The organism is Rhodococcus sp. PvR044 (genome assembly GCF_040548995.1).
Classification (GTDB): Bacteria; Actinomycetota; Actinomycetes; order Mycobacteriales; family Mycobacteriaceae; genus Rhodococcus_G; species Rhodococcus_G oryzae.
In genome coordinates this window covers 1-57,671 of sequence record NZ_JBEPSX010000018.1, presented here as the reverse complement: position 1 = coordinate 57,671, position 57,671 = coordinate 1, and the positions used below count along the sequence as shown (strand labels likewise).

The 57,671-nt window shown below is 70.1% G+C and carries 53 protein-coding genes (1 of these 53 running past the window's edge); 12 read left to right on the top strand and 41 right to left on the bottom strand.

The features are described 5' to 3' along the window. Nucleotides 1–639, top strand: partial view of a sensor domain-containing protein gene (locus tag ABIC28_RS26355; protein WP_354581680.1) — the 3' portion only. The gene continues 102 nt to the left of window position 1, outside the view; 639 of the gene's 741 nt are visible here — the last part of the coding sequence; the start codon falls outside the window, past its left edge; it ends in the stop codon at nt 637–639. A gap of 58 nt (nt 640–697) precedes the next feature. Here the strand turns inward: ABIC28_RS26355 and ABIC28_RS26350 are convergent, their stop codons facing one another. The 25 genes from ABIC28_RS26350 to ABIC28_RS26230 form a co-directional block, all read right to left on the bottom strand. Further along, nucleotides 698–1,192 (bottom strand): WKL family lipoprotein, encoded by a 495-nt coding sequence (locus ABIC28_RS26350; RefSeq protein WP_502945070.1) that lies wholly within the window; start codon nt 1,190–1,192, stop codon nt 698–700. A 137-nt stretch (nt 1,193–1,329) separates the two neighbouring features. Further along, nucleotides 1,330–2,676 carry a DNA polymerase IV gene (locus tag ABIC28_RS26345; RefSeq protein WP_354581676.1) on the bottom strand — a complete coding sequence of 449 codons (1,347 nt, stop codon included), beginning with the start codon at nt 2,674–2,676 and terminating at the stop codon, nt 1,330–1,332. A gap of 13 nt (nt 2,677–2,689) precedes the next feature. Beyond that, entirely contained in the window at nt 2,690–3,019 is a 330-nt protein-coding gene (locus ABIC28_RS26340; RefSeq protein WP_097212188.1) for a TfoX/Sxy family protein, read from the bottom strand. Nucleotides 3,020–3,066: 47 nt separating this feature from the next. Further along, nucleotides 3,067–6,279: an isoleucine--tRNA ligase gene (ileS, locus tag ABIC28_RS26335; RefSeq protein ID WP_354581673.1), complete on the bottom strand. Its 3,213-nt coding sequence runs from the start codon at nt 6,277–6,279 to the stop codon at nt 3,067–3,069. 238 nt (nt 6,280–6,517) lie between these two features. Next, nucleotides 6,518–6,766, bottom strand: coding sequence for a hypothetical protein (locus tag ABIC28_RS26330; RefSeq protein ID WP_354581671.1), 249 nt, complete (start codon nt 6,764–6,766; stop codon nt 6,518–6,520). 16 nt (nt 6,767–6,782) lie between these two features. After that, nucleotides 6,783–7,613, bottom strand: coding sequence for a DivIVA-like cell division protein Wag31 (gene wag31, locus ABIC28_RS26325; RefSeq protein ID WP_097212185.1), 831 nt, complete (start codon nt 7,611–7,613; stop codon nt 6,783–6,785). Nucleotides 7,614–7,758: 145 nt separating this feature from the next. After that, nucleotides 7,759–8,046: a YggT family protein gene (locus ABIC28_RS26320; protein ID WP_097212184.1), complete on the bottom strand. Its 288-nt coding sequence runs from the start codon at nt 8,044–8,046 to the stop codon at nt 7,759–7,761. 105 nt (nt 8,047–8,151) lie between these two features. Continuing rightward, nucleotides 8,152–8,769: a cell division protein SepF gene (locus ABIC28_RS26315; RefSeq protein WP_097212183.1), complete on the bottom strand. Its 618-nt coding sequence runs from the start codon at nt 8,767–8,769 to the stop codon at nt 8,152–8,154. Nucleotides 8,770–8,813: 44 nt separating this feature from the next. Beyond that, a complete protein-coding gene (locus ABIC28_RS26310) occupies nt 8,814–9,560 on the bottom strand; it encodes a YggS family pyridoxal phosphate-dependent enzyme (RefSeq protein WP_354581668.1) in 747 nt (248 codons plus the stop codon). Beyond that, nucleotides 9,553–10,281 (bottom strand): peptidoglycan editing factor PgeF, encoded by a 729-nt coding sequence (gene pgeF, locus ABIC28_RS26305; RefSeq protein ID WP_097212181.1) that lies wholly within the window; start codon nt 10,279–10,281, stop codon nt 9,553–9,555. Before pgeF ends, ABIC28_RS26310 begins: the two co-directional genes overlap by 8 nt. After that, the gene (gene ftsZ, locus ABIC28_RS26300) at nt 10,278–11,510 is read right to left on the bottom strand and encodes a cell division protein FtsZ (RefSeq protein ID WP_354581665.1); all 1,233 of its coding nucleotides are present in this window, start codon (nt 11,508–11,510) and stop codon (nt 10,278–10,280) included. The genes pgeF and ftsZ overlap by 4 nt, the downstream gene beginning before the upstream one ends. A 233-nt stretch (nt 11,511–11,743) precedes the next feature. Continuing rightward, nucleotides 11,744–12,385 (bottom strand): cell division protein FtsQ/DivIB, encoded by a 642-nt coding sequence (locus tag ABIC28_RS26295; RefSeq protein WP_245220960.1) that lies wholly within the window; start codon nt 12,383–12,385, stop codon nt 11,744–11,746. A 209-nt stretch (nt 12,386–12,594) separates the two neighbouring features. Then, nucleotides 12,595–14,076, bottom strand: a complete 1,482-nt coding sequence (gene murC / locus ABIC28_RS26290; protein WP_097212180.1) for a UDP-N-acetylmuramate--L-alanine ligase — start codon at nt 14,074–14,076, stop codon at nt 12,595–12,597. Then, nucleotides 14,073–15,278, bottom strand: coding sequence for an undecaprenyldiphospho-muramoylpentapeptide beta-N-acetylglucosaminyltransferase (gene murG, locus ABIC28_RS26285; RefSeq protein ID WP_354581662.1), 1,206 nt, complete (start codon nt 15,276–15,278; stop codon nt 14,073–14,075). The genes murC and murG overlap by 4 nt, the downstream gene beginning before the upstream one ends. Next, nucleotides 15,275–16,729: a putative lipid II flippase FtsW gene (ftsW, locus tag ABIC28_RS26280; RefSeq protein WP_354581660.1), complete on the bottom strand. Its 1,455-nt coding sequence runs from the start codon at nt 16,727–16,729 to the stop codon at nt 15,275–15,277. The genes murG and ftsW overlap by 4 nt, the downstream gene beginning before the upstream one ends. After that, entirely contained in the window at nt 16,726–18,165 is a 1,440-nt protein-coding gene (murD, locus tag ABIC28_RS26275) for a UDP-N-acetylmuramoyl-L-alanine--D-glutamate ligase (RefSeq protein ID WP_374102916.1), read from the bottom strand. Before murD ends, ftsW begins: the two co-directional genes overlap by 4 nt. 47 nt (nt 18,166–18,212) lie before the next feature. Continuing rightward, a complete protein-coding gene (mraY, locus tag ABIC28_RS26270; protein ID WP_097212177.1) occupies nt 18,213–19,292 on the bottom strand; it encodes a phospho-N-acetylmuramoyl-pentapeptide-transferase in 1,080 nt (359 codons plus the stop codon). Continuing rightward, complete coding sequence (locus ABIC28_RS26265) at nt 19,289–20,836, bottom strand: UDP-N-acetylmuramoyl-tripeptide--D-alanyl-D-alanine ligase (protein ID WP_097212176.1); 1,548 nt, start codon at nt 20,834–20,836, stop codon at nt 19,289–19,291. The genes mraY and ABIC28_RS26265 overlap by 4 nt, the downstream gene beginning before the upstream one ends. Next, nucleotides 20,833–22,536: a UDP-N-acetylmuramoyl-L-alanyl-D-glutamate--2,6-diaminopimelate ligase gene (locus ABIC28_RS26260; RefSeq protein WP_354581690.1), complete on the bottom strand. Its 1,704-nt coding sequence runs from the start codon at nt 22,534–22,536 to the stop codon at nt 20,833–20,835. The genes ABIC28_RS26265 and ABIC28_RS26260 overlap by 4 nt, the downstream gene beginning before the upstream one ends. Before the next feature lie 179 nt (nt 22,537–22,715). Next, nucleotides 22,716–24,587 (bottom strand): peptidoglycan D,D-transpeptidase FtsI family protein, encoded by a 1,872-nt coding sequence (locus ABIC28_RS26255; protein ID WP_257017496.1) that lies wholly within the window; start codon nt 24,585–24,587, stop codon nt 22,716–22,718. Next, nucleotides 24,584–25,324, bottom strand: coding sequence for a cell division protein FtsL (gene ftsL, locus ABIC28_RS26250; RefSeq protein WP_257017495.1), 741 nt, complete (start codon nt 25,322–25,324; stop codon nt 24,584–24,586). The genes ABIC28_RS26255 and ftsL overlap by 4 nt, the downstream gene beginning before the upstream one ends. Then, entirely contained in the window at nt 25,321–26,337 is a 1,017-nt protein-coding gene (gene rsmH / locus ABIC28_RS26245; protein WP_097212172.1) for a 16S rRNA (cytosine(1402)-N(4))-methyltransferase RsmH, read from the bottom strand. The genes ftsL and rsmH overlap by 4 nt, the downstream gene beginning before the upstream one ends. A gap of 169 nt (nt 26,338–26,506) precedes the next feature. Beyond that, complete coding sequence (gene mraZ, locus ABIC28_RS26240) at nt 26,507–26,938, bottom strand: division/cell wall cluster transcriptional repressor MraZ (protein ID WP_027502251.1); 432 nt, start codon at nt 26,936–26,938, stop codon at nt 26,507–26,509. 453 nt (nt 26,939–27,391) lie between these two features. Then, nucleotides 27,392–27,820, bottom strand: a complete 429-nt coding sequence (locus tag ABIC28_RS26235; RefSeq protein WP_097212171.1) for an SCO2097 family morphological protein — start codon at nt 27,818–27,820, stop codon at nt 27,392–27,394. 166 nt (nt 27,821–27,986) lie between these two features. Continuing rightward, nucleotides 27,987–28,484 (bottom strand): SAV_6107 family HEPN domain-containing protein, encoded by a 498-nt coding sequence (locus ABIC28_RS26230; protein ID WP_354581655.1) that lies wholly within the window; start codon nt 28,482–28,484, stop codon nt 27,987–27,989. 172 nt (nt 28,485–28,656) lie between these two features. Here ABIC28_RS26230 and ABIC28_RS26225 point away from each other — a divergent pair, with 172 nt between their 5' ends. The 3 genes from ABIC28_RS26225 to ABIC28_RS26215 are packed head-to-tail and all read left to right on the top strand — an operon-like array spanning nt 28,657 to nt 31,644. Next, entirely contained in the window at nt 28,657–29,301 is a 645-nt protein-coding gene (locus tag ABIC28_RS26225; RefSeq protein WP_097212170.1) for a GNAT family N-acetyltransferase, read from the top strand. Nucleotides 29,302–29,310: 9 nt separating this feature from the next. After that, a complete protein-coding gene (locus ABIC28_RS26220; RefSeq protein ID WP_269590207.1) occupies nt 29,311–30,888 on the top strand; it encodes a phytoene desaturase family protein in 1,578 nt (525 codons plus the stop codon). 57 nt (nt 30,889–30,945) lie between these two features. Further along, on the top strand, nt 30,946–31,644 hold the full coding sequence (locus ABIC28_RS26215) for an LppM family (lipo)protein (protein WP_420030274.1): 699 nt from the start codon (nt 30,946–30,948) through the stop codon (nt 31,642–31,644). A gap of 58 nt (nt 31,645–31,702) precedes the next feature. Here the strand turns inward: ABIC28_RS26215 and metF are convergent, their stop codons facing one another. Next, nucleotides 31,703–32,626, bottom strand: a complete 924-nt coding sequence (gene metF / locus ABIC28_RS26210; RefSeq protein ID WP_269590223.1) for a methylenetetrahydrofolate reductase [NAD(P)H] — start codon at nt 32,624–32,626, stop codon at nt 31,703–31,705. Between the two features lie 133 nt (nt 32,627–32,759). Between metF and ABIC28_RS26205 the strand changes: the two genes are divergently transcribed. The 4 genes from ABIC28_RS26205 to ABIC28_RS26190 all read left to right on the top strand — a co-directional run bounded on the left by ABIC28_RS26205 (nt 32,760) and on the right by ABIC28_RS26190 (nt 38,131). Continuing rightward, entirely contained in the window at nt 32,760–33,875 is a 1,116-nt protein-coding gene (locus ABIC28_RS26205) for a polyprenyl synthetase family protein (protein WP_373560259.1), read from the top strand. Continuing rightward, on the top strand, nt 33,875–35,452 hold the full coding sequence (gene crtI / locus ABIC28_RS26200) for a phytoene desaturase family protein (protein ID WP_097212165.1): 1,578 nt from the start codon (nt 33,875–33,877) through the stop codon (nt 35,450–35,452). Before ABIC28_RS26205 ends, crtI begins: the two co-directional genes overlap by 1 nt. 119 nt (nt 35,453–35,571) lie before the next feature. Beyond that, nucleotides 35,572–37,182, top strand: coding sequence for an alpha-(1->6)-mannopyranosyltransferase A (locus tag ABIC28_RS26195; protein WP_209926641.1), 1,611 nt, complete (start codon nt 35,572–35,574; stop codon nt 37,180–37,182). 1 nt (nt 37,183) lies between these two features. Beyond that, a complete protein-coding gene (locus ABIC28_RS26190) occupies nt 37,184–38,131 on the top strand; it encodes a phytoene/squalene synthase family protein (RefSeq protein WP_097212163.1) in 948 nt (315 codons plus the stop codon). 4 nt (nt 38,132–38,135) lie between these two features. On the opposite strand, the gene ABIC28_RS26185 is transcribed toward ABIC28_RS26190, so the two are convergent. Beyond that, nucleotides 38,136–39,017: an SDR family oxidoreductase gene (locus ABIC28_RS26185; RefSeq protein ID WP_269590209.1), complete on the bottom strand. Its 882-nt coding sequence runs from the start codon at nt 39,015–39,017 to the stop codon at nt 38,136–38,138. Nucleotides 39,018–39,071: 54 nt separating this feature from the next. Next, the gene (locus ABIC28_RS26180) at nt 39,072–39,440 is read right to left on the bottom strand and encodes an Rv2175c family DNA-binding protein (protein ID WP_077041941.1); all 369 of its coding nucleotides are present in this window, start codon (nt 39,438–39,440) and stop codon (nt 39,072–39,074) included. Between the two features lie 168 nt (nt 39,441–39,608). Between ABIC28_RS26180 and pknB the strand changes: the two genes are divergently transcribed. After that, on the top strand, nt 39,609–41,648 hold the full coding sequence (pknB, locus tag ABIC28_RS26175) for a Stk1 family PASTA domain-containing Ser/Thr kinase (protein ID WP_354581650.1): 2,040 nt from the start codon (nt 39,609–39,611) through the stop codon (nt 41,646–41,648). A gap of 9 nt (nt 41,649–41,657) precedes the next feature. Here pknB and ABIC28_RS26170 read toward each other — a convergent pair whose 3' ends face one another. From ABIC28_RS26170 to ABIC28_RS26155, 4 genes are all read right to left on the bottom strand, one after another. Continuing rightward, on the bottom strand, nt 41,658–42,482 hold the full coding sequence (locus tag ABIC28_RS26170) for an HAD family hydrolase (RefSeq protein ID WP_269589298.1): 825 nt from the start codon (nt 42,480–42,482) through the stop codon (nt 41,658–41,660). 66 nt (nt 42,483–42,548) lie between these two features. Further along, nucleotides 42,549–43,307, bottom strand: coding sequence for a VOC family protein (locus tag ABIC28_RS26165; RefSeq protein WP_097212159.1), 759 nt, complete (start codon nt 43,305–43,307; stop codon nt 42,549–42,551). A gap of 135 nt (nt 43,308–43,442) precedes the next feature. Further along, entirely contained in the window at nt 43,443–44,828 is a 1,386-nt protein-coding gene (locus ABIC28_RS26160) for a class II 3-deoxy-7-phosphoheptulonate synthase (protein WP_077041945.1), read from the bottom strand. A gap of 51 nt (nt 44,829–44,879) precedes the next feature. After that, nucleotides 44,880–45,371 carry a polyadenylate-specific 3'-exoribonuclease AS gene (locus ABIC28_RS26155; RefSeq protein WP_269589297.1) on the bottom strand — a complete coding sequence of 164 codons (492 nt, stop codon included), beginning with the start codon at nt 45,369–45,371 and terminating at the stop codon, nt 44,880–44,882. 63 nt (nt 45,372–45,434) lie between these two features. Here ABIC28_RS26155 and ABIC28_RS26150 point away from each other — a divergent pair, with 63 nt between their 5' ends. After that, the gene (locus ABIC28_RS26150; RefSeq protein WP_420030234.1) at nt 45,435–46,799 is read left to right on the top strand and encodes a glycosyltransferase 87 family protein; all 1,365 of its coding nucleotides are present in this window, start codon (nt 45,435–45,437) and stop codon (nt 46,797–46,799) included. Between the two features lie 30 nt (nt 46,800–46,829). After that, nucleotides 46,830–47,222 carry a DUF4240 domain-containing protein gene (locus ABIC28_RS26145; RefSeq protein ID WP_269589296.1) on the top strand — a complete coding sequence of 131 codons (393 nt, stop codon included), beginning with the start codon at nt 46,830–46,832 and terminating at the stop codon, nt 47,220–47,222. On the opposite strand, the gene ABIC28_RS26140 is transcribed toward ABIC28_RS26145, so the two are convergent. The 6 genes from ABIC28_RS26140 to ABIC28_RS26115 form a co-directional block, all read right to left on the bottom strand. Then, on the bottom strand, nt 47,219–47,956 hold the full coding sequence (locus ABIC28_RS26140; protein ID WP_097212156.1) for a lysophospholipid acyltransferase family protein: 738 nt from the start codon (nt 47,954–47,956) through the stop codon (nt 47,219–47,221). The two genes, ABIC28_RS26145 and ABIC28_RS26140, sit on opposite strands and share 4 nt — an antisense overlap. 120 nt (nt 47,957–48,076) lie before the next feature. Further along, nucleotides 48,077–49,051, bottom strand: a complete 975-nt coding sequence (locus tag ABIC28_RS26135; RefSeq protein WP_097212155.1) for an ROK family protein — start codon at nt 49,049–49,051, stop codon at nt 48,077–48,079. A gap of 2 nt (nt 49,052–49,053) precedes the next feature. Beyond that, complete coding sequence (locus tag ABIC28_RS26130) at nt 49,054–49,446, bottom strand: hypothetical protein (RefSeq protein ID WP_097212154.1); 393 nt, start codon at nt 49,444–49,446, stop codon at nt 49,054–49,056. Beyond that, on the bottom strand, nt 49,443–50,660 hold the full coding sequence (locus ABIC28_RS26125; RefSeq protein ID WP_354581687.1) for an ArsA family ATPase: 1,218 nt from the start codon (nt 50,658–50,660) through the stop codon (nt 49,443–49,445). Before ABIC28_RS26125 ends, ABIC28_RS26130 begins: the two co-directional genes overlap by 4 nt. 41 nt (nt 50,661–50,701) lie before the next feature. Continuing rightward, complete coding sequence (locus ABIC28_RS26120) at nt 50,702–51,139, bottom strand: SRPBCC family protein (RefSeq protein ID WP_097212153.1); 438 nt, start codon at nt 51,137–51,139, stop codon at nt 50,702–50,704. A 117-nt stretch (nt 51,140–51,256) separates the two neighbouring features. Then, nucleotides 51,257–51,649, bottom strand: coding sequence for a polyketide cyclase / dehydrase and lipid transport (locus tag ABIC28_RS26115; protein WP_097212152.1), 393 nt, complete (start codon nt 51,647–51,649; stop codon nt 51,257–51,259). Nucleotides 51,650–51,764: 115 nt separating this feature from the next. Here ABIC28_RS26115 and ABIC28_RS26110 point away from each other — a divergent pair, with 115 nt between their 5' ends. Beyond that, nucleotides 51,765–53,564, top strand: a complete 1,800-nt coding sequence (locus ABIC28_RS26110) for an AMP-dependent synthetase/ligase (protein ID WP_354581645.1) — start codon at nt 51,765–51,767, stop codon at nt 53,562–53,564. A gap of 68 nt (nt 53,565–53,632) precedes the next feature. On the opposite strand, the gene ABIC28_RS26105 is transcribed toward ABIC28_RS26110, so the two are convergent. The 3 genes from ABIC28_RS26105 to ABIC28_RS26095 form a co-directional block, all read right to left on the bottom strand. Continuing rightward, entirely contained in the window at nt 53,633–54,760 is a 1,128-nt protein-coding gene (locus tag ABIC28_RS26105; protein WP_354581643.1) for a glycosyltransferase family 4 protein, read from the bottom strand. A gap of 59 nt (nt 54,761–54,819) precedes the next feature. Then, a complete protein-coding gene (locus ABIC28_RS26100) occupies nt 54,820–56,106 on the bottom strand; it encodes a hypothetical protein (RefSeq protein WP_502945071.1) in 1,287 nt (428 codons plus the stop codon). A 77-nt stretch (nt 56,107–56,183) separates the two neighbouring features. Continuing rightward, nucleotides 56,184–57,236 (bottom strand): C40 family peptidase, encoded by a 1,053-nt coding sequence (locus ABIC28_RS26095; RefSeq protein WP_354581639.1) that lies wholly within the window; start codon nt 57,234–57,236, stop codon nt 56,184–56,186. Between the last annotated feature and the right edge of the window lie 435 nt (nt 57,237–57,671).

Sequence of the window (57,671 nt, the reverse complement as noted above, 5' to 3'; positions counted from 1 at the left end):
CTGCCCGCCCAGGTGACCGCCTCGGCGACGGCAGGCGCAGGCCCGATCACCGACCCGGCCCGGCTGAAGGCCGCCCTGCTCACCACCGCCGACCTACCGACCGGTTTTGCGCCCCTTGCGGATCCGGTGCAGGACCTGGGTCTGCCGCCGGCCCCGGAGTACGACGCCGCCGACCGGTCGAGCACCGATCCGCAGGCGTGCGCGGCCGTGCTGCGCGAGGTGGCGGACCAGGCTCCCGGGTCGACGTCGCGCGCCGTGGCGAGGTTCGGCGGGCCGGACTTCACCAGCGTCGACATCGACGCCGCGAGTTACCCGGACGGTGGCGCCGCCGGCGCGCTGGCCCGCGTCCAGGAGACCCTCTCCGGGTGTACCGAGTACCGGGGCACGGACGCCGACGGTTTCGAGGTGCAGTACCGGCTCGGCGGCCTCGAGCAGCCGGCGGTGGGCGACGCCTCGATCGCGGTGCGGCTGCTGACGTCCAGCGACGGGGTCACGATGACCTCGGACGTGGTCATCGCTCAGGTCGGCTCGACCCTCGTGCAGCTGGTGGCCTCCGGCCAGCAGCCGAGCGGCCAGGACCTGCTCGCGCGGCTGGCCCGCACCGCAGCGGGCCGGGTAGGCGCCGCCGCTCCCGTGTGAAACGCCGAATGCCGGCACCCCTTGCGGGGCACCGGCATTCGGTCGGTTCCAGCTAGCGTCAGACGCAGGCAGGCGAGGTGAGGTTCGCCAGCTTGACGATGTTGCAGGCGTACTCCTTCGACAGCTTCCACTGGCCGTTCTCGACCACGAAGCCGGCGGTGCCGGCGCTGACCTGGCCGCCGATGTCCATGTTGACAGTGGCGGTGAGGGTGCCGTCGCCGTTGTCGAGGATCGGGTCAACGACGGTGACGGTGGCGTTGGACTGCTTGGCGGCCGCGGCCACGGCGTCGAACAGGCCCGGGTCCGACTCGCCGTCCTGGACGAGGGTGACCTTCTCGGCGGCAGGGGTGGCCGGGTCGAGGCCCTTGACCAGCATCGCGTTCAGCTCGACCGCGGAGGGCGCGGGCGGGTAGTCGATGCCATCGTTCGCGGCGGCGGTGGTGGTGGGCTTGGAGCTGGTGGTGGAATCCGCGTTGGAGGTGTCGTCACCACAGGCGGCGAGCGAGAGGGCGGCCGCCACGGCGACACCGGCGATGAGGGTCTTGCGGAGCATCAATGCTTTTCCTTTTCTCGGGTGAACATGTTCTCGGTGCTCGTTGGTGCTCAGAGCGATTCAGGGGTTGCGTCCACTATGGCATCCACCGAAGTCTGTCTGTGACAGTAGTGAACACCATAAAAATAAGGTGATCCTTAATGAAGGCTCGCCTCGGGGTCCGCGCGGCCAAGTCCGCCGTCGTCCTCGGCAAAGGTACGCGCGAGGCCCGGCCCGGTCGAGCGTGTCTCGAATCGGACCGTGACCACGCCATGTCCGCAGCCCTGGACCCATCCGTGACCGAACTCACTATGCGCGACGTCCTGACCGGGGCGCCAACGGGCCGCATCCGCGACCACCGGCGCGGGCGTCGCGTCCGCCTCCGGCCGCTTCTCCTCTGTGACTAGCATCACATCGCCCTGGTCCAGGTCGGGGAACAGCGAGCCCTGCCGAACGGAGGTGAGTCCCCCGAGCGAGACCCCGACCAGTCGCACCGGGCCCAGCTCGAGCGGATCGATCACCTGCCGCTGCGCGGTGGCCACCAGGGTCTGCAGGTCCGCCGTGGCGTAGGGCAGGGTGGCCGAGCGGGTGACGATGCTCATGTCGGACTTCTTCAGCTTCAACACCACGGTCCTGGCCGCCCTGCCGTCGCCGAGCAGCCGGGCGTGCGCGGCGGCGCCGGTGCGTTCCACCGCCACACGCAGCTGGTCAAGGGTCACCAGGTCGGCGGCGAAGGTGGTCTCGGCGCTCACCTGCTTCGCGTCGGCACGCTCGGCCACCGGGCGGTCGTCGATCCCCTGCGCCAGGCGATGCAGGCTCGGCCCCAGCGTGGCGCCGAGCACCGAGACGATCTCGGTCGAGGAGGTCGCGGCCAGCCCGCCGATGGTCTCGATCCCGAGCCTGCGCAGCTTCTCGTCCGCGACCGGGCCGATCCCCCACAGCTTCCGGACGGGCAGCGCCTCGAACAGCCCGCGCTGCTCGGCCGGGGTGACCACCCGGACCCCATCCGGTTTCGCGAGCCCGGAGGCGATCTTCGCGATCTGTTTGCCCGACCCGGCGCCGATCGACGCCACCAGCCCGGTCCGGTCCCGGATCAGGGCGCGCAACTCCTCCGCGAACACCCGGACCGCTACCGCATCCGCCCCGGCCAGCTCCTGCGGCTCCCCGAATGCCTCGTCCATGGAGATCATCTCGAGCACCGGCATCCGGGTGCGCAGGGCGTCGAAGACCGTCTTGCTCAGCATCGAGTAGAGGCCGCCGCGCGGCGGCAGCACCACCGCGCCGGCGCCGACCATGCGCCTGGCCTGGTGCATCGGCATCGCCGACCGTGCCCCATAGGCGCGCGCCTCGTAGCTGGCACCCGCGACAACGCCGCGCCCGCCCAGCCCGCCGACGAGCACCGGCCGCCCACGCAGCGTCGGCCGGGTGAGCTGCTCGACGGAGGCGAAGAACGCGTCCATGTCGAGGTGCAGCACCCAGCGGCGCGAGGTGGTCGGCCCGGTCATCGTGGTGCGAGCGTCATCGCGATCGGGGCTTCTTCTTCCTCGGCTGGGGCAGCGCATCGGCGGTGCGCTGGATGAACTCGTGGAGCCAGTCGGTGTCGGCCAGTCGCTCCGGTGGGATCGCCAGGTAGTCCTTCGCACCCGGATACGGCGCGGCAAGGGTCACCGCGTCGAGGTACTCGTCCGCCGCCTCGCTCGGTTTGACGAAGACGGTGTCGTCACAGATCAGCGCGACGATCTTCTCGTCGCAGTACAACCCGTACTCGCCGAACATCGCGCGGGCGCGCACGTCCAGGGGCTCGAGCTGCCCGAGGACGTGCGCGACCGTCTCCTTGCTGGTGCTCATAGGTGGGAAGCTACGCCGGTACCCCGACAACGGGGCACCGACACTCCTCACGCCTTGGTGATCACGACCCGCGCGCCCTCGCCCAGGTCGACGGCCCCTGGACCGCTGGCCTCGCCGAGCTCGAGGCTGGTCGCGAGGATCTCCCCCGCGATCAGCTCACGGTGCCTGACGGCCCAGTCGAGCCGGTCCTCGGGCACCTGCAACGTGACGACGATCCGGTCCGAGACCTCCAGGCCCGCCGCGCGGCGGGCGTCCTGCAGCTCGCGGATGCGGTCCTTCGCCCAGCCCTCGGCCTCGAGCTCCTCGGTGACCGCCGAATCGAGGACGACCAGGCCCGCGTTCTCCGGCAGGGCCGCGGTGGACTCGGGCTCGGCGGCGACCAGGCGCTGGGTGTACTCGGACGGGAGCAGCGCGATGCCGGCTTCAGGAGCGGAGCCTGCGGAGCGACCCGGCCACACCGTGACGACACCGTCCACCTCGGACCAGTCCCCCGCCTTGACCGCCTTGATGACCGTCTGCACGTCCTTGCCGAGACGCGGGCCCGCGGCCCGTGCGTTGACGACGAGCTCGAACTTGCCGTGAACGTCCACGTCCTCGGTCAGGTCCACCTTCTTGACGTTGACCTCGTCGGCGATGATGCCGAGGAACGGGCGCAACCGCTCCGCGTCCTCGGCCGCGACGGTCACCTCGGGCAGCGGCAACCGCACCCGCAGGTTCTGCGCCTTGCGCAGGCCGAGCACGGTCGAGCAGACCGAGCGGACCTCGTCCATCGCGCTGACCAGCTCCGGATCGGACGGCAGATCGGTGGCCTCCGGCCAATCCGTCAGGTGCACCGAACGCCCGCCGGTGAGGCCGCGCCAGATGACCTCGGTGACCAAAGGCAGCAGCGGCGCCGCGAGCCTCGTCACGACCTCGAGCACGGTGTGCAGGGTGTCGATGGCGTCGCGGTCCTCGTCCCAGAACCGCGTCCGGGACCGGCGCACGTACCAGTTGGTCAGCGCGTCGCAGAAGGTCCGCAGCTCGTCGCAGGCACCGGCGATGTCGTTGACCTCGAGCGCCTCGGTGATCGCGTCACGGGTGCCCGACAACTTCGCCAGGATGTACTTGTCGAGCACATTCGGCGAATCGGTGCGCCACTGTCCCGGCTTGCCCGCGTACAGCTGCAGGAAGCTCCACGCGTTCCACAGCGGCATCAGGGCCTGCCGGGAACCCTCGCGGATGCCCTGCTCGGTGACGACCAGGTTGCCGCCGCGCAGGATCGGCGAGGACATCAGGAACCACCGCATGGCGTCCGAGCCGTCCCGGTCGAACACCTCGTTGACATCGGGGTAGTTGCCCTTGGACTTGCTCATCTTCAGGCCGTCGTCGCCGAGCACGATGCCGTGGGCGGCGACGGTCTTGAACGCCGGGCGGTCGAAGAGCGCGGTCGCCAGCACGTGCAGCGTGTAGAACCAGCCGCGGGTCTGGCCGTTGTACTCGACGATGAAGTCGCCGGGGTTGTGGCCTTCCTGCCCGTTGCCGCCGTCGAACCAGTCCTTGTTCTCGAACGGGTAGTGCACCTGCGCGTACGGCATCGAGCCGGACTCGAACCAGCAGTCCAGCACCTCGGGGACGCGACGCATCATCGACTTGCCGGTCGGGTCGTCCGGGTTCGGGCGGACCAGGTCGTCGATCATCGGCCGGTGCAGGTCGGTCGGCCGCACGCCGAAGTCGGCCTCCAGCTGGTCGAGCGAGCCGTACACGTCCGTCCGCGGGTATGCCGGATCGTCCGAGATCCAGACCGGGATCGGGCTCCCCCAGTACCGGTTGCGGCTGATGTTCCAGTCGCGGGCGCCCTCGAGCCACTTGCCGAACTGCCCGTCGCGGATGTGCTCGGGAACCCAGGTGATCTCCTGGTTCAGCTCGACCATCCGGTCCCGGAACTTGGTCACGGCGACGAACCACGACGGCACCGCCATGTAGATCAGCGGCTGGCCGCTGCGCCAGCTGTGCGGGTACGAGTGCTCGATCGTCTCGTGCCGCAGCAGCTTGCCCGCCGCCTTGAGATCCTTGGCGATGAGCGGGTTGGCATCAAAGACCTGCACACCTTCGTAATCCGGCACCATCGAGGTGAACTTGCCGCCCGCGTCGAGCGGCTGCACGATCTCGATGCCGTTGGCCGTCGCGCAGTCCATGTCCTCCTCACCGAAAGCCGGTGCGAGGTGGACGATTCCGGTGCCGGAGTCCGTGGTGACGTAGTCGGCGGCGAGAGTGCGGTGCGCATTCTCGTGGCCCTTGCCGCGGCCGTGGAAGAAGTCGAACGGCGGCTCGTAGGACAGGCCGACCAGCTCGGCGCCCTTGTGCTCGGAGAGCACGGCGGGCTCCTCGCCGAGTTCGCGGGCGTAGTGGGACACCCGATCCTTGGCGAGCACGTACCGCTTGCCGTCCTTGCCCTCGACCTGGACGTAGTCGATCTCGGGGTGCACGGCGATCGCCAGGTTGGACGGCAGCGTCCACGGCGTGGTGGTCCAGATCAGCGCGTTCGCGCCGTCGAGCGGCGACCCGGGTGCGACGAGCGGCATGTCGACCGTGACCGCCGGGTCCTGACGCATCTTGTACGCGTCGTCGAGCTTGGTCTCCTGGTTCGACAGCGGGGTCTGCTCGTACCAGCTGTACGGCAGCACCCGGAAGCCCTGGTAGATCAGTCCCTTGTCGTGCAGCTCCTTGAACGCCCACATGACCGACTCCATGAAGTCCAGGTCGAGGGTCTTGTAGTCGTTGTCGAAGTCGACCCAGCGCGCCTGGCGGGTGACGTATTCACGCCACTCGTCGGTGTAGCGCAGCACCGAGGACTTGCAGGCGGCGTTGAACTCGGCGAGGCCCATCTGTTCGATCTCGGACTTGTCCTTGATGCCGAGCTGCTTCTCGGCCTCGAGCTCGGCGGGCAGCCCGTGGCAGTCCCAGCCGAACCGGCGCTCGACCTTCTTGCCGCGCATCGTCTGGAAGCGCGGGATGAGGTCCTTGACGTAACCGGTGAGCAGGTGACCGTAGTGCGGCAGGCCGTTGGCGAAGGGCGGGCCGTCGTAGAAGACGAACTCGGGCGCGTCGGCCCGGTTGGCGATGGAGGCGCGGAACGTGTCGTCCGAGGCCCACTCGGCCAGCACCCGCTGCTCGAGTTCGGGGAAACGCACGTTCGTGTTGGCCTTGCCGCCGCCGAGATCAACTCGCGGATAGCCGGCGCCCGTCTGGTCGGATCCGTTGCCGGTCGAGTTGTTCGTCAACTCAGTACTCCCTCGTGCCGTGTCTGGCACGGGGACGACGGCAGCGCCTCTGCGCTGCGACCGCGGTACCACCCCGCTTGCCCGGACACGGCAGCGCCGCCGCCCGGACCTCTCGTGCTGGGCTGTGACGGGCCCACCCGTTCGGTTCTACTGAGCGACCCGTCCATCTCGAACGCGTGCCGTTCTTCCGAAGGCTCCCCGGTGATGGCCGGATCAACGCCACATACTGACTGCGATTCTAGTCGTCGGCGTCAAATCGCCTGTCCGACGACTCCCGGCTCGCGTCGGCCCGCCCGCCCGATGGCGGGGCACCGGGTTCGGCCGCGTCCGGTGCGGTGTTGCCGCGTAGTGAACTCACCAGCAGCAACACCGCACCGATCACGCAGACCACGATGCATCCCCATGCCCAGACGACCGATCCGGTCGTCAGGGCGATCACCAGCAGCGCGAACCCCACCGCCGCCATTACGAGCGTCAGGACCAGCACGACGGGCGTTTCCGTCTTAGTTGTTGCCCTTGGCGAACGTCTGGCTCAGGCCGGGCTTGGAAGCCTCGCCACCGAACGCCTCCTGGCCACCGTCCACGGGGACCGCGGAACCGCGCTGCTCGAGCTCTTCGAGCTGCGACTCCAGGTAGGACTTCAGCCGCACCCGGTACTCGCGCTCGAACGTCTTGAGCTGCTCGATCCGGCCCTCCAGCACGCTGCGCTGCTGGTTGATGGTGGCCATGATCTCGGTGTGCTTGCGCTCGGCGTCGGCCTGGAGCGCATCCGCCTTCTCCTTGGCCTGACGCAGCTGCGTCTCGGAACGCGTCTGGGCGTCGGAGAGCAGTGCCTCGGACTTCTGCCGTGCGTCGGAGATCATCGCCTCGGAGCGGGTCCGCGCGTCGCTGACCAGCTGCTCGGAGTTGGTCCTGGCCGTGGTGACCAGCTGCTCCGACTCCGTCTTCGCATCGCCGGTCAGGCGGTCCGCCATCTCCTGGGCGAGGCCCAGGATCTTCGCGGCCTGCAGGTTCGCCTCTTCGGTGTTGCCAGGGCGAGCGACGGGAGCGGCGGGCGCGGGGGCTGCGACCGGGGCGACCGGCTTGGGCGGCTCTACAACCCGAACGGGCTCCGGCGCGGCACCTGCCGGCCGAGGAGCCTTCTTCGCATCCGCGAGCTCCTGATCGAGCTCACCCACGCGCTGGCGGAGATCCGCGTTCTCCTCGATCAGTCGCGAGAGCTCCTGCTCGACGAGGTCGAGAAACGCATCGACCTCGTCTTCGTTGTAGCCCCGCTTGCCGATAGGCGGCTTGCTGAACGCGACATTGTGCACATCAGCTGGTGTCAGCGGCATGGAAGGATCCCTTCACGCGTCTGTTGGCGGTCGAGCAAGCATTCAGTTATAGCGCATACAGCGGGAAACCAAGCAATCCCACTGTAACTGGCGTCCATTCTGTCACACCAGACCCGTAGGTCGCGCCACGACTCAACCATCGACATCACGCGGCCAGTCCTTGAACGACCGACATCAAGATGAAGACGATGAACAGCAAGACCATGATTGATAGGTCCAACCGAACCCCGCCGAGATTTATCGACGGAATTAGCCGCCGGAGCAGCTTGATCGGTGGATCTGTGACCGTAAATATCGCTTCGAGAATGACAACCACAATGCCGGTGGGTCGCCAATCGCGAGCAAATGTCCGGATGAACTCGACGATGATCCGTCCGATGAGTAACAACCAAAAGACGAAGAGCAGGAAGTAGATCACCGCGAACAAGGTCACTCCATCACTTTGCCTGACTCGGCCGGACCAATCAAAACGAGATCGGTCCGCACCGGCCTCAGGACATCCGGCCGGGCCAGCCTACTTCCAGCCCGTCCAGACCGCCTATTTCTGGTTGTAGAAGCCGGTTTCGGCGATCCGACGCCGCTCCTCGGCGGAGACATCGATATCGGCAGGTGAGAGGAGAAACACTTTTGTGGCCACCTTGTCGAAGGAGCCGCGCAGCGCGAACGCCAGGCCGGCCGCGAAGTCGACGAGGCGCTTGGCGTCGGCGTTGCTCATCTCCACCAGGTCCATGATGACCGGGGTGCCGTCGCGGAAGCGCTCGCCGATGATACGAGCCTCGCCGTAGTCGCGGGGGCGGAGCGTGGTGATCTTGGACAGCGGTCCGCCCTCGTCGAATACGGGCGCGCGTCGGCTCTCGACGCGCGGCTGGGTGTCGACCGCGAGCGCGCCGCGGGTCGCGGGCGTGCGGGCACCGACGGGAGCGCCGGGACGGGTGCTGCGCGCGGGCAGCGGCTCCATCCGACGGGGCGCGGCCGGGCGGTCGAGCTCGTCGAGCTCGTCGCGGGGCACGTAGCCGACATCGTCGTACTCACGGTCCAGCTCACCCTCGTAACGTCCACCGCGGGGTGCGCGGCGCGGCTCCTCGAGGTAATCGTCTTCGTAATCCTCGAGGGGGACCATGCCGAAGTAAGCCTTGAACTTGTGCAGAGTGCTCATCGTCGACCTTCCTTGGCGCGGCGGACAATCGGGCGGTGCGCCGATCAGTTCGAGGCTATCGGCCGGGAACCCAACAGTGCGGTTCCGACACGCACGCAGGTGGAACCGTACCGTACGGCGACCTCCAGATCACCGGTCATCCCCGCCGACAATTCCGTCGCCGCGGGATGACTGCGGAGCAGCTCCGTGTGCGCGGCCTGCAGCGCCGCGAACGCCTGCTCCGGATCGGCCCCCAACGGGGGAACCGCCATCAGCCCCGAAAGCTCAAGCCCGGCCGCCGATTCGGTGCGGTCGGCGAGCTCGGGCAGCTCGTCGAGCGGTACGCCACCACGGAGCGGGTCGCCGTCCAGACTGACCTGGAGCAGCACCCGCAGCGGCCGGTCCCTGCCGCCCTCCCCCAATGCGACGGTCGCGGCCTTCGCGAGGGCATCGACCAGCCTCGGGCTGTCCACGGAGTGAATTGCGTAGGCCCACTGTGCGATAGAGCGGGCCTTGTTCCGTTGCACGCTGCCGATCATGTGCCACCGGACATCGCCGATGCCTGCTGCGTCGAGCTCACCGAGCTCGGCGACCTTGGACGAGGCCTCCTGCTCGCGTGACTCACCGAACTCGCGACAGCCCAGCCCGAACAGGATTGCGACATCGGAGGCCGGGAAGAACTTGGTCACCGGCAGCAACTGGACGTCGTCCGGGTCGCGGCCCGCATCCAGGCAGGCCCGCGTCAGCCGCTCGCCGACACTGGTGAGCGCGGATGCGATCTCGGCTGCCCGCGGCGACGGTGCGTCATTCACCTGGCGTCGACTCCATCCAGATCACACCCGCCAGCCGCCCGGTCGGCGCGCCCCGACGATGACTGAACAGCGCGCGGTCCTCGATCGTGCAGCGCGGGTCCTCCGCCACCCCGGACACGCCGGCCTGCAGCAGCTGGCGGCGCAGGCCCGCCCGCAGGTCGATCCCAGGGGTGCCGTGCACCGTAGTGGTCGCGCTGCCCGGCAGATGCTTCTCGACGTCCGCGCGCATCGCCGCGGGCACCTCGTACTGACGGCCGCTCGCCGCGGGTCCGAGGAAGGCGCCGATCCGTTCGACCGCCGCGCCCTTCGCCACCATCGCGTCCAGCACGCGCGGCACGATCCCGATCCGGGCACCGACCCGGCCTGCGTGCACCGCGGCGATCACCCCGGCCTTGTCGTCGGAGAGCAGCAGCGGCACGCAGTCCGCGGACAGCGTCACCAAAGCCAGATCGGGCACGTCCGTGACCAGCGCGTCGGTCGCCTCGACGACACCCGTGACGGGCCCGTCCACCACGGTGACGTTCCGACTGTGGATCTGCTCCATCCAGACCAACCGCTCGAACGGCAATCCGATGCCGTCCGCGAGCCTGCGACGGTTCGCGGCCACAGCGGCCGGGTCGTCGCCGACGTGGTCGCCGAGATTGAAGGAGTCATACGGGGGCGCCGAGACGCCCCCGGTTCGAGAGGTGACTACCCGACGAACCCGGAAGCCGCCCGTCACCGACGCATGAAGTCGGGCACGTCCACGTCGTCGACGTCGTCATCGGTGACCGGCACGGTTCGACTCGGTGCGCTCACGGGGACCGGCGGCAGACCGGAACCGGTGTTCTCGCGACCGTCGCGACGCTCGCGTCCGTCGCGTCCGTTCGGCGCGGGAGTGGGATCGGGGGCCTGGTGCTGCGGCGGCCGACCGATCTCACCGGCGCGGCCGGCTCCGATCGCACCGTTACCCGCCGCCGACGACGCCGCGGCGGCGGCCGGCTCGACCGGGCGACGCGTCGGCGTGCCGCCGTCGAAGCCCGCCGCGATGACCGTCACCCGGACCTCGTCGCCGAGCGAATCGTCGATGACCGTGCCGAAGATGATGTTCGCATCGATGTGGGCGGCTTCCTGCACCAGCGAGGCCGCCTCGTTGATCTCGAAAAGGCCCAGGTCCGAGCCGCCCGCGATGGACAGCAGCACGCCGCGCGCACCCTCCATCGAGGCCTCGAGGAGCGGCGAATTGATCGCCGACTCGGCAGCCTTGATCGCCCGGCCCTCACCGCGCGAGGATCCGATGCCCATCAGCGCGCTGCCCGCTCCGGACATGACGCCCTTGACGTCCGCGAAGTCCACGTTGATCAGGCCGGGGGTGGTGATCAGGTCGGTGATGCCCTGGACGCCGTTGAGGAGGACCTCGTCGGCGCTGCGGAACGCGTCCATCAGGCTCACGGCGGCGTCGCCGAGCTGGAGCAGCCGGTCGTTGGGGATCACGATCAGCGTGTCGCAGGACTCCCGCAGGGCCTGGATCCCGTTGTCCGCCTGGCCGCCACGCCGCTTGCCCTCGAAGGAGAACGGCCGGGTGACAACGCCGACGGTCAGCGCGCCCAGCTTGCGGGCGATGCTCGCCACGACCGGTGCGCCACCGGTACCGGTGCCACCGCCCTCGCCTGCGGTCACGAAGACCATGTCCGCGCCCTTGAGGACCTCTTCGATCTCGTCCTTGTGATCCTCGGCGGCCTTGCGGCCCACCTCGGGGTCGGCGCCTGCGCCGAGACCGCGGGTGAGTTCTCGGCCGACATCCAACTTGACGTCGGCGTCGCTCATCAGCAGCGCCTGCGCGTCGGTGTTGACGGCGATGAACTCGACTCCCTTGAGTCCCTGCTCGATCATGCGGTTGACCGCATTTACGCCGCCGCCGCCGATGCCGACGACCTTGATAACGGCGAGGTAGTTGTGCGGGGGCGTCATGGGCTCTCGCCTTCCGTGTGTGTGAACGCGCTCGGGGTGATGCTCGTATAACTGAAATTACGTCGTGCTGGTGGGGCGGATGTTGCTGGTGATGCGGCACTTCTCAGATAAACCCTCAACCTCAACCATAGGCTTAGAGTTATGTCAAGTAGCCGACTGAAACGAAACGCTATGCACGACAGGTCCGATCCGCCAGCAGGCGCGCCGACGGGCGACACGATTTGTCGTCGCGCTCATTTGACGGTGACCAGATCGGGACTCGAGATGTCGTACACCTTGCCCGGCTGGCCGAGCAGCGGCAGCGCGATGGCGGACTTGCGTTCGGTGTTCTCGACGCTCCCCCACACCAGCTGCCGCCCGTCGAGCAGGGTGACCCGGATATCGGAGATCGAGCCTGCGGCGACCTCCCCGACCTGGGCCCGCAGCGGCGGCGGCATCGAGGTGAGCACCTTGAGCGCGTCGACCGTCACCGGATCCTCCAGACCGGGCCGCTCGACCTTCAGGCGCGGCACCCCAGGCGGCGGCGGTTCGATCGCGTAGGCGACCGCGCCCGCGTCCATCAGGTGGGTGCCCTCGGGGGTGTCGTAGAAGACGGCGGGCGCCCGCTCGACGACCGTGACCCGCACCGTGGACGGATAACGGCGTTCGACCCGCGCATGATCGACCTTCGGAATCGAGGCCACCCTCCTGGCGGCCGCGTCCACATCGACCTGCAGCAGCGGCTTCCCGGTCGGGATGGCAAGGATCGTCAGCACCTCGTCGCCGGGGACGCCGACGTTGCCGACCACCGAGACCTTGCGCACCGAGAGCACCGGGGTGAACCAGGCCGCCGCGACGAGGCCGACCAGCGCGATCACCGACAGCGCGATGATCAACGGCCGCTTCCGAATACGTGGGCGGCTGCCCCGACGAGGTTTCCCGGCGGCTCGCTTGCTCTCCTTGCGGTCGCGCTTGCCCCCCTTGCGATCTCGCTTGCTCCCCTTACGCTCGGGGCGTGCGGATCGCGCCTCGGGCCCGGCGGGGCCTGCGGCGCGATCCTCGCCCCCGGCAGCGGGGCGCGCGGCGCGACCCTGGCTGTCCGTCGTCACCGCGGTCGGCCCGCGGCGGGTGTGGCCCCGAGGGCGCCGAGGATCTCCTTGCCGAGCATCGTCACGTCGCCCGCACCCATGGTGATCACGATGTCGCCGGACCGCGCGAGCGCGGCGATCTGGCGGGGGGCGAGCGAGAGATCCGGCTGGTAGTGCACCGGCTTGGTGACCGCCTGCGCGACCAGCGCGCCGCTGACCCCGGGCAGGGGCTCCTCCCGCGCGCCGTACACGTCGAGCACCACCACCTCGTCCGCGAGGTCGAGCGCGGCACCGAACTCCTCGGCGAACGCCAGCGTTCGCGAGTACAGGTGCGGCTGGAAGACCACGATCACCCGGCCGTTCGCCGATTCCGTTCCCGGCCGGACCAATTCGCGGGCCGCCCCGAGCACGACGCGGACCTCGGTGGGGTGGTGGGCGTAGTCGTCGAACACCCGCACGCCGTTCTCACGGCCGGTGGACTGGAAACGCCGATGCACGCCGCCGAACCCGGCGATGCCCTCGATGACCTCCTCGACCGTCGCACCCACCTCGCGGGCGGCGAGGATCGCGCCCATCGCGTTGAGCGCCATGTGCCGGCCCGGCACCGCCAATCGCAGTGTGCGCACGCCTTCTTCGCCGGAGAGTTCGAACTCTGCGATGCCCCCGATGTCGCGGGCCTGCCAGCTCACCAGGCGGGCGCCGATCTCGATACCCTCCACCGAGACGTCACCGCTGCCGTAGCCGAGGACCCGGATGCCGGGCAGGTCGCGGGCCACCACCCGCTGGGCCAGTGCCGCCGAGCCCGGGTCGTCGAGACACACCACGAGCAGGCCCCCCGGGGCGATCCGCTCCGCGAAATCGTCGAAGACCTGGACGTAGGCCTCGGTGGTCCCGAAATAATCGAGGTGATCGGCCTCGACATTCGTCACGATGACCACGTCGGGGTCGTACTGCAGCAGCGAGCCGTCGCTCTCGTCGGCCTCCGCCACGAAGACGTCGCCGGTTCCGTGGTGGGCGTTGGTGCCCGCCTCGTTGAGCTCACCGCCGACCGCGAACGACGGGTCGACACCGCAGTGCTGCAGGGCGACCACGAGCATGGAGGTGGTGGAGGTCTTGCCGTGCGTACCCGCGACCAGCAACGTGCGGTTGCCCTGCATCAGCGAGGCGAGCACCGCCGGGCGAAGGATCACCGGGATGCCGCGCTCGCGCGCTGCCACCAGCTCCGGGTTGTCCTTCGGAATGGCCGCGTGCGTGGTCACCACGACCGTCGGGCCGCCGGGCAGCAGGTCGAGCGCGCCCGCGTCGTGCCCGATCCGGACCTGGGCGCCGCGGGCCCGCAGCGCGAGCACCCCGCGGCTCTCCTTGGCATCCGAGCCGGACACCTGACCGCCCCTGGCCAGCAGGATCCGGGCGATGCCGGACATGCCTGCGCCGCCGATGCCGACCATGTGGACTCGCTGCAACTCGGGGGGCAACTGCGCCCCGCGCACCTCGGTCATCGCCCGCCCTCCGACCTCTCCGACTGCTTGGACACCCCGAGTCCCTTCGCCACGTCGAGCACGATCCGGGCCACCGCCTCCGCCGCATCCCGGTGCCCGGCATCGGCGGCGGACCTGCCCATCTCGCTCAGCCGGGCGGCATCGCCCAGCAACGGCACCACCGTATCCGCCACGAACTGCGGCGTGAGGTCGGCGTCGGCGACGATCATGCCACCGCCCGCCCGCACCAGCGGCTTCGCGTTGAGCTCCTGCTCGCCGTTGCCGTGCGGCAGCGGCACGTAGACCGCGGGCATGCCGACCGCGGAGACCTCCGCGACGGTCATGGCCCCGGAGCGGCAGATCGCGGCGTCGGCGGCCGCGTACGCCAGATCCATCCGGGACAGATACGGCACCGCCACATACGGCGCGGCCGGGTTCAGCTGGGCCACCTCGAGCGTGTTCTTCGGGCCGTGCGCGTGCAGCACCGAGATCCCGGCCGCGGCCAGCGCCTCGGCGGCACCGGAGACGGCCTCGTTCAGCGAACGCGCGCCCTGGGACCCACCGAACACCAGCAACACCGGGCCGTCCGCGGGCAGACCGAAATGCGCCCTGGCCTCGGCGCGCAGCCCGGCGCGATCGAGCCCGGTGATCGAGGCGCGGACGGGGATCCCTACGACCTCCGCGTCCGAGGCACCTCGAGCGGCGACTCCCGAACCCGGCACGGCGGCGAGCACGCGGGCCGCGACCCGGGCACCGAGCTTGTTCGCGATGCCTGCGCTGGCGTTTGCCTCGTGCACGACGACCGGGACCCGTCGACGGCGGCGGGTGAGCCCCTTGCCTGCCGCCAGGTACGCGGGCAGGGCGACGTAGCCACCGAACCCGACGATCACGTCGGCGTTCGTCTCCTCGAGCACCTCGCGGGTGCGCCGCACCGAGCGGACGACCCGGCCCGGCAGCCGCAGCAGATCCTTGGACGGCTTGCGCGGCAGCGGCACCGGCGGGATCAGTTCGAGGCGGTAGCCACGCTCGGGAACCAGGGTCGTCTCGAGCCCACGCTCGGTGCCGAGCGCGGTGACCGTGACGGAGGGGTCGAGCCTGCGCAGCGCATCGGCCACCGCCATCGCGGGTTCGATGTGTCCGGCGGTACCCCCGCCCGCGACGACGACGGACGGACCGGTTGAGGCGCGCGACGCGACCGGTGAAGTCTCTGAAGTGCCGCTCACCTACGAAATCCTCGCTCTCCTGTGCGGCCGTTCGACCGTCGTGTCCGCTCGTCTGATGCTAGTGCCCGTCCGCGTCGCGGATCCGCCCGCCGCGGGTCGGGGGCGGGCCTGCCCGCCACCGCCCGCCTGCGCGGCGGCGGGGCGGCGGCCCGCTGCTGCTGGGCGGCCCGCTGCTGGGCCGCGCGCTTCTGTGCCGCCTTCGCCTGTGCCGCCTTGCGTGCGGCCTCCGCCCGTGCGGGCGAGTACTGCTCCGGCATGGGCAGCCGCAGCATCCTGCCGAACCGCCCGACCTGACCGGCGTGCAGGGCGGCGACCGCCTCCGGCTCGTGCCTGGCGGCGTTGGCGATGACGCCGAACATGAACAGGGTGATCGCGATCGAACTGCCACCCGCGGAGACGAGCGGCAACTGCAGTCCGGTGACCGGGAGCAGGCCGATCACGTAGCCGATGTTGATCAGCGCCTGGGCCAGGATCCAGGTGGTCGCGGTCGCGGTGAGCAGGCGCAGGAACGGGTCGATCGAGCGCATCGCGATCCGCAGCCCCGCGTAGACGAACAGCGCGAACAGCCCGATCACCAGCATGCAGCCAAGGAAGCCCAGTTCCTCGCCGATGATCGCGAAGATGAAGTCGTTGTGCGAGTTGGGCAGGTAGCTCCACTTGGCCCGGCTCTGCCCGAGCCCGCGACCGAACAGGCCGCCGTCGGCGAGGGAGAACTTGGCCTGTCTGCCCTGATAGCCGATGCCCTGCGGGTCGGCGCCGGGGTTCAGGTAGGCCTTGACGCGGTCGGACCGGTAGCCGGCGGTCAGCGCCAGCACCAGCGCGGCCGCGGCACCTGCCCCGACGATGCCGAGGAACAGGCGCAGGGGCAGTCCGGCAAACCAGAGCAACGACGCCAGGATGATGCCGAACGCGATGGTGGTCGACAGGTTCGGCTGCAGCACGATGAGCACGCAGACCAGGAGCGCCGCGGGCACCAGCGGCACCACCATCTCCTTGATGGAGGCGTTCTGCCTGCGGGATGCCAGCAGATGCGCGCCCCAGACCACCAGGGTCACCTTCGCCAGCTCGGACGGCTGGAACGACAGCGGGCCAAGGGTGAACCAGCGTCGTGCGCCGCCCGACAGGGTGCCGATGCCGGGGATCAGCACCAGGGCCAACAGCACCACCGACACGGCGAACGCGGGCAATGCCATCGTGCGCATGACCCGGACCGGCAGCAGCAGCGCCACGTAGAACAGCACGGTTCCGAGCGCGACGAAGATCAGCTGCGTGGTGAAGATGCCGTAGGCGGAGCCGCTGTCGGCGTACGCCTCCACGCTCGAGGACGACAGCACCATCACGAGCCCGAGCACGGTGAGCAGGCCGGTGATCGTGACGATCAGGTGGAAGGAGGCCAGCGGGCGCGCCAGCCAGGCGCCGAAGCGGGTGCGGGGTCCCGCGGCCTGCTTCATCGCGACCGACCCGCCACTTCCGCCACGGCCTGTGCGAAGCTCCGGCCGCGGTGCCCGTAGTCGGTGAACATGTCCAGCGACGCCGCCGCGGGCGCCAGCAGAACCGTGTCCCCCGGCCTGGCCATCGACGCGGCGGTGCGGACCGCGCGCGCCATCACGGCATCGGGCGATTCCGGGCTCGGCGCGGGACTCACCCCTGCATCGTCTCCCGCATCCACCCGCACGACCGGCACCTGGGGTGCGTGTCGCGCGAGTGCCTGTGCGATCTGCGTCGCATCGCGGCCGAGCAGGACCGCGCCGACGAGCCGATCGGCCACCTCGGTGACGAGTTCGTCGACGCTCGCGCCCTTGAGCAGACCGCCCGCGACCCACACCACCCGTGGGTGTGCCAGCAGCGACGAGCGTGCGGCGTGCGGGTTCGTCGCCTTCGAGTCGTCGATGTACGTGATGCCGTCCGCCTCGGCGACGAGCGCCGCGCGGTGCGGGCCGACCTGGTAGCTGCGCAGACCCTCCCGAACCGCAGCGGCGCCGACGCCGATCGACCTGGCCAATGCGGCCGCGGCCAACGCGTCCATCTGACCCGCGGGTCCTGGCGGGGTGATCTCGTCGGCCAACGCGAGGGTCTCGTCGTCCGCGAAGGCGCGGTCGACGAGGCGGTCACCGTCCACCCCGAGCTCGCCGGGAGCGGGCAGGCCCAGCCGGAACCCGACGGTCCGCCCTGCGGTGGACACCCGCGACAGTCCGGCCGTGACCGGGTCGTCGAGCCCGAGCACCGCGACGTCCCCGGTCAGCACCTGCGCCTTCGCGTCGATGTAGCCCTTCATGCCGCCGTGCCAGTCCAGGTGGTCCTCGGCGATGTTGAGGATCACCCCGGCCGTCGGGTGCACCGACGGCGCCCAGTGCAGCTGGAACGAGGAGAGCTCGACCGCCAGCACCTCGTTGCGGGGGCGCTCGGCCCGGAGCGCGTCGACGATCGGCAGGCCGATGTTCCCGCAGGCGACCGTCGCGATCCCGGCGGCCCGCAGGATCGACTCCAGCATCGAGGTGGTGGTCGTCTTGCCGTTGGTGCCGGTCACCACCAGCCACTTCCTGGCGGGTCCGTATACCTGCGCGCGGTCGAGCCGCCAGGTGAACTCCACGTCGCCCCAGATCGCGACCCCGGCGCCCGCAGCCGCGGACAGCACGGGCGCGTCGGGGCGCCAGCCGGGGCTCGTGACGACCAGCGCGAACGCGCCGATCTCGGCCGCGGCCCGCTCCGGCGCCGTGACCTCCACCCCGGTCGAAGCGGCCAGGGCGTCGAGCGAGGCCTGGTTGCCGTCGGTGACCGTGACATCGGCGCCCAGCTCGCGGAGCGGTTCGATCAGGGCCCGGCCGGAGATCCCCGATCCCGCGACCAGGACCCGGCTGCCGTGCAGGCGGGCGAACTCGGGCGGCAGAACCGACGGAGGTCCGGAAGGAACTGCGGCGCTGTGGAGTGACAAGCTCAGCCTCCGATGTCGGCGAGGTACTCGCTGTAGAACAGCGCGAGTCCGATGGCCGAGGCGATCGCGGCGAGCAACCAGAATCTGATGATCACCGTGGTTTCCGCCCACCCGGCCAACTCGAAGTGATGATGGAACGGCGCCATCCGGAACACCCGCCGCCTGCTCGATCGGAACACCGCGACCTGCACGACCACCGAGGTCGCCTCGGCGACGAACAGCGCTCCGACGACCACCATCAGCAGCTCGGTGCGGGTGACGATGGACAGCCCGGCGAGCAGGCCACCGAGGGCGAGCGAGCCGGTGTCGCCCATGAAGATCTTCGCGGGCGCCGCGTTCCACCACAGGAAGCCGATGCACGCGCCTGCCGCCGCGGCACAGATCAGCGCCAGGTCCAGCGGGTCGCGGACGTCGTAGCAGCCCGTGACCGGATCGCGCTCGCACGAGTTGCGGTACTGCCAGAAGGTGATGATCGTGTAGGCGCCGAGCACCAGGGTCATCGAGCCTGCCGCGAGACCGTCGAGCCCGTCGGTCAGGTTCACGGCGTTCGACCAGGCGCTGACCAGCAGGTAGCAGAACAGGATGAACACCACCGAGCCCATCGACACCGTGGCGATGTCTCGGACATAGGACAGGTTCGTGCTGCCCGGTGTCAGGCCGGTCGCGCCGGGGAACTGCAGCGCCAGGATTCCGAACAGGACAGCCGCGATCAGCTGACCGACCAGCTTCGCGGTCTTGTTCAGCCCGAGGTTGCGCTGCTTGCGGATCTTGATGAAGTCGTCGAGGAAGCCGACACCGCCGAGCATGGTCGTCAATCCGAGGACCAGGAGCGCGGAGGCGCTCGGGCCGTCCGCGTCGTAGCCGATCCCGATCAGGTGCGAGCCCCAGTAGCCGGCCCACAGGCCGGCGATGATCGCGACGCCGCCCATGGTGGGGGTGCCGCGCTTGGACTGATGGCTGGCCGGACCCTCGACCCGGATCTCCTGACCGAAGCCCTGGCGCGAGAACGCCTTGATCAGGACGGGGGTGAGCAGGATCGCCACGGCGAGCGCGATACCTCCCGCGAAGAGGATCTGTCTCACTGGTCTTCCTCCGTGTTAGTCCGCTGCTCGCCCTGCGGGCCCTCCAGCAGTGTGTCCGCCACCGCCCACAATCCGACCGACTGTGAGGCCTTGACCAAGACGATGTCATCGCCTGCCAGTTCCGCCTCGAGCACGGCGAGCGCGGCCGCCTGGTCGGGGACCACGATCGACTCCTCGCCCCAGGACCCCTCCATGACCGCGCCCTGGTGCATCGCGCGGGACGGCCTGCCGGTGCCGACCACGATCAGCCTGCTGACGTCCAGTCGTACGGCCAGCCGCCCGATGGCGTCGTGCTCGATCACTGATTCTGGTCCGAGTTCGGCCATTTCCCCGAGCACTGCCCAGGTACGGCGCGGCGCGCCCTCACCCGAACGTCCCATCGACACCAGGGCCTTGAGCGCCGCGCGCATCGAATCGGGGTTGGCGTTGTACGAATCGTTGATCACCGTGACGCCGTCGGCTCGGTGCCGCACGTCCATCCGGCGTACCGACGCGGCCGTCGCGGCGCCGAGTGCCGTGGCGATCTGGGCGACGGTGGCTCCGCATTCCAGTGCCACCGCGGCCGCGGCCAGCGCGTTGCCGATCTGGTGCTCACCGTGCACGCCAAGCTGGATCTGTACCGTCGCGACGTCGCCCTCGTGAGCGGAACCCACCGGGTAGCGGCACTCCAATGTGAAGGAGGGGCGGGCCTCCGCATCGAGGTGCACGTCCACGGCCCGCACGTCCGCACGCTCGGACTGACCGACCAGCACCACCCGGGCGCGGGTCCGCTCCGCCATCGCCACGACGAGCGGGTCGTCGGCGTTGAGCACCGCGACCCCGCCGTCCTCCGCCGCGGGCAGCGCCTCGGCGAGCTCGCCCTTGGCCTGCGCGATCGCGTCGCGGGAACCGAACTCACCGAGGTGCGCGGTGCCGACGTTGAGGATGACACCGATCCGCGGCGGGACCGTCTCCGCCAGCGCGGCCACGTGACCGGTGCCCCGCGCGGAGAGCTCGAGGACCAGGAAGTCGGTGTCCGCATCTGCGCGCAGCGCCGTCCAGGGATGCCCGAGCTCGTTGTTGAACGATCCGGGCGGTGCGACCACCGAACCGAGCGGGGTGAGCACCGCCGCCAGCAGATCCTTGGTCGAGGTCTTGCCCGACGACCCGGTGACCCCGACAACCGTCAGGCCTCGCGCCGCCAGGTCATCGGTGCTCGTCCTGGCCAGGGCGGCCAGTGCCTCGAGCACCGCTGCCCCGGAGCCGTCGGTGTCGTGTTCGAGGGCCATCGCGTTGGTCTGCGCGGGCGGCAACGGAGCCACCACGATCGCGGGCACGCCGACCGGGCGGGCGGCGAGCACCGCCACCGCCCCGGAGGCGACGGCCGCGGCCGCATGGTCGTGCCCGTCCACACGGGCGCCGGGCAGCGCGAGGAACAGTCCCCCGGCAGTGACCTTGCGGGAGTCGAACTCCACGGTGCCGGTCACCATGGTGTCGGGATCGGGCACATCGTGCAGCGTGCCGCCGACGATCTCGGCGATCCGGGCCAGGCTCATCGGGATCATCGGACCTGCCCTTCGTCGCTCCGGCCGACCGCGTCTATCGCAGCGGCGAGGACCTCGCGGTCGTCGAATGGGTGCTTCACCCCGTTGATCTCCTGTCCGATCTCGTGTCCCTTGCCCGCGACGAGCACCATGTCCCCCGGCTCGGCCCAGCGGACTGCGTCGGCAATGGCCTCCGCTCGGTCCGCGAACTCGCGGACCTCCGCGCGCGCCGCCTCGGGCACGCCGAGCGCGCCCTCGCGGACCGCCGCGCGGATCGCGGCCGGGTCCTCGCTGCGCGGGTTGTCGTCCGTGATGATCACCAGGTCTGCTCCCCTGGCGCTCACCTCACCCATCATCGGCCTCTTGCCCTGGTCGCGGTCGCCGCCCGCGCCGACCACCACGGCCAGCCGGCCAGCCGACTGTCCGCGCAGTGTCGCGATGACCGCCTCCAGCGCGGCCGGCTTGTGCGCGTAGTCGACGACCGCCAGGAAATCCTGTCCGCGGTCGACCCGTTGCACCCGACCCGGCACGTCAACCGACCCGATGCCCGCGGCGGCCCGCTCCGGGTCGACGCCTGCCGCGGCCAGTGTCGCAAGGGCCAGCAACGCGTTGGCCACGTTGTAGTGGCCGGGCAGGCGCAGCGCGACCGGCAGCGACCCGGTGGGTCCGTGCGCGACGAACCGCTGCGAACCGTCCTCGGCCGCGACGAACTCGGAGGCGGTCCAGTCCGCTCCGTCGGTGGTGATCGAGACAGTCGTCGGGGGCGCCTCGGCTGCGGATTCTGGCGGCACCGCCGCCGCGGATTCTGGCGGCACCGCCGCCGCGGCGATCTCCGCCATCCGGCTGCCCCACTCGTCGTCGACGCACACCACGGCGCGGCGGGCCCGAACGGTGGAGTCCCTGGCGAACAGCCTGGACTTGGCCGCGAAATAGTCGTCGAGTCCGTCGTGGAAGTCCAGGTGATCCTGGGAGAGGTTGGTGAACGCGCCGATCGCGAAGTCGGTTCCGTCCACCCGGCCGAGCGAGAGCGCGTGGCTCGAGACCTCCATCACCACGGTGTCGAGCCCGCGCTCGAGCATCACCGCGAAGAGCGCGTGCAGCTGCGGCGCCTCGGGGGTGGTCAGGGCACTCGGCACGCGGCGCCCCTCGATCCGGGTCTCGATGGTCCCGACCAGCCCGGCCCTGCGACCGGACGCGGTCAGACCGGCCTCGACCAGGTACGCGGTGGTCGTCTTGCCTGAGGTGCCGGTGATCCCGATGACCTGCAACCGATCCGCGGGCCGCCCGTAGACGGTGGCCGAGACCTCACCGAGGACCGACCTCGGATCCGGGTGCACCAGCACCGGCAGCGCGGTCGCCGGGGCGAGCGCCGCCAGCGTGGCCATGCCCGCGGGATCGGTCAGCACGGCGACCGCACCTCGTTCGAGGGCGGACGCGGCGAACTCGGCTCCGTGCGCACGGGCTCCGGGCAGTGCGGCGAACAGGTCACCCGGCTCGATGCTCTGGGCGCGTAGCTCGACCCCCGTCACGGAGACGGGGGCGTCGCCCGCGGACTCAGCGGTCGCAGCGGTCGCAGCGGTCGCAGCGGTCGCAGCGGTTCCTGCGACCCATTGGACCCGCGCGCCGATCAGCTCGGCCAGCGCGGTCACCGGCGTCTGCGGTGGGTGTTCGGGGCGCAGGTCGCCAGGCACGGAGCCTGCGGGGCCTGCCACCTCTCCCATCGAGTGCTGCGGAGTGTTCGTCCCTTGCACGGGCAGGTGGCTCCTCTCGGGTTCGGATCGGTGGCTGGGCTGCTGGCCGACGTGTCAGGTTACCGGCGAACTGTCACAGACTGGACTCGGTCATCGACAACGCCGTCGACAACGCGGTGTGGTCGGCCCCGCGGCCCGCTCGCCGACAGTCAGTCGGCCTGGAGCACCAATTGTCGTCCGGGATCGGCGGACAGCGGCACCCGGTCCCGCTGCAGCATCCAGGAGGCGATGTTGTGGAACAGCGGCGCAGCGGACTGGCCACCCGAACCGTCGGCGCTGCGGACGGGGGCGTCGAGCATGATGCCGACCACAAACCGCGGGTTGTCCGACGGGGCGATCCCCGCGAAGGTGATCCAATAATTCGAGTTCGAGTAGCACTTGCAGGCGGGATCCACCTGCTGCGCGGTGCCGGTCTTGCCGCTGATCTGGTAGCCCTCGACAGCCGCGGGTGCGCCGGTGCCCTGCTGGTATCCCATGGGATCGCGCTGGGTGACCGACCGGAACATGTCCCGCACCGTCGTCGCGGTCTGCGCGCTGACCACCTGGATGCCCTCCGGGCGCTCGGTCTCGGACCGGTTCCCGTCCGCGTCGATCGTCGCGCGGACGACCCGTGGCGGGATCCGGACCCCGTCGTTCGCCATCGCCTGGTACATGCCTGTCATCTGCAGCAGCGTCATCGACAGGCCCTGACCGATGGGCAGGTTGGCGAAGGTGCCGCCCGACCACTGGTCGCGGCTGGGGACGTCGCCCGCGCTCTCGCCCGGCAGACCGACGTCGGTGCGCTGCCCGAGTCCGAAGCGGGTCAGCATGTCCGCGAAGCGGTCCTCCCCCACTCGCTGCGCGAGCATCAGCGTGCCGACGTTGGAGGACTTCCCGAAGACTCCGGTCGAGGTGTACGGCGCGACGCCGTGCGACCAGGCGTCCTTCACCGACACGCCGGACATCTGGATCGAGCCCGGAACCTGGAGCACCTCATCGGGTTTGGTGAGCCCGTACTCGATCGCCGCGGCCGCGGTGACGATCTTGTTCACCGAACCGGGTTCGAACGGCGTGCTCACCGGCAGGTTGCCCAGCTCGGCCTTGCCGCTGTTGCCGAGCCCAAGCGACGGGTTGAAGGTGTTGTCATTCGACATCGCGAGCACCTCGCCGGTGTGCGCGTCGAGGACCACCGCGGAGGCGTTCTTCGCGCCGGAGAGGTTCTTGGCCTGCTGCACCTGCTGCTGCACGTAATACTGGAGATCCGAGTCGATGGTGAGCTCCACGGTCGAGCCGTCGACCGCCGGCTGCTTGTCGCGCCAGCTGCCGGGGATGACGGCGCCGTCCGAGCCCTGGTCGTAGGTCTGGGAGCCGTCGGTGCCCGCGAGGGTGGAGTCGAGCGAATCCTCCAGCCCGAGCAGACCGTGACCGTCCCAACCGGTCGCCCCCACCAGGTTCGCGGCGAGCGAGCCACCGGGGTACTCACGGATGTCCTGGCGCTCGAGGCCGATCTCCGGGAAGTCCTCGCTGAGCTTCGCGGCCACGGCCGGGTCGACACTGCGGGCCAGGTAGACGAAGGTCTCGTTGCTCTTGAGCTGGGCGAGCACGTCCTTCTTCGGCGCCGAGTCACCGAGCTTGGCGTTGACGCCCTTGGCGATGGCCTCGAGCCGCTCGTCGACCGTCGGCGCCTTCTCACTCTTCGCGCGCGCGGCCTCGAGCTCCTTGCGCACCTTGGTCGGCTGGAAGGTCAGCGCCTTCGCCTCCATCGTGAAGGAGATGGGGTTGCCACGGCGATCAGTGATCGAGCCCCTGGTCGCAGGGTCGATCACGGTGACCGACCGCTGATTCGCGGCCTCGGCCGAGAGCTTGGGCGCCTCGATGCCCTGGATCCAGAGCAGCTGCACCGAGGCGACCCCGAGCGCGATGAACATGGTGACGCGGCCCGTCCTGTACCGGAACCGGAACGAGGAGGTGTCGTCCTGGCGGGCACCGCGTCGAACCGGCGCACGACGCGGTGCGGGTGCGGGCGCGGTACCTCGGGTCACCCGCGACCGCCCGCGTTACCTGCCTGTCCGGTGTCCGGGGTGGGCCTGCTCATGGGTACCAATTGTTCACCCTGTGCCTGCAGCTGCGGCTGATTGGCCGCCAACGGCGCGCCGGGACGGGGCGCGGTCGTTGTCGGGGCTGCCGGCCGGGTGGTCGGCACCGGGGCCGCGGTGTTGCCGGTCCGCGGCGCCGCGCTCGACTGAGCGGGCGGCTGGGGGTTCAGCGGCGCCGCAGGCGCACCCTGCGCCGGGGTCGGCTTGCCGACGATGTCCACCGTGCCGTCCGGGTTCACGACGAGCCGGGCGACGTCCTTCGCGGGGATCATGCCGAGCTCGGTCGCCTTGCGGGCCAGCTCCGGAGCGGAGTTGCCCTCCCGGACGTCGCGCTCGAGCGCGGAGCGCTGCTCCATCAGGTCCTGGTTGTGTGCCTTGGCCGCACTGAGCTCATAGGAGTCCTCCGCGGCCCGGGTGGTCAGCACCAGGGTCAGCGCCAGCCCCACGGACAACATGCCGATGATGGTGGCGACGAACGGGATTCGCGCCGTGAAGTGGCCGCGGCGACGGTCCGCCGCCTCTCCGACGGGCTGGATCGCGGCACGCTGCTGCCGACGCTCGTATGCGCGCTGCGCGGCGGTGGAACGCTTGCCCGCGGCCACCGCGGCGCGACCGCGCCCCCTTGGCCTGACGACACCGGCATCAGTGGATCGAGAACCGCCCGGCCTCACGGGAACTGTCATGCCGTCACCCTCCTGGAAATCCGTTCGGCACTACGCAATCGGACCGGGGCCGACCGCGGGTTTTCCTCTATCTCCTGCTCGCTCGCCCGTTCCGCCCCACGGGTGAGCAATGCGAACTCCGCACCCATGCCCGGCAGCTCCATCGGGAGCCCCTCCGGACTGCGGGACTTGGTGCGGGGTGTCAGTTCCTGCTTGACGATTCGGTCCTCCAGCGACTGGTAGGACATGAAGACCACGCGCCCGCCGATCGCCAGTGCATCGAGCGCAGCCGGGATCGCCGCGCGTAGCGAATCGAGCTCTCCGTTGACCTCCACCCGAAGAGCCTGGAAGGTCCGCTTCGCGGGGTGGCCACCGGTGCGCCGCGTGGCCGCGGGAATCGAGGCGTACAGCACCTCGACCAACTGCGCACTGGTGGTAAACGGCTCGATCTGCCTGCGGCGCAATATCTCTGATGCGATCCGGCCGGCGAAGCGCTCCTCGCCGTATGTACTGAGCACCCTGGCGAGATCGCCATGGCTGTAGGTGTTGAGCACGTCGGCCGCGGTCAATCCCTTGGTGGGGTCCATCCGCATGTCGAGCGGCGCGTCCACCGAGTAGGCGAAGCCTCGCTCGGCCTCGTCCAGCTGCATCGACGAGACACCGAGGTCGAAGAGGATTGCGTGCACCGACTCCACCGGCGGCAGTCCCGCCTGCTCGAGCGCTGGGACGATTCCGTCATACCTGGTGTGCACCAACGTGACTCGGTCACCGAACGGCGCCAGCCGCTTGCCGGCGATCTCGAGAGCGTTGGGATCGCGATCGAGTCCGATCAGGTGCAGACCCGGGTAGGTCCGCAGGAAGTGTTCGGAGTGGCCGCCGAGGCCGAGTGTCGCGTCGATCATCACCGCGCCCGCGGCGTCCGGCGAAACCGCCGTCAGCGCCGGGCCGAGCAGTTCGTCCGCGCGACCGAGCAGTACCGGGACGTGCCCGAACTCGCCGGTGGAGGCGGGGCCGTTTGCCTCATCGTCCACCATTGCTGCCTCCGGGTCTTGAGTGCTTCGGGAATTTCCGATCGCGAAGGGGGAAGAGTGGCGAATGCCTCGAGGTCCCTGTCCGATTGACCGAACCTGGCGCTGGGGAAGTGCGTCAGGGTCGGCGTTCGGGCAGAGGCCTCGCGGCACTCGCCGTACGGCTCTGGCTGGGCTAGAAGATCTCGCCCAGTGACTCGGCTCTGGCTTGTGAGTAGCTCTCTTCGTGCTCCTCGAGGTAGCTCTGCCACGCCTGCGCGTCCCAGATCTCGAGGAAATCGACCGATCCGATCACCACACACTCCTTCGACAACCCCGCGTAACGGCGGTGGTCGGCAGAGAGGGTGATCCGTCCCTGGGCGTCGGGATGCTGCTCGTCGGTGCCTGCCGCCAGGCCGCGCACAAAGGCGCGGGCCTCGGGATTGCTGCGTGATGCTGCGGCGGCTCGGCGTGCGAGAGCGGCAAACTCTTCTCGGGGATACACCGCGAGGCTGTGGTCCTGCCCTTTCGTGACCATCAACCCTCCCGCCAGTGCATCTCGAAACTTCGCGGGCAACGTCAGCCGCCCCTTGTCGTCGAGCTTCGGCGTGTAGGTACCGAGAAACATCTCGACACCTCCACCCTGCGTCCGATTCGAACGTCCTAGGCCCTTGCGGTCCGTCTGCACGTTCCGCTGCGCACCACGTTACCCCACTTTCCTCCACTTTCAATGCCAATTTAGGGTTCCACGCCCGCAATCTGCATCAAAAGACCAGTTCACAGCGGTGGTGCGATGTGGGGAAAAACTGTGCGATCTTCCCCACTGCCGGGGCGTCACAGCGAGGTACGCCACCACCTCATACTGAAATCCCAGGTCAGACGGATGCGGCGAGACATCCACACCGAGCTCGACCGGCCCGGGGAGGAATGTGGGGGAAGAGTGGGGGAAATGTGGGGGGGGAAGGTGGGGATCCGTGGCGACACCATCGACAGCCAACGCAAAAGCGGCGTGACACCTGGGTGTCACGCCGCTCCGCTGTTGCCTGCCGCCTGGACTCTTGCCTCCGCGACGGCGTTTCGGCTACTCCTGTTCGAATCTCCGCTTGAACCGGTCTTCCATACGCGAGGAGAATCCCCCACTGCTGCCGCCCTTGCGGCCGTCAGCGCGCTTGCCTGCGACCGACCCCTTCGTGGGCCTGCCGGGCTCGTCAGGCACTGCCGAGAGGCCCTTCTTCGATCCCCGCATGAGGAACAGAACCCCGGCTCCAAACATCACTACGAAACCGAGCAGGCTGATGATCGGGAAACCGCCCGGCTTGAACGGGAGCGCGACGCCCGCGACCAAGAGGACGAGTCCGAGAAAGAAGAGAGCTCCAGCCTGAAGTCGACGCTTGCTCGAAGCCGCACGCATACGGCCTCCCCTCACGGAGGAAGCAAATTTCGGATCTTCGGCGTAAAGCGCGCTCTCGATCTGATCGAGCATCCGCTGCTCGTGCTCGGAGAGTGGCACGGTACCTCCCCCGGCACTAAAGGTGGCGACCGATCCGTTGGTACGAAGCGGCGGGTTTCCGACGTTGGCGGCTACCTGTCGTCAATGATACGAGTACACGTGGCGACGTACCACCTAGTCCATCGACGAGATGCCAACTTATTTCGCTGGCACCGCAGATCCCCTGCTAGGCAGACCTCCCCACGAAGGTGTGCGGCGCGCCATCGAGGTGTTTGTCGCCACCGAGATGATCCTCGACCGCGGTGAGGAATCGAGAGACCTCACGGTGGAAATCATCGGCCTCGCCGAGCGTGATCGTGCGCGAGATGCCGGCCTCGATGGCCGCGCGGGTGGCCGAGTACCCGGCGAAGAACTCCGACCACCCCGCGAGTGACGGTTCCGCGCGCGCGAGCAGCACCCAGGCGCTACGCGATCCGGTGCGTGGCCGTTGCTCACCCCCGAGCGCGGCCCCGGCACCGCGGAGCGCGGCGAGGTACGCGGAGCGGAACCGTTCGGACGCGTCCCGCGCACCCGCCGCCTCGGCCAGCAGCGAGTCCGCGCGATCGAGCAGCGCCCGCGCGCGGCGCGACACCGGGGCCTCCACCCGCGACACCGTGTGTCGTGCCGATGACGCCGGAGCCCCCACCCGGAGGGCCGCCGCTGCCTGAACTGCCTGACTTGCCATCTTCCGAACACCTCCTGCGCAAACACGCCACCCGCCGGTACGACCGGTCAGGCCTTAGGGTCGGAATCCGGCGAAGCCCGCTTCCCTCGCGCTTCGCCGGATTGCCGACATCGAACATTCGTTCGACATATTCAATATAGCTGCCCCCACCGACACGTCGTCAAGAGAGAGGGTGAGTCCGGTCGGTATCAACACGACACCGCTGCTGGTCGAGCTGTCCGCGCAGGAACTACGGCGCCGGATGGCCGAGGCGCTTGCCATCTACGTCGAGGCCATGGACTACCCGAAGGGGACCGAGTTCCACCGGGCCCCGATGTGGACCGAACACACCCATCGACCCGGCTGGCACGCGGTCGCCGCGGTCCTCCCCGACGACGCCGACGATCCCGGCTCGGGCGAGGGCACCATGGTCGGCATCGCCTACGGCTACCGGGGCGCCCCGCACCAGTGGTGGCACCAGCAGGTGCGCGAGGGGATGCACCGTTCCGGCGCCGACGAACGGCGGATCCATGAGGTCCTCGGCGACTACTTCGAGCTGACCGAACTCCATGTGGCACGTGCCGCACAGGGACACCGCACCGGCGAGGCGTTGCTCCGCAGGCTCCTCGAAGACCGGCAGGAGAGTCACGTACTGCTGTCCACCCCCGAAGTCGACGACGAGGACAACCGCGCCTGGCGTCTCTATCGCAGGCTCGGATTCACCGATGTGGTGCGGCATTTCACCTTCACAGGGGACAACAGGCCGTTCGCGGTGTTGGGGCGCCTGCTGCCGCTCGCCGCCGAAGGGACCGAGAACGCGCACTCCCCCAGCCGATAGCCTGGACAGATGATCGACGCGGTGGTGGTGGGATCCGGACACAATGCGCTGGTGTCGGCGTGCTACCTCGCCCGGTCCGGCTGGTCGGTCGAGGTGCTCGAGCGCGACACCGTGGTGGGCGGCGCGGTGTCCACCGTCGAACGGTTCCCCGGCCATCAGGTGGACCGCGGTTCGTCCGCGCACATCATGATCCGGCACACCGGCATCATCGAGGACCTCGACCTCGCCTCGCACGGACTGCGTTATCTCGACTGCGACCCTTGGGCATTCGCGCCCGCGCCGCCCGAGTCCGGCAGGCCGGGCATCGTCTTCCACCGCAGCCTCGAACGGACCTGCGCCTCCATCGCCGAGTCCTGCGGGGCCGCCGACGCGAGGGCATACCGAGAGTTCGTCGACACCTGGGGTCCGCGCACCGCGGGCGTGATGCGGGCGTTCGCCGGGCCGCCGACCGGTGGGAGGCTGGCCCGCTCGTTCGGCACCCTGGATCGGGGCGCTGGCGCCGCGGCGTTCTCACGGGAGTTCCTCGCCTCCGGGGACAGCTTGCTGGACAACTACTTCGACAGCGAGCGCCTCAAGGCGGCTCTTGCCTGGTTCGGCGCGCAGTCGGGTCCACCGATGTCCGAGCCAGGCACCGCCCCGATGGTCGGGTTCGCGGCACTGATGCACACCCTGCCGCCGGGCCGGGCGGTCGGCGGCAGCGGCGCCCTCACCCGGGCCCTGGCGTCGCGACTGGCCGCGGACGGTGGATCGGTGCGACTCGGCGACGCGGTGACCGAGCTGCGCCGCACGCCGAAGGGCTGGACGGTACGCACCGCCCATGGCCACGAGGTCCAGGCCAGGACGGTGGTGGCCGGCTGCCACATCCTGACCACCCTCGACCTGCTCGAGCGCGGCGGCCACGACCGGACGCAACTGGACGGGTGGCGCCGCCGGATCCGGGTCGGGCCGGGGATCGGCATGGTGGTCCGCCTCGGAACCGATTCGCTCCCCTGCTATCCCAGCGCCCCGGCGGGCGAGACCGTCACCTCCGGGCTTCAGCTACTGGTCTCCGATCGCGCGCAGCTGAGGCTCGCGCACGGCGCGGCGCTGGCGGGCGAGCTGCCGCCCGTCCCCGCGGTCCTCGCGATGAGTTTCAGCGGGATCGACCCGAGCCTGACCCCCGCGGGCGAGCATCAGGCGACGCTGTGGTCGCAGTGGCATCCCTACTCACTCACCGGCGGACGCGACTGGGCGGACCTCGCCGAATCCGAGGGTGACCGGATCGTCGCCGAGATCGAGCGGCTGGCACCGGGATTCACGGACTCGGTGCGCCACCGGCTGGTGCAGACCCCCGCGGACCTCGAGTCCGAGATGGGGTTGATCGGCGGCAACGTGATGCACGTCGAGATGTCGCTGGACCAGATGTTCATGTGGCGGCCCCTGCCGGAACTGTCGGGACACCGGGTGCCCGGCGCGAAGGGGCTGTACCTGACCGGCGCGTCCACCCACCCGGGCGGCGGAGTGTCCGGGTCGAGTGGGCGCAGCGCCGCGCGGATCGCGTTGTCCGACGCCCGGTTCGGAGGCTTGCGCCGGGCGCTGCGCCGATGAGCGGGCCGGGAGCCACCGGATCCGCCACGCCGCGTACCCCTACCGCCTGACACCTGCATGGCTGCCTGGCACGATAACGCTGTGCAGCAGCCCCACTCCGATGTCCGAAGTCGATCCCGCGTCCGACTGTTCGCCCTCTCCCTGCTCCTCCTGATCTGCATCCCGGTGCTCAGCGGGTGCCTTCGGGTCCAGGCGTCACTCGGCGTCTCACCCGACGACCGGGTGTCGGGACAGATCGTCGCCGCGACGGTTCCCACGGACGACAACGACAAGGGCCCGGAGCTGATCCCGCCGGATTCGTTGATCTCGAAGGTCCGGGTTCAGGCGTACAAGCAGGACGGATACGTCGGTAGTCAGGCCTTCTTCAGTGACCTGACCTTCGGCGAGGTGCAGCAGCTCGGGGCGATGTCCAGTCAGACCGGCAGCTCCATCCAGCTGGACTTCCGGCGCAACGGCGACGTCGTGGTCCTGGAGGGCAAGGCGGACCTCAAATCGGTGCCCGACGGCAGCGACGTCCAGTTCAGCGTCGCCTTCCCCGCGCGGGTGAACACCACCAACGGAACCCGCGACGCCGACTCCATCGTGACCTGGAAGCTGCCGCCCGGCGAGGTGAGCACGCTCCGCGCCGAGACCCGATACGCCGACCCGAGCACCCGCGGCTTCGCCGGCTGGGCGGGCATCGTCGCGGGCGTCACGCTTGGCGTCGCGCTCGTGGTCGGCGCGATGGCGTACTTCAGCAGGCACCCGAGGCGCTGACGCACGGTGCGCGTGTTGCACCCCGGGTGGGGCGCGACACGCGCACGGGTGCGAAGCGCTACCTGACCGAGGTAGCCAGTCCGAGGCGGGCCAGCACCTCGCGGGTCGCGCGGGCGAAGTTCAGCGTGATGAAGTGCAGGCAGGGTGCACCCTCGGCGATCAACCGCTCGCTCATCTCGGTGGCGAGCTCGATGCCGATCTCACGGACCGCGGCGCGGTTCTCCTCGGGTCCGTGGCCTGCCGCGCGATCCAGCCGCTCCGCGAGCTCGCGCGGCAGCTGCGATCCGGACAGCTCCACCATCCGCTTCACCGAGCGCAGCGACGTGATCGGCATGATCTCCGGAATGATCGGCTTGGCACCCTGCTCGGCGTCGTACCGGGACACCCGGTCGCGCAGCCGCAGATAGTCCTCGACGTCGAAGAACATCTGGGTGATCGAGTACTCCGCCCCGGCACGCAGCTTCGAGACCAGGTACCTGGTGTCGTGGTCGAGGTCCGGCGCCCGGAAGTGCCCCTCGGGGAAGGACGCGACACCGACATGGAAGTCGCCGAGGTCGCGGACCAGCCGGACCAGTTCCTCGGCGTACTCGACGCCGTCGGGATGCCGGACCCACTCGCCGAGCGGATCGCCAGGCGGATCGCCGCGCAGCACCAGGATGTTGCTGATGCCGCGGTCCGCGTAGGCGCCGACCATCGCACGCAACTCGTCGACGCTGTGGCCGACGGCGGTCAGATGGGCGACCGGGAGCAGCGTGGTCTCCTCGGCGAGGGCACCGGTGACGCGCACGGTCCGGTCCCTTGTCGATCCGCCGGCCCCATAGGTCATCGAGACGAACGCGGGCTGCATCTGCTCGAACTCGCGGACCGCGCGCCACAGACGTGCCTCCGCATCGGCATCGCGCGGCGGCGAGAACTCCACCGAGAAGGGAATCCGCCCGCCGCTCGAACCGATCCGGTCCACGATCGACGGGGTCTGGGTCACCCAGCCCTCGCTTGACCGTCCCCTGACGGCATCGAATGTCACTCGACAATCATAGTGGCGGGCAGCGAGGGCGACTTCGACGGACCACTAGGGTGAGGGTGTCGATCACCTTCCCAGGGCAATTCCCGGGGCAATCACCGAGGAGGACACCCTGTCCGCCCACGCCGCCTCCCCCGAGGCCACCGAGTCGCTGCCCGCCGCCGTCGAGACGGCACTGCGCGAGTTCTTCGACAGTCGCAGGCCGATCACCGATGCCGTCGGTGGCACGTTCACCGACGCCACGACCGCGCTGGAGGCCTTCGTCCTGCGCGGCGGCAAGCGGGTCCGGCCCGCGTTCGCCTGGACGGGCTGGCTGGGCGCCGGTGGCGACCCGACCGGTCCCGACGCCGCCGCGGTGCTGCGGGCCTGCGCCGCGCTCGAGCTGGTCCAGGCGTGCGCCCTCGTGCACGACGACATCATCGACTCCTCCCGCACCCGCAGGGGCTTTCCCACCCTGCACGTCGAGTTCGCCGACCGGCACCGTTCGGGCGGATGGTCGGGCGAACCGGCGAAGTTCGGTGAATCCGTGGCCATCCTGCTCGGTGATCTCGCGCTGGCCTGGGCGGACGACATGGTCCGCGAGTCCGGGGTCGACGCAGCCGCCCAGGTCCGGCTCGGCCCGGTGTGGTCGGCGATGCGCACCGAGGTCCTCGGGGGCCAGTACCTGGACGTGAGCACCGAGGTGACCGCCGACGAGTCGGTGGCCGCGGCGCTGCGGATCAATCGCTACAAGACGGCGGCATACACGATCGAGCGACCGCTGCACCTGGGCGCCGCCCTCGCCGCGGCCGATCCGGATCTGATCGCCGCCTATCGGGAGTTCGGCACCGACATCGGCATCGCCTTCCAGCTCCGCGACGACCTGCTCGGGGTGTTCGGGGACCCGGCGGTCACCGGGAAGCCCTCCGGCGACGACCTGCGCGAGGGCAAGCGGACCGTGCTGTTCGCCGAGGCCCTGCTGCGGGCCGACGCCAGTGACCGTGGCACCGCGGACGTGCTGCGGCGCAGCATCGGCACCGATCTCACCGAGGAGCAGGTGCAGCGGCTGCGCGCGATCATCACCGATCTCGGTGCGGTGGACGAGGTCGAGCGCCGCATCGACGAGCTCACCGCCAGGGGCCTGCGCGCCCTCGACACGAGCACCGCAACGGAGTCGGCCAAGCAGAACCTGCGCGCGATGGCGCTGGCCGCCACCCGTCGTACGGCCTGATCGGCGTGGGCCTGCGCACGGTCCCGGGTCGCACCGATCACGTGGTGGTCGTCGGGGCAGGGCTGTCCGGACTGTCGGCCGCGCTGCACCTGCTTGGCACCGGCCGCGCGGTCACCCTCCTCGAACGCGATCCGTCGGTCGGTGGCCGGGTCGGCGTGTACGACGGGCCCGGCTACCAGATCGACAGCGGCGCAACCGTTCTCACCATGCCGGAACTGGTCGCCGAGGCGCTGGCCGCGGTCGGGGCCGACTTCGGGTCGGTGTCCCCGCCGCTACGCCTGCACCGGCTGGACCCGGCATATCACGCGCGATTCGCGGACGGCGGGGCGATCGCCGTGCACTCGGACCCCGACGCGATGGCTGCGGAGGTCGCCCGGGCGTGCGGTCCCGACGAGGCGGGCCGCTACCTCCGGCTGCGCTCCTGGCTGGAGCGGATCTTCACGGCCGAGTTCGACCGGTTCATCGACGCGAACTTCGACTCGCCGCTCGACCTGGTCGGCTCGCGCGCTGCCCTCGCGGACCTGTCGACGCTGGTCCGGATCGGCGGCTTCGGCAGGCTCGGGCCACGCGTCGAGAAGTACCTCCGTGACCCGCGGCTGCAGCGCATCTTCACCTTCCAGTCGCTCTACGCGGGATTGAGCCCGGCGCGGGCGCTCGGCATCTACGGCGCGATCGCCCACATGGACACCTCGATGGGCGTGTACTTCCCCGACGGCGGCATGCGGGCGATCGCCGAGGCCATGGCAGGCGCCTTCACCGCCGCGGGCGGCACGCTCGCACTCGGGACCGAGGTGAGCCGGATCGACTACAGGAACGGTCGGGCGACGCGGGTGATCGCTGCCGACGGATCGGCGTTCGAGGTCGACGCCGTGGTCCTGACCGCGGACCTCGGCGGCGGGAGTGCCCTGCTGCAGCGTCGGACGTTGCCGCGGCGGCCGGTCCGGCACTCTCCCTCCGCTGTCGTGGCACACGGCACCATCCCCGCCTCCGTCGCCGCGCGCTGGACCGACTCGGGCCACCACACCATCGACTTCGGGGCGGCCTGGGAGCAGACGTTCGCCGAGATCACCGCGCGCCGCGGTCGCGGCAGGCTGATGAGCGACCCGTCGCTGCTGCTCACCCGCCCCGCGGTCACCGACCCGGGACTGCTGATCGACCGTGACGGTGTGCCGCACGAGCCACTGTCGGTGCTGGCGCCGTGCCCGAACCTGCACAGCGCCCCGCTGGACTGGGCCGCCCTCGGGCGGCCGTACGTCCGCGAGCTGCTCGTCGAGCTCGAGCGGCGCGGCTATACCGGGATCGCCGAGGGGTTCCTTGTTGACCTGATCGACACCCCGCAGACCTGGGCCGACCGCGGAATGTCCGCCGGCACCCCGTTCGCCGCCGCACACACCTTCGCGCAGACCGGACCGTTCCGGCGCGGAAACCTCGACACCGGAGCCGAGAACGTGGTGCTCGCCGGGTCCGGCACCACCCCGGGGGTCGGGGTGCCGACCGTGCTGGTCTCCGGGAAGCTCGCCGCCCAGCGGATCGCGGGCGAACTGCGTGCCAGGTCACAGACGCACCACGCGCGATAGGCGTTTCCCGCTGCGGAACACCGAACCACTAAACTAACCAGCTGTCCACGCATTCCGTCGACGGGTCCTGCCCGGCCGGACCGCAGTCAACGCACAGCCATGGGGGAAGAGCCGCACCGATGACGTCCCCACTTTCCGCTGCTGACAGGCACACCGGCGACAGTAACGGCCAGGCCCCGAGTGCCGGGCGTCTCCGCGCCGTCGCCGGGTTCGCGCGCAGCGAGGCGGGACACGCCGCGATCCTCGGGCTGGTCGGCGCGTCGATGATCACCTTCGGCGGTTTCGGCTCGGGCAGCGTTCGGCGCGAGGATCCGCTCCTCGAGGCGCTGCACCTGTCCTGGCTGCGCTTCGGGCACGGCCTGATCCTGTCGACGATCCTCGTGTGGGTCGGCGTGCTGTTGATGATCGCGGCGTGGGTCCGCCTCGGCCGCTGCACGCTGCGCGGCACGACCACGCTGCACGAGCTGCGCTGGGTGGTCCCGGTGTGGACGGCCCCGCTGCTGCTGGCTGTGCCCATGTTCAGCCGGGATGCGTACTCGTACCTGGCGCAGGGCGCGCTGCTGCGGGACGGCTTCGACCCGTACGCGGTCGGCCCGGTGGCCAATCCCGGCATCCTGCTCGACAACGTGAGCATCGTCTGGACCACCACCACCGCTCCGTACGGACCGATCTTCCTACTGCTCGGCCAGGGCATCACCTCGATCACCGGCGACAACGTGATCGCCGGGACGATGCTGCTGCGGCTGACCATGCTGCCCGGTCTCGCGTTGACCATGTGGGCGGTACCGCACCTGGCCCGCCAGCTCGGCGGCAACCAGGCGACCGCGCTGTGGCTCGCGGTGCTCAACCCGCTGGTCCTGATCCACCTGATCGGCGGCGTGCACAACGAGATGCTGATGGTTGGCCTGATGACGGCCGGCATCGCGCTCGTGCTCGAGCGGCGCCACGTCGCGGGCATCGCGGTGGTCGCGGTCGGTGTCGCCATCAAGGCCACCGCCGGCGTCGCGCTGCCGTTCCTGGTCTGGATCTGGATGATCCACGAACGCGACCGCGCGGTGGCAGAAGGCCGCACCCCGCCGTCGCCGCTGGCCCTGTTCGCCAAGACCGCGGGCGCGGGGCTCGCCGTGTTCGCCGCCGTGTTCGCCGCGGCCTCGGCCATCGCAGGCGTCGGCATCGGGTGGCTCACCGCGCTGTCGGGATCGGCGAAGATCATCAACTGGCTCTCGCTGCCGACGATCATGGCGCACATCGTCACCGTCAGCACCTCCTGGTTCACCGGGCTGCGGTTGGGCCCGGTGCTGGAGGTGACCCGCGCCATCTCCGCGGTCGCGCTGGTGGTGATCCTCGTTGCGGTGTGGTGGCGCTTCCGCCGGACGCCGCGGGAGGCCGTCATGGGCATCCTGATCGCGTTGGTCGCGATCGTGGTGCTCTCCCCCGCCGCGCTGCCCTGGTACTACTCGTGGCCGCTCGCCGTCGCCGCGGGCTTCGCCCTGTCGACCACGACCTTGATGATCCTGGTCGGCCTGTCCACGTGGCTGATGCTGGTCTTCCAGCCGGACGGCAATCCCGGGCTGTACACCCTCGTGCACGTGCTGCTCGCGACCTTTGCGGCGCTCGTCGCGGCCAAGTCGCTGGTGACCGTCGATCCGCTGCGCCTGCGCTCCACGCCCGCCGTCGCCGACGCCGCGGACACCCGTTCCGGCGCCGGGGCGGCCCCCGGCCGGGACTGAGATGACGACGCTGGACGATCGTGCGGCGGCGAGCGATCTCGGAGCCGCCTACCGGTATTGCGAGCGGCTGGCGGCCGAGCACGGCCGCAGCTATGCACTCGCCACCCGGCTGCTACCCGAACACCGCAGGCCGGCCGTGTACGCGCTGTACGGATTCGCCCGCACCGTGGACGACCTCGTCGACATCGACGCCCCTGCCGGCCGTCCCGCCTCCGATTGCCTGGCCGAACTCGACAGGATCGAATCCGAGCTGACGGCCGCCGTCGCGGGCAGCCCCACCGACGACGTCCGACCGGTCGTGCTGGCGGTAGCCGACACCATCGGCCGGTACGCCATCCCGCTCGATCACTTCACCGCGTTCCTCGGGTCCATGCGTATGGACCTGCCCGGTGCGCCCGGATTTCGTGCCGTCTACGCCTCGATGGACGAGCTCCGCGGCTACATGCACGGCTCGGCCGCGGCGATCGGGAAGCAGATGCTGCCGATCCTGGGCACGGTGACGCCGCTCGCCCAGGCCGAGCCCGCGGCCGCCGCGCTCGGCGAGGCCTTCCAGCTCACCAACTTCATCCGCGACGTGGGCGAAGACCTGCGGCGCGGACGCATCTACCTGCCGACGGAGGAGCTGTCCGCATTCGGCGTGGACGGCGACCTGCTGCGCCACTGCCAGTCCACCGGGGCCACGGACCCCCGTGTCGGGCGGGCCCTCGCCCATGTCGTCGCACTGAACCGGTCCGGCTACCGCGATGCCCGGCCGGGACTGGCGATGCTCGAGCCGAGGGCGCGGCCCGCGATCACCGCAGCGTTCGACCTGTACTCCGCGATCCTCGACGAGATCGAGGCGAGCGGTTACCGGGTGCTCGACCGGCGGGCGGTGGTGCCGAGGCGGCGGCGGCTGACGCTGGTCGCGCCGCGACTGCTGGAGTCCGCGGTCGCGGCGGCCCGTAGCTGAGCGGCTACTCCTGCTCGAGCGCCTGCGTGCGGGCACTCAGCGACCGCCCAAGGCCGGCGACCTCGGCGTCCATCTGGGGCACCAGCACCGGCGCGAGTCTGCGGATGTCGCGTTCGGCGATCGGGGTCTGCACCAGCGGGCGCAGCCAGCGCAACGCGCCGACCCAGCCAGGCACGTTGATCCGGCTCGATCGCTTCTCGATCCCCGCCACGAAGCGGCTGCCACACGCCTGCACCGACGTCGTCTTCCCGAGCGGGCCGGGCAGCGCGGCGAGCATCTTGGTGAACGCGGGCAGGTCGGCCTTGGCGTCCTGGACCAGCGGGGTGTCGATCCAGGCCATGTGGGCGGAGCCGACGTCGACCCCCAGGTGGGCGACCTCGAGCCGCAGGGTGTTGGCGAAGTACTCGGCCCCCGCCTTGGACGCGTGATACGCAGCCAGCCCGGGTGAGGCGGTGTACGCCGCGAGCGACGAGACGACCAGGACGTATCCCCTGCGCTCGATGATCGAGGGCAGGGCGGCGCGCACCGTGTGGAAGACGCCGACGAGGTTCACGTCGACGACGCGCCTGAAGGTCGCCGGATCGACCGCCAGGACGGATCCATAGCTCGCGATGCCCGCGTTCGCCATCACGACGTCGATGCCACCGAACTTCTCGACCCCTTGCGCGACAGCCGATTCCATCGACGGGAGGTCGCACACGTCCGCGACGACGGTCAGCGCGCGATCGGGACCACCGAGTTCCTCGGCCAGCGCGCGCAGCGGCTCCGCGTCCAGGTCGGTCAGCACGAGCCTCGCACCCTTGGCGTGCAGCCGACGGGCGACCTCCGCTCCGACACCACGCGCGCCGCCGGTGATGAGGACAACCTTGCCGTTCATGGATGTCATGGCGGAAAGCGTAGTCCCGGGAGCCCCGGCGGCGGGCTCATCGAATCGACGCGCCTAGAAGGCCATCGCCTGGGCGCGGCGAACCACCTCGCGGGCGAGGTCGGTGTGCAGCGCGTCCGCCGGGGCGCCCGGCAGGGTCTCGTCCTCGGTGAACAGCCAGCGCAGGATCTCCTCCTCGCTGTAACCGCCGTCGCGCAGGACCACGAGCAGACCGGACAGCAGCCGGACCACCTCGCCGTCCGCGGTGAAGAAGGTTGCGGGCACGCCGATGACGCCGTCGCGGCGCACGGCGACCAGCTCGCCGTCGCGGAGCATCTGGTGCACCCGGGTGACGACGATTCCGAGCAGTTTGGCCACATCCGCGAGCTGCAGCAGCTCTACCGAGGGATCGAGGACGTCGTCGCTATAAGGGATTGCACTCACATGGGTAACGGTATCGGGTCGGTGCGCGGTACCTCATGGGCGGTCCGCGCGATCGCGGCCGCCGCGCCGTCGGCACCGGGCGGGCGGCCCGCTGGCTACCATCGATGCGGACATTGTCGAAACTGCTGCGGTGAATCACCGAGTAGAAGAGAAACGGGGTAAGCGCGGGTGGGGCCAGGAGATCAGGCGCTGATCGGCACACTGCTCGACCGCCGCTATCGGGTGGACTCCCCGATCGCGCGCGGCGGGATGTCGATGGTCTACCGCGGCCTCGACATGCGGCTCGACCGGCCGGTCGCGATCAAGGTCATGGACCCGAAGTTCGCTCAGGACCCCCAATTCGTCGCCCGCTTCGAGTTCGAGGCCCGCGCGGTGGCCCGGTTGACCCATCCCGGGCTGGTCGCCGTGTACGACCAGGGCGTCGACGGCGAACACGCGTTCCTGGTGATGGAGCTGGTCGCGGGCGGGACGCTGCGCGAGCTGCTGCGCGAGCGCGGCCCGATGCCACCGCACGCCGCGGCCGCGGTCACCGGACCGGTGCTCGACGCGCTCGCGGTCGCGCACCGCGCCGGCCTGGTGCACCGCGACATCAAGCCGGAGAACGTGCTGATCTCCGACTCGGGCGAGGTCAAGATCGCCGACTTCGGTCTGGTTCGCGCGGTCGCCGGATCCAACGCCACCTCCAGCAGCGTGATCCTCGGTACCGCCGCCTACCTCTCCCCCGAGCAGGTCACCACCGGCAACGCCGACGCCCGCAGCGACGTGTACGCGACCGGTGTGTTGCTGTTCGAAATGCTCACCGGCCGAACGCCGTTCACCGGCGACACCTCGCTCTCGATCGCCTATCAGCGAATCAACGCCGACGTACCCAGCCCGGGTTCCCAGATCCAGGGGGTGCCGCCGGAGTTCGACCAGCTGGTGCTCGAGGCCACCGCCCGTGACCCCGAGGAACGATTCACGAACGCGGGCGAGATGTCGGCGGCGCTGCGTTCGGTGAGCCGGCAACTGCAGTTGCCCGCCTACCGGGTACCCGCCCCGAGACGATCCGCGCAGCACCTCAGCGCGGCCATGCAGGTCGCGGGCGCGCTGCCGCCGCCCGCCGCGACCACGGCCGGACCGAACGACGCGACGACGGCACTGGCGTCGGCCGCCCCGACCGCGGTGCACCCCGGCATCCAGCACGCCGGCCCGCAGCCGACCAAGGTGGTCACCGACCTGACCGCGCGCCAGCCGGAGTTCCCGCAGCCGGAGGTGGACCCCGGCGCGACACGGCAGCACCGTCGCGACCCGGCCCAGTACGAGTTCCCCGATTTCGCGGCCGAGCGTCAGCGCTCGCGGCGCACGATCATGGTGTGGCTGCTGGTGATCCTGCTGCTCGGGGTCGCGGTCGGATTCGGCGGGTGGTGGATGGGGTCCGGCCGGTACGCGGCGGTGCCCGCCATCGACGGCCTTGACCGCGCCTCGGCGACCTCGACGATCGAAGCCGCCGGGCTGAGCACCGAGATCCGCGGGGAGTACTCGAACAGCGCCCCGGTCGACACCCTGCTCGGCACCGATCCCGCCGCCGGGTCCCGGGTGCCGAAGGAGTCGGTGGTGGCCCTGCTGGTGTCGCTCGGCAGGCCCGCGGTCCCCGAGCTGCCCGCGGGCGGCGACCCGGATCAGGTGGACCGGGTGCTGCGCGAGCGCACCTTCGTGCCCGTCGAGGGCGGTGAGGCCTTCAGCACCAAGGTGCCCAATGGCGGTGTGGCGGCGCTGAAGCCGGGACCGGGCACGGTGCTCGACGTCGGGTCACAGGTCCAGATGATCCGGAGCAAGGGTTCGCCGCCGGTCCGGATGCCGGACGTGCGCGGCAAATCCGCCGATGAGGCCAGGGCCGCCCTTGACGCCGTCGGGATCACCGTCGGCGAGACCCGCGAAGAGTTCGACAGCGGCGTCGACGGCGGCGACGTGATCGGTACCGACCCGTCGACCGGCACGGAGGTCGGAGCGGGATCGAGCGTCACGCTGATCGTCTCGACCGCGGTCCGGCTGCCCTCGATGCTCGGGCGCACGGTGGGCTCGGCCCGCGATGAGCTGACCGGCCTCGGCCTGGTGCCACAGATCAGGCAGGTCACCGACTCCGACCGGTCGCTGGTCCTCACCCAGAGCCCCGGACCCGGAACACGGGTCGAGGCAGGCACCACGGTGTCGCTGGTCGCGGTGCCCTGACCCGGCCGCTCACCGACCGGGCGCCCCCACGAGTTCCTCGAGGTAGCGGGCGACGCCGTCCTCGTCGTTGCCGGCCAGGACGCGGTCGGCCAGCGCCCTCACCTCCGGCAGCGCGTTCGACGGGCACAGGGCGGTCCCCGCCCACGCCAGCATCGGGACGTCGTTGATCCCGTCACCCGCGACGGCGACCTCGTGCGCCTCGATCCCGCCGGTCGAGCACAGGTCCGCGAGGGCACTGGCCTTCGACACCCCCGACGGGGCCATCTCGAGGTAGGGCGCGCCCGAATGGGTCAGTTCGACGCCGTCGACCCCTGCCGCCACAGCGGCGCGGTACAACTCCGCGCTGGACACCTCGGGGTGCCGCACCACGATCTTCACCATCGGCTCGTCCAGCGCGGGCAATAGCTCCGAGAGTGCCATCTCGTGCGGGTGCCGGTGATGATCGGCGAATTCGCACAGCGCGGCGTACTCGGGTTCGGCGACGAAACTCGTCGGTCCGACATTCGCGAACACCACCCCCGGCATGAGCGACCGCACCCGAACCATCGCCGTCGTCGCCGCATCCGTCGTGATCGACGTCGTCGCGGTGACGAGGGCACTGCCGTCCGCGAGGTCGAGAACGACCGCGCCGTTGGCACAGATCGCCCTGCCGCGAAAGCCGCAGTCGAGCGCGAGTTCGTGGACGGAATGGCGGGCTCGCGCGGTCGCCCACACGATCTCGATCCCGGACTCCCCCGCCGCCGCCATCGCCGCGGCCGTCCGGCGTGAGATCGTGCGGTCCGACCGCAGCAGGGTGCCGTCGAGATCGGTGGCGACGAGTCGAATACGAGTCACTTCCGCCATGATGCCAGCCGCAGCCCGCGCGCGGCAGGCCCGCCCATCGGGCCTGCCGCGCCCAGCTCAGTCCTGCGGGCGGAAGACCGCGAACGCGCCGCCCTGTGGGTCCGTCAGGACCGCGAACCGGCCGGTCTCGGGGATGTCGGTGCCCGGCACGTGCACGGCGCCGCCGAGACCCGTCGCCCTCTCGACCGCGGCGTCGACATCGTCCACGCCGAAGTACAGCGCCCAGTGCGGCGGAATGCCCTCCGGGAAGTCCTCACCCATCGCCATCATGCCGCCGAAGTCGGTGCCGCCGAGGCCCCACTGGGTGTAACCGTCACCTGCGGTGACCGTCCAGCCGAACACGGTGCGGTAGAACTCGATCGCCCCCGCGGTGTCCCGGGTACGCAGCTCGATCCAGCACAGCGCCCCGGTCTCGTTCAGCCTGGCCGCGCCCTGGAACTTGCGGCCCTGCCAGATCGAGATGACCGCACCCGCCGGGTCGGCGAGCACCGCGAAACGGCCCAGATCGAACACGTCCATCGGCTCGGCGATCACCGAACCTCCTGCCTCCGTGGCCGCTCGCGCGGTCGCATCCACGTCGGCCACCGCGATCGAGGCCGTCCACGCGACGGGCTGGCCCTCCTGATAGAGCGGGCTGGCGGCGGCCACCGGGTCCTGATCGAGCAGCATCATCGTGTAGCCGCCCGCTTCCGGGTTCGGATCCGTCTCCGGCTTCCAGCCGAGCAGGCCGCCATAGAACTGTCCGGCCGCCGCGACATCGGTCGTGCCGAGTTCGGCCCAACACGGGGTCCCCAGCGTCGGTTCGGTGATCTTCATGATGTGTCCCTCACTGCGATGGTTGGGTACTCGATTCGATCGCACCAACCGTATCGCCGGCCACCGACACCGGTGCCAGACGCGGAGCGGCCCGCACCCGGGCAGGGTACGGGCCGCTCTGCGGAATCCGACGGCTCAGCCGCGAAGCATCTCCGCCACGAGGAAGGCCAGTTCGAGGGACTGCTGGGTGTTGAGTCGCGGGTCGCACGCGGTCTCGTAGCGGCCCGACAGGTCCAGGTCGGAAATGTCCTGCGCGCCGCCGAGGCACTCGGTGACGTTCTCGCCGGTCAGTTCGACGTGGATGCCGCCCGGGTGGGTGCCCAGTCCGTTGTGCACCTCGAAGAAGCCCTGCACCTCGTCGACGATCCGGTCGAAGTGGCGGGTCTTGTAGCCGGTGGACGCCTCGTGGGTGTTGCCGTGCATCGGGTCGCACTGCCAGATCACCTGGTGACCGGTGGCCTGCACCTTCTCGATGATCGCGGGCAACAGGTCGCGCACCTTGCCGTTGCCCATCCGCGAGATCAGGGTGAGCCGGCCGGGCTTGTTGGTCGGGTCGAGCCGCTCGACGTACTCGACCGCCATCTCGGGGGTCGTACTCGGGCCGATCTTGAGACCGATCGGGTTCGCGAGCATCTCGGCGAACGCGATGTGCGCGCCGTCGAGCTGCCGGGTCCGGTCGCCGATCCACAGGAAGTGCGCCGACAGGTCGTACAGCTTCGGGTGGTCGTCGTCGTTGTCGAGCCGCAGCATCGCCCGCTCGTAGTCGAGGACGAGCGCCTCGTGGCTGGCGAAGATCTGTGCCTGGTGCAGGCTCGGATCCGTGACCCGGCATGCGTTCATGAACTGCAGGCCTCGGTCGATCTCGGCGGCGAGCGCCTCGTACCGGGCGCCGGCGGGCGACGACGCGACGAACTCCCGGTTCCAGTCGTGCACCTTGTGCAGGTCCGCCATGCCGGCACCGGTGAGCGCGCGGACGAGGTTCATCGCCGCGCTCGCGTTCGCGTACGCGCGGACCAGGCGGGACGGGTCGTGGACCCGCACCGATTCCTCGGCGACGAGCGAGTTCACCATGTCGCCCCGGTAGGACTGCAGCCCGAGCGAGTCGATGTTCGACGAGCGCGGCTTGGCGTACTGGCCCGCGATCCGCGCGACCTTGACGACCGGCAGGCTCGCCCCGTAGGTGAGCACGACGGCCATCTGCAGCAGGGTGCGGATGTTGCCCTTGATGTGCGGCTCGGTGTTGTCCGCGAACGTCTCCGCGCAGTCACCGCCCTGGAGCAGGAACGCCTCGCCGCGGGCGACCTCGGCGAGGTTGTTCTGCAGCGCCTCCACCTCGCTCGCGACCGTGATCGGCGGCACGCTCTCGAGCACGGTACGCATCGCGGCGGCCCGGTCCTCGGGCCAGTTCGGCTGCTGGGCGGCGGGCTTGCTCAGCGCCTCATCGAGCTTCTGGCGCATCGCAGCGGGCAGCGGCGGGAGTTCGGGCAAGCGGTCGATCGGAACGTCGACAGTCCAGTTCACCAGTACAGGATATTCGCTCTGTCGAACGCGACACGCAAAGGGGCCGATAAGTCAGCGAATCGCGAGTGCCGCGCGGATCGCCTCGTACTTGACCAGGTTGTGCCTGGCGTCGGCCAGCGCGTCGTGCGCGTCGGCCGGAGCGGACGGCAACGCGGGCGACCCGCTGTCCTCCCAGTACTGGCGCAACTCACGGGTGAACCGCGGCAGCGAGCGCGGCAGCGCGGTCATGTCCCCCCACAACTGGCAGAGCGCGACGTGGTCGTATGCCGCGATCCAGGCCCACAGCTCCGGCGTGACCCCGGGGCGCGGAACGAGGAACTTGAGCAGGTCGTCGCGGATCTGGGTGCGCGAGCGCCACAACGGCGAGGACGGCTGCGGGAGCTTCGGCAGGACGTTGGCTCGCACCCACTTCCCCGCCTTCGTGGGGTCGAACTCGGTGGAGACGGCATAGAACTCTCTGCCGTCCTCGGCGGCCACGCCGATCGAAACCAGGTCGATTGTGCGACCATCCTCGATGAACTCGCAGTCGTAGAAGTAGCGCACCCGGGCAGACTATGCCGCCCGGCACTTCCCCACGACCACCGCCCCCGACCCGAAGGACAATTGGTGCCTGGCCAGGATCAGACCGCTCCCAGCGACCACGTGAGCACCGACACACCAGAAGCCGACACAACGGCGGCACCAGCGGCGGACGACGCCGATCGAGAGCCGGCCGGCCGGGGCGCGGGTATCCGGCGCATCGTCGCCGCCCCCGCGGCCCGCGTGTGCATCCTGATCGCCGCTGCCATCGGCGTGATCTACAACCTCGTCGGGTTCCCCGGCCTGCGGCAGATCGGCAGCTACTACCGGATCGACCTCGACGTGTACCGCATCGGCGGCACCGCGCTGGCGAACGGCGTCGCGCTCTACGGTCCGATGCCGCCGACCGCACTCGGCAAGTCGCTGCCGTTCACCTATCCCCCGCTCGCCGCGATCGTGTTCAGTCCGATGTCCGCGATCAGCCTCGGCGAGGCCAGCATCGCCCTGACAGTGCTCTCCCTGCTGCTGCTCTTCGCGACCGTGGTCGTGACCCTCACCTCCATCGGCGTCCTGCCGGAACGCACCATGCTGTGGATCGCCGGGGCGGCGTTCGCCGGGGCGCTGCTGCTCGAGCCGGTGTACTCCACCCTCGACTACGGCCAGATCAACATCGTGCTGATGGCCCTGGTCGCCGCCGACTGCCTGCTCAAGAAGACGCCGTGGCCGCGCGGCGCGCTGGTCGGTCTCGTCGCCGCGGTCAAACTCACGCCCGCGGTGTTCGTGCTCTACTTCCTGCTGCGCAAGGACTTCCGGGCCGCGGTGGTCACCGCCGTGAGTTTCGTCGCAGGCAGCGCAATCGGCTTCGCGGTCTCGTTCACCGATTCCAAGCAGTACTGGACCGATACCCTCATCGACTCCAACCGCATCGGCAGGCCCGCCTACCCCGCCAACCAGTCGATCACCGGCATGCTGGCCCGACTCGGCCTCGACCCCTCGATCCGGACCCCGCTGTGGATCCTGGCGAGCGCGGCGGTTCTGATCGTCACCGTGCTGGCCGCACGCCGAGCGCTGGCCGCGGGCATGCCCGCCCTCGCGCTCACCATGACGGCGCTGTTCGGACTCCTGGTCTCCCCGGTGTCGTGGTCACACCATTGGGTGTGGGTGGTCCCGACCCTGCTGATCCTGGGGCACCTCGCCTACACGCGTCGCAGCCTCGGCTGGGCGCTATGGGTCGCCGCGGGAGTGGCGCTGTTCGTGGTGGCCCCACACTGGCGACTGGCCCCCGGCCGGACCAGCGGCCTCGGCTGGCCGTTGTGGGATCAGTTCCTGGCCTCGTCGTACGTGTGGTGGGGAGTGGTGACGCTGGTGCTGGTCGCCGCGGTGGGCGTCACCGGCAGGTCCTCACGGATCGCCGCGGACGAGCCGTCGCGAGTGCCTGCCCCGGTGGCCTAGCCCGCTCGTCTGGAAGATTGGGAGAGGGCAATGGCTGACGACGATCGTCACGACGGGGATTCGGACGTCGACTGGTTCTGGGAAGTCATAGAGGAGGCCTCGCGGAGCCGTGATCACCTTCGTGAAATTCTCGGACGACTGCCGAAGGGCGCCGTCCACACGTTCCAGGATCTGTTCCTGGACTTCGCCGCCGAGCTACAGGACGAGCCATATCGGTCGGATCTCGGGCCCGACGAGTCTGAAGACGGCCTCGAAGACGCGGCGCACTGGGTCGTCAGCCAGGGGCGCGTGACATACGAAGCGGTCCTCGCAGGGCGTAGCCGGATGCCGGCACACGTCGACGTCGGTGATCCAGCCAACCTCGGCGGGCTCGCCTACGAGGTCTACTTTCACCGGTTCGGGGAGCCGCTGGACCTGATCTAGCTCGCCCGGGTGTCCGGGATCCGGTCGGCGGCGGGCGCGGGTGCGGGCGCCGCCGTCTCGGCGGGCTTGTTCTTGAGCGTGGCCGCGTAGATGTCGACGTACTCCTGACCGGAGAGCGCCATCAGCTTGTACATGACCTCGTCGGTGACCGCGCGCTCGACGAAGCGGTTCCCACCCATGCCGTTGAAGCGCGAGAAGTCGATCGGCTCGCCGACCTTGATCACGATCTTCGCGAAACGTGGAAAGCGCGAGCCGATCGGGTTGAGCTTGTCGGTACCGATCATCGCGACCGGGATGACCGGGACGCCGGACTGCAGCGCCATCCGCGCCATGCCGGTCTTGCCCTTGTACAACCGGCCGTCCGGGGAACGGGTGCCCTCGGGGTAGATCCCAAGCAGCTTGCCGTCGCCGAGCACCTTCATGCCCGCATTGAGCGCGTCCTGCGCAGCATCGGCGCCGGTCCGGTCGATCGGCACCTGGCCGACCGCGGAGAAGAACCACCGCTGGAATCGGCCCTTGAGTCCGGTGCCGGTGAAGTACTCGCTCTTGGCCAGGAAAGTGATCCGGCGCGGCGAGCGCAGTGGCAGGTAGAACGAGTCCATCACGGCCTGGTGATTGCTGGCGAGAATCGCCGGACCATCACTCGGAATGTGTTCGGCGCCTTCGATAGTCGGGCGCCCGAGCACCAGCAGGATCGGTCCGAGAAAAATGTATTTGACCAGCCAGTACCACATGGCACCCTTCCCGAAGTCATCCGTGCTCACGCTATGTTTCTCGTGTGATGACTGTACTCACGGCCGGTGCATGTGGTCCACCGGAGGGGCACCCCGGCCACCGGTGCCCGCGCGAGCCGGTCAGGATTCCAGTTCCGTGCGAGCGAGTTCGGCCGCACCGATCATCCCCGCCGCCTCGCCGAGCTGGGTCGGCCTGATCCGGGCCAGTGGACGATGTCCGGACCCGGTGATGAGGGTGGCGTAGTGCTCACGCGCGTCGTCGAGGAAGAGCGGCGCCGAACTGGCGACGCCACCGGCGATCACCACGAGGTCGGGGTCGTAGACATCGCTCACCATCGCGAGCCCGACGCCCAACCAGCGCGCGAACTCCGCCATCGTCGCCATCGCGACCTTGTCGCCGTCCTGTGCCGCGCCCGCCACCCGGCGACCGGTCAGGCCCCCCGGGTTCCCCGCCACCTCGCGCGCCAGGACCGTCGACTCGGCCGGATTGGCGGCCAGCAACTCGATCGCGGTGTCGACGAGGGCGGTGCCGCTGCAATACCGCTCCCAACAGCCGCGCTTGCCGCAGGCGCAGGGGCGGCCGCCGGACATCACCTGTACGTGCCCGAGCTCGGGTGCCACCCCGTGGCTACCCCGGTAGAGCTCGCCGCCGATCAGCAGTCCCGCACCGATCCCGGTCCCGATCGACATCATCAACACGTTCTGCCCGCCTGCCGCGGCGCCGAACCGGTACTCCGCCCAGGCAGCCGCATTGGCGTCGTGCTCGAGGATCACCGGCATGCCGAGGCGATCGCTGAGGTCGCGCGCGACCGGTGCGTCCACCCACGGCAGGTGCGGCGCGAAGCGCACCGTGGACCGGTCCGGGGTGATGAAGCCCGCCACCGCGAGGCCGACGCCGACGATCTCGTGCCGCCCGCAGAGCTCCCGGACCGCGCGGTCGAGCCCGTCCTCCAGCGCCTGCGCAGACCGCGGAGTCGGCGCGAACGTCGAGTCGAGCACCTGACCGTCGGCATCGACGACCGCCGCCCTGATGCTGGTTCCGCCGACGTCGATACCGATCGTGAGTGCGGTCCGACCGCCGGTGCGCGTGCCCATGGTCAACGATTGTGCTCGACCTGAACCGAGATCGGGACGAACTTCGGGCGAGCACCCTGCGCCTGCGCGCCAGGAGCGGCCGTCGATCCGTCGGGCCCACCGTCGGGGTCGGGATGCGCCCCGTGCTCGTCCAGGATCTGCCGGAGCAGTGCGAGCAGCACCGCCGCCTGCGAACCGAGCAGCGTGATCAGGTCGTGCTGCTCGCCTCGGGCCAGCGCCGCAAGCGCACACACCGGGCACCAACTGCACCCGTATGGCCCCGGCTCGCCGCCGTCGGGGTTCGCGGCGGCAGCGGCGGCCTCGGACGCCTTCTGCAGCAGCGGTTCCAGCCGATCGAACGCCGCATGTGTGAGCGCCCGCAGCTCGGCGACCAGGTCCGCGTGATCGTCGCTCACAGCGGCCAGACCTGCGGATCGGGGCGGAACCGGACGACGAGATCGCCGTCCTCGAACTGGGCGCCGACCGTGGTGCAGCGCCGGAGCACGGACGCCAGCCTGACCCTGCGCCGGACCCCTGCCGCGCCGACCACCAGGTCGTCCTCGACCCTGCCGAGGGTCAGCGTGGACGGGTCTACCAGGGGCATGCGCAGTCGCAGCGCGTACACCGATTCCACCCCCGACCCTGACTCCAGTTCCACCCTCGCCCCCGCCGAATCGTCGTCCGCGGCGGTCAGCGGATCGACCCCGGCCGGATACAGCGCATCGGCGAGCGCGGCGAGAGAGTCAAACCCTACCGGCTCGAGGGCGTTCTCGTCGGCCGTGCGGACCGGCAGCCCGCCGAGCGAGCCCGCCAGCGAATCCAGCTGCACACGCTCACGCTCCGCTCGCTCCGCATACCAGCGCAGAGCCGGATGGTCCACGCCCTTGGCCGGGACCGGATCATGTTGCGGCAGAATCCTGTTCACGATCAAGCCGTCGACTCGCACGCCGAGCACGGACATCGCCGCCGCGGTTCGCCGCGCCTCGGCCACGCCGACCGCATCCGCGGTGAGCACCATTCGCGCACAGGTGTTCTGCCGGTCGGTGAGCATCGCCCGGACCGGCAGCGTGAAGTCACTGAGACGGTCGACCAGCAGCGCGGCAATCGCCTGCCAGCGCTGCGCTCCCGGCGGCACCGTCGCCCTGAGGTATCGGGGCCAGATCCGCTCGAGATAGTCGTGCACCATGTCCGGAACCGTCAGCAGGCGCAGCAGTTCCCCGGTCGGCGGGCAGTCGACCAGCACGGCGTCCCAGTCCCCTCCCTGCGCGAGCCGGGCCACCTCGGCCAGCCCGAGCAACTCCTCGGCACCGGGCAGTCCGGTCAGTTCCTGCGGGTCGGGCAGCGACAGCGCAGAACCGTGCTCGTGATCGGTGCCGCTGGGGATCAGGGCCGACAGCGCGACCAGTCGATCCTCGAGCAGGGTCAGGGTGTCGAGCTCGAGCGCGTCGAAGCCGTCGGCCACGGCGAGGACACCGGTACCCGCCGCTGCGGCCGCGCCCTCCAGCGCGAGCACCTCGGTCAGCGAGTGCGCGCGATCGAGCGAGATGAGCAGGACGCGGTCTCCGGTGCGCGCCAGCGCAATCGCGGTCGCGGCCGCCAGTGTCGTCTTCCCGACGCCACCCTTTCCGATGAAGAACCGGACCTGGGTGTTCGCATCGGAGCCGCGCCCGGTCAGCCTTCGACCCTCTTCTTCAATTCCTTGAGGGCGGTGTCGGTGATCGCCTTCTCGGCCTTGCGTTTGAACAGCCCGATCATCGGGATGTTCAGGTCGACGGTCAGCTCGTAGGTGACCGTGGTGGTCCCGTCCGGCTGGTCCTCGAGGGTGTACGAGCCGTCCTGCGACTTCTGGATCTCGGCGGAGGCCAGCGACCAGCGCACGGACTTTCCGTCCGGCGCCCAGTCGAAGTCGAGTTCGTAGGTGTCCTTGACCATCCCGGCATCCAGCACGAACCGGACCCGCCGCGCGCGACCGTTCGCCCCGCGGGCGAGCACCTCGACTGACTTCGCCGCGGCCACCCACTCGGGGTACGCGTCGTAATCGGCGATCACGTCCATCACCCGACCCGACGGAGCGGCGATGCTGATCGACCTCTTGGTCTTGTCGGCCATACGACCAACGCTTCCTTTCACTCCAGGACAGCCACGAAGGCACTCGAACCCATCACACACGAAACAGATGTGCGCGCACAACGACCGGCCGCACCGCGCGACACCGTCGGCGGGCGATCACCTGGGGGTCGGCGACTCTCCGGCAGGCCGACCGGCCTCGAGCTCGCGCTTGGTGCCGAAGGCCATCACCTTGCCCGCCACGCGGCGCGCCCGGGTGAGGGCCCCGAGATCGAGCTCGGCCAGTTCCGCTGGACCGGCGCCGGTCGGCTCGGCGTGCAGGAAGTAGTGCACGATCGTGCCGTCGAGCTCCGGCTCCAGCCAGACCTCCATGGTTCCGGTCAGCGCGCCCGTGACCGTCCAGCGAATCCCCTTCTCGCCTCGGTCCTCCCGCACGCTGATCTGGAGATCCGGCCACCAGCGGCGCCATTTCGACACCACGCCGATCGACTCCGCGACCGATGCCGGCGGCGCCGCGATGAAGGTCTGGTCCGAGACCTGAATGCTGCTCACCGGATTAGCTTCACACACTCCGCGCGGCGGGTGCGGGCCAGGGCCGATCAGCACGGGTTAAAGTGGAACCGCAGCAAAACCTACTCGTCAGTACACCGCAGTGCCGGAGGTCTTCGTGCGTGAATTCAGCGTTCCGTCAACATTCACCATCCCTGAGGACGCGTCCGCCGTCGACTCGGTGTTCACCCATGCGGCGAACACACCCGACCTGGCCGTCTTCACCCGGCTGACCGGCGGCACGTGGACCGATGTGTCCGCGGCCGAGTTCGCGGACCAGGTCACCGCCCTCGCCAAGGGCCTGATCGCATTCGGCGTGCAGCCAGGCGATCGGGTCGCCCTGATGTCCTCGACCCGGTTCGAGTGGCAGCTGATCGACTTCGCGATCTGGGCCTCGGGCGGCGTCACCGTGCCGGTCTACGAGACCTCCGCGGCCGAGCAGGTGCGGTGGATCCTCGAGGATTCCGCCGCCGTCGCGCTGTTCGTCGAGAACGACGGCCACACGAAGGCACTCGAGCAGGTCGCGGCCGAGTCCCCGGCCCTGCGCAAGATGCTGCAGATCGAGGGCACGCCGGGAGCGGTGGCGGAGCTGATCGCGCTCGGCGCCGATGTCAGCGACGACGAGGTCCGGTCCCGCGCCGACGCGCTCAAGGCGACCGACCCCGCGACCCTGATCTACACCTCCGGCACCACCGGTCGCCCGAAGGGCTGCCAGCTCACCCACTCCAACCTCATCGCCGAGTCGCGCGGCATCAGCACCTCCGGATTCGGCGAGCTGCTGCGCCCGGGCCGTCGCACCCTGATGTTCCTGCCGCTGGCACACGTGCTCGCCCGCGCGGTCTCCCTCGCGGCCTTCGACGCGGGCGCCACCGTCGGCCACACCTCCGACATCCCGAACCTGGTCCCGACCTTCGGCACGTTCAAGCCCGACTTCATCCTGTCGGTGCCGCGCGTGTTCGAGAAGGTCTTCAACACCGCCCGCCAGAAGGCGCACGCCGAGGGCAAGGGCAAGATCTTCGACAAGGCCGCCGAGACCGCGGTCGAGTGGAGCGAGGCCAAGGACACCGGCGGTGCCGGCTTCGGCCTCAAGGTCAAGCACGCGGTGTTCGACAAGCTGGTGTACTCCAAGCTGCGTGCCGCGCTCGGCGGCCAGTGCCAGCTCGCCATCTCCGGCGGCGCCCCGCTCGGTGCCCGCCTCGGCCACTTCTTCCGTGGCATCGGCGTGACGATCTTCGAGGGCTACGGCCTGACCGAGACGACCGCGGCGGTGGCGGTGAACACGCCGGGCGGCCAGAAGGTGGGCAGCGTCGGAAGGCCGTTGGCCGGCAACGCGGTTCGCATCGCCGAGGACGGCGAGATCCTGCTCTCCGGGCCGGTGGTCTTCGGTGGCTACTGGCGCAACGAGGCGGCCAGCGCCGAGGCGCTCGAGGACGGCTGGTTCCACACCGGCGACCTCGGCTCGGTCGACTCCGAGGGCTACATCACGATCACCGGGCGCAAGAAGGAGATCATCGTCACCGCGGGCGGCAAGAACGTCGCGCCCGCGCAGCTCGAGGACCAGCTCCGCGCGCACCCGCTGATCAGCCAGGCGCTCGTGGTCGGCGACCAGAAGCCCTTCATCGGCGCCCTGATCACTGTCGACCCCGACGCGTGGACGGGCTGGAAGGCGCGCAACAGCAAGCCTGCCGAGGCCACCGTCGCCGATCTGGTCGCCGATGCCGACCTGATCGCCGAGGTCGATGCGGCCATCGCGGAGGCCAACAAGTTGGTCTCGCACGCGGAGTCGATCAAGAAGTACCGGATCCTGCCGGTGGACTTCACCGAGGAGACCGGCGAGCTCACGCCGACGCTCAAGCTCAAGCGGAACGTCATCCACCAGAGCTTCGCGAACGACATCGAGGCCATCTACGCCAAGTAGGCGGCTCCGCCGCCTGTGCGTGGTTGACGAGTGCCAGCACTCGTCAACCACGCACGGGTGCGCAGCGCCTAGTGCAGCAGGCCGCTGAGCTTGGCTGCCAGCGCATCCCAGCGCCACTGCTCGGTCACCCACGTGCGGCCGGCTGCGCCCATGGCCGCCGCGCGGTCGCGATCGGCGAGCACCGAGATCACCGAGTCGGCCACCTGCCGGACCGACCGCCCGTCTACGACGTGCCCGGTCTCGTTCTCCCGCACCGTTTCCGGCGCGCCACCGGATCGACCCGCGATCACCGGAACGCCCGAGGCCGAGGCCTCGAGGAACACGATGCCCAGCCCCTCGACGTCGAGGCCCGCTCCCCTGGTCCGGCACGGCATCGCGAACACGTCGGCGATCGTGTGGTGCGCCGCGAGCTCGGCGGACGGCACGGTGCCCGTGAACACCACGTGCTCGGCCATCCCGGTCTCCTTGGCCAGCGCGTGGAGTCGACCCTGGTACGGGCCGCCGCCGACGACGACGAGCACCGCGCCGTCGATGGACTCACGGATCCGCGGCAGCGCCCGGATCAGCACGTCCTGGCCCTTGCGCGGGACCAGCCGCGACAGACACAGCACGGTCGGGCGATCGCCAAGCCCGTATCGCGCCCGCAGCTCCGCCCTTGCCGCCGGGTCGGGTCGGAACACCTCGGTGTCGACACCGGGCGGCAGGTGCTCGAGCGCGGCGCCTGCTCCGAACGCGGACGCGAACCGGCCGCGCGTGTACTTGCTGACGAAGGTGACGGTGTCCGTGGTGTTCCCGATCCGGCGCAGCGCCTGCCTGGCGCCCGGCAGCATCGACCAGCCGACCTCGTGGCCGTGCGTGCTGGCCACTACCCGCTCGGCGCCTGCCCGGCGCAGCCCGGGGGCGAGCAGTGCCAACGGTGCCGCCGCGCCGAACCACACGCTGTCGCATTCGCGCGACCGCACCAGCTTGGCCGCCCGGCGGGCCACCAGCGGCGTTGGCAGCATCAGCGTCGTGGGGTGGCGGACCACCTCGAACGGCTGACGCGCGTCGAACTTCTTGTGGCTGTCACCCCGCCAGCGCGGGGCGTACACCACCAACTCGTCGGCAGGCAGCGCGTTCGCAAAGGACTGGAGGTAGGACTGGATGCCTCCCGGTCGGGGCGGAAAGTCATTCGTCACCAACAGGGTTCGGCGCATATGTTCACCGTAATTGCCGGACACGGGGGGCCGCTGCGCAGGGTCGGGTCGACCGGCTCTCAGTCGAGGCCCTCGGCGACCCAGCGGCCCCAGTCGGTCACGAACTCGGACGCGGAGAGCCCGACGGCCTCGTGCAGCTTCACATCGAGCTCGTGGCTGTCGACGGGTCCGGTCGCCAGGTCCACGTACAGCTCGCGCAGCGTCGGCTCGTCGAACCGGTCGGCGACAAACGCCGAGACGGACCAGGCCAGCTCGTATGCCGCCTGGGCGCGCTCCCCGCCTGCCATGAAGTCCGCGTCGACGGGCAGCCGCGTCGGGGGCCCGTGCGCGACGACCGCCGCCGCCAGAATCGGCGCGGCCCGACCGACGGGAGCATCGGCATCGCGGTGACCGGCGTAGTCGGCGAACCCCTCCAGCATCCACATCGGCGATCCGTCGGTGGTCGCGGCGCGGGCGGCCACGTGGGTGAGCTCGTGTCGCAGCACCGAATGCCGGGTGTCCTCGTCGAGTCGCTCCGACGCGGCCGGGCTGAACACGACGCGCTGGCCCGTCGCAGAGTCGGACCCGGGCTCGACGACGTCCGAGACCGCGACCGCGGCGATATCGGAGCCGCTGTGGTCCGCTCCGACCTGCTCCATGAACTCCTCCTGAGAGGAACTGACGACCACCAGCGCCCGCTGCGACCAGTCGGGGCCCCACAGTTCGGTCACCGAGGACACCGCGTCCGCGAGGTCCGCCGCGATCGCGTCGATCAGCTCCTCCTGGTCGGAGTGACCGAGCACCACCGACGAGTGCGAACCGGTCTCCACCTCTCGCACGACGACCGGGCCGAAATCCCAAGGGCCCCGCCAGGTATGGCGTCCGTACTCGGGGAGTGACCGGTCGGAAACCAGGGTCCAGTTCTCCCCCCGCCTGGCGACGATCAGTGAGACGGGCTTGCGCGTGGAACCGGCATCGGCGCCCTCGACGGCGTAGCGCAGGTACGCGGGCACCGCCCACACGTCGGTGGCGTCGAGCTGCTCGGCCAGGTCCGTCGGAACCGGGGTCTCGGGGTCGGATCCGATCTCGTAGCCCCAGTCCGCCAACGGCACCGCGGCGAGATGCTCGCTGCGGCGGATCTCGGAGGCGAGGAACTCGGGCGCAGCGGCGCGGTCGAACAGCGCGGCAAGCGCGTCGGTGTCACCGGCCCTGACCGCGCCCGCCCAGCGGTTCAGGAGGTCCTGAACGCCCGCGCGGCGCGCCTGTTCGTACGGATTGACGGCGGCGGCGCCCTCGGCGCCACGCGGTTCCGATTCCGTCAGCTGCGACCGGGCCGTCAGTGCGCCGACCACGACGACGGCGAGCAGCAACCCCGCGAGCGCAGCCGCCTCCCAATTCCGGATCCGACGCCGTGGCTGCCGCGGCGGGACGTCCGGTACGCCGTTCAGTACCTTCTGGCGCCGTAGAACGGGTACGCGTCCATCGGCGCGACCTTGACCGGAACACCGAAGGTGGACGCGTGCAGGATGTTGCCGTTGCCCGCGTACATGCCGACGTGCGAGATGTCGGGGTAGAACAGCACCAGGTCGCCCGGCTGCAGCTCGGAGCGCGAGACCGGGATCCCGCCCGCGGCCTGGGCCTGGCTCGAACGCGGCAGCGTCTTGCCGACCTGCTTGTAGGCCCACACCATCAGGCCGGAGCAGTCGAAGGAATCCGGACCGGTGGCGCCCCAGACATACGGCTTGCCGACCTTCGTCAGGCCTGCCTGCAGCGCGCCGGAGTTCGACCCGGGCACGAGCCCCTTGAGCAGGATCTGCGGATCGAATCCGGGAGGGAACGGGCTACCCGCGAGGGCGGCCCGCTCCGAACCGCTGAGCGCGCCGAATGCCTGGGTGACCTGCGCGATCTGGGCCTGCAGGTCGCTCTGTTTGTTCTGCAGGTCGTCGCTGATCGACCGGGCCTGCTCGGTGGCGGTGCGCGCCGCGTCGGCGGACTGGCGTGAGGCCTCGGCCGCGTTGGCGGCCTCGTCGGTGGCCTGCTTGAAGTGGCCGACCTGGGCCGCGGTGTCCTCGGAGAGCACGCTGAGCGTGGACATCTGGTCGAGGAGTTGCTGCGGGGAATCGGAGACCATCACCGCGAACAGTCGATTGACGCGGGCGCCCTGGTAGCTGGCCGTCGTGAGCTTGTCGACCGCGGGCTGGAACTGCGCGATCCTGGCCTTCGCCTCGGTCAACAGGTTCTCGTCGGCGGCGTGCCTGGACTCGGCGTCGCGCTGGACGGCGGTCTTGGACTCGAGGTCGATCTGGGCGTTGTGCAACGCCTCGCTGGTCTGCTCGGACGTCCGGGAGAGTTCGGAGAGCTTCTCGAGCGCGGCTGTCGGATTCTCCAGCGCGGGATCCGCGGCTGCGGTGCCCGCGGGGACCACGACTGCTGCGAGGGACAGCAGGCCCGTTGCCAGCACTGCACTGGTGGATCGCTTCAGTCTCTGTGACGCCACGAAAGCTGGTACTCCGTTCTTCCACTGCCCGTCGGCCGGATTGGCTGGCGGGTCGGGCTGGGAAGATCAGCCCTGCCCCACGAACCGAGGTCCGAGCGGGAGATGCACCCCGGCGACTCCGTCCCCGGTGCCGGACCGGCGCCTGCGGCGCCCGGATCCAGCGTGGTGGTGACCTCCGATGCCACGCCGGGTGACGCGGCAAGATTTCGGAAGGTCTCAGACAGGTTACGGAATGGCATACGACGATGTCCACCCATACTACCGAGGCATTTTGCGCTCACCCCGAGGGTCGCGCGACAGACGCAGACCCACCGACGAAAACGTGGTGGGGGCCCCCCCCCCCGGGCGGGGGGGGGGCCCCCCCCCGGGGGGGGGGGGGGGGGCCCGAGCCGGGGGGGCCCCCCCCCCCCCAGGGCCCCACCGCGGGGGGCGGGG

Coding starts and splice junctions, on each gene's coding strand:
- ABIC28_RS26350 (WP_502945070.1), bottom strand. CDS start 1,192: ATGCTCCGCAAGACCCTCATCGCCGGTGTCGCCGTGGCGGCCGCCCTC.
- ABIC28_RS26345 (WP_354581676.1), bottom strand. CDS start 2,676: ATGACCGGGCCGACCACCTCGCGCCGCTGGGTGCTGCACCTCGACATG.
- ABIC28_RS26340 (WP_097212188.1), bottom strand. CDS start 3,019: ATGAGCACCAGCAAGGAGACGGTCGCGCACGTCCTCGGGCAGCTCGAG.
- wag31 (WP_097212185.1), bottom strand. CDS start 7,613: ATGCCGCTGACACCAGCTGATGTGCACAATGTCGCGTTCAGCAAGCCG.
- ABIC28_RS26315 (WP_097212183.1), bottom strand. CDS start 8,769: ATGAGCACTCTGCACAAGTTCAAGGCTTACTTCGGCATGGTCCCCCTC.
- ftsZ (WP_354581665.1), bottom strand. CDS start 11,510: ATGACGCCCCCGCACAACTACCTCGCCGTTATCAAGGTCGTCGGCATC.
- murC (WP_097212180.1), bottom strand. CDS start 14,076: ATGACCGAGGTGCGCGGGGCGCAGTTGCCCCCCGAGTTGCAGCGAGTC.
- ftsW (WP_354581660.1), bottom strand. CDS start 16,729: ATGAAGCAGGCCGCGGGACCCCGCACCCGCTTCGGCGCCTGGCTGGCG.
- ABIC28_RS26265 (WP_097212176.1), bottom strand. CDS start 20,836: ATGATCCCGATGAGCCTGGCCCGGATCGCCGAGATCGTCGGCGGCACG.
- ABIC28_RS26260 (WP_354581690.1), bottom strand. CDS start 22,536: ATGGGAGAGGTGGCAGGCCCCGCAGGCTCCGTGCCTGGCGACCTGCGC.
- ftsL (WP_257017495.1), bottom strand. CDS start 25,324: ATGACAGTTCCCGTGAGGCCGGGCGGTTCTCGATCCACTGATGCCGGT.
- rsmH (WP_097212172.1), bottom strand. CDS start 26,337: ATGGTGGACGATGAGGCAAACGGCCCCGCCTCCACCGGCGAGTTCGGG.
- mraZ (WP_027502251.1), bottom strand. CDS start 26,938: ATGTTTCTCGGTACCTACACGCCGAAGCTCGACGACAAGGGGCGGCTG.
- ABIC28_RS26230 (WP_354581655.1), bottom strand. CDS start 28,484: ATGGCAAGTCAGGCAGTTCAGGCAGCGGCGGCCCTCCGGGTGGGGGCT.
- ABIC28_RS26220 (WP_269590207.1), top strand. CDS start 29,311: ATGATCGACGCGGTGGTGGTGGGATCCGGACACAATGCGCTGGTGTCG.
- ABIC28_RS26215 (WP_420030274.1), top strand. CDS start 30,946: ATGGCTGCCTGGCACGATAACGCTGTGCAGCAGCCCCACTCCGATGTC.
- ABIC28_RS26195 (WP_209926641.1), top strand. CDS start 35,572: ATGACGTCCCCACTTTCCGCTGCTGACAGGCACACCGGCGACAGTAAC.
- ABIC28_RS26190 (WP_097212163.1), top strand. CDS start 37,184: ATGACGACGCTGGACGATCGTGCGGCGGCGAGCGATCTCGGAGCCGCC.
- ABIC28_RS26185 (WP_269590209.1), bottom strand. CDS start 39,017: ATGACATCCATGAACGGCAAGGTTGTCCTCATCACCGGCGGCGCGCGT.
- ABIC28_RS26165 (WP_097212159.1), bottom strand. CDS start 43,307: ATGAAGATCACCGAACCGACGCTGGGGACCCCGTGTTGGGCCGAACTC.
- ABIC28_RS26145 (WP_269589296.1), top strand. CDS start 46,830: ATGGCTGACGACGATCGTCACGACGGGGATTCGGACGTCGACTGGTTC.
- ABIC28_RS26140 (WP_097212156.1), bottom strand. CDS start 47,956: ATGTGGTACTGGCTGGTCAAATACATTTTTCTCGGACCGATCCTGCTG.
- ABIC28_RS26135 (WP_097212155.1), bottom strand. CDS start 49,051: ATGGGCACGCGCACCGGCGGTCGGACCGCACTCACGATCGGTATCGAC.
- ABIC28_RS26120 (WP_097212153.1), bottom strand. CDS start 51,139: ATGGCCGACAAGACCAAGAGGTCGATCAGCATCGCCGCTCCGTCGGGT.
- ABIC28_RS26105 (WP_354581643.1), bottom strand. CDS start 54,760: ATGCGCCGAACCCTGTTGGTGACGAATGACTTTCCGCCCCGACCGGGA.